The sequence below is a fragment of the Rhodococcus sp. 06-470-2 genome (assembly GCF_002258235.1).
Lineage (GTDB): Bacteria > Actinomycetota > Actinomycetes > Mycobacteriales > Mycobacteriaceae > Rhodococcoides.
This window is the reverse complement of record NZ_NOYB01000037.1, coordinates 113,162-166,355: the sequence shown is the minus strand read 5'-3', so window position 1 is coordinate 166,355 and position 53,194 is coordinate 113,162. Positions and strand designations below refer to the sequence as shown.

Annotated in this window: 56 protein-coding genes and 1 pseudogene (1 of these 57 only partly in view); 34 read left to right on the top strand and 23 right to left on the bottom strand. The window is 64.2% G+C overall.

The annotated features are described in order from the left end of the window. Together CH276_RS20835 and CH276_RS20830 are read right to left on the bottom strand one after the other, a co-directional pair. A partial coding sequence (locus tag CH276_RS20835) for a carboxyl transferase domain-containing protein (RefSeq protein ID WP_303396063.1) occupies window positions 1-195 on the bottom strand: 195 nt, incomplete at its 3' end. 42 nt (window positions 196-237) lie between these two features. Next, entirely contained in the window at window positions 238-1,380 is a 1,143-nt protein-coding gene (locus CH276_RS20830) for an acyl-CoA dehydrogenase family protein (RefSeq protein WP_094631565.1), read from the bottom strand. 94 nt (window positions 1,381-1,474) lie between these two features. Here CH276_RS20830 and CH276_RS20825 point away from each other — a divergent pair, with 94 nt between their 5' ends. The 6 genes from CH276_RS20825 to CH276_RS20800 all read left to right on the top strand — a co-directional run bounded on the left by CH276_RS20825 (window position 1,475) and on the right by CH276_RS20800 (window position 4,903). Next, complete coding sequence (locus tag CH276_RS20825; protein ID WP_222092734.1) at window positions 1,475-2,056, top strand: TetR/AcrR family transcriptional regulator; 582 nt, start codon at window positions 1,475-1,477, stop codon at window positions 2,054-2,056. 81 nt (window positions 2,057-2,137) lie between these two features. After that, window positions 2,138-3,157 (top strand): LLM class flavin-dependent oxidoreductase, encoded by a 1,020-nt coding sequence (locus CH276_RS20820; protein WP_094631564.1) that lies wholly within the window; start codon window positions 2,138-2,140, stop codon window positions 3,155-3,157. Window positions 3,158-3,242: 85 nt separating this feature from the next. Next, entirely contained in the window at window positions 3,243-4,049 is an 807-nt protein-coding gene (locus CH276_RS20815; RefSeq protein WP_094631563.1) for a transglutaminase-like domain-containing protein, read from the top strand. Between the two features lie 112 nt (window positions 4,050-4,161). Beyond that, window positions 4,162-4,332 (top strand): CsbD family protein, encoded by a 171-nt coding sequence (locus CH276_RS20810; protein WP_008718579.1) that lies wholly within the window; start codon window positions 4,162-4,164, stop codon window positions 4,330-4,332. Window positions 4,333-4,418: 86 nt separating this feature from the next. Beyond that, window positions 4,419-4,679 (top strand): lipopolysaccharide assembly protein LapA domain-containing protein, encoded by a 261-nt coding sequence (locus CH276_RS20805; RefSeq protein WP_032394280.1) that lies wholly within the window; start codon window positions 4,419-4,421, stop codon window positions 4,677-4,679. Continuing rightward, window positions 4,676-4,903, top strand: a complete 228-nt coding sequence (locus tag CH276_RS20800) for a hypothetical protein (protein WP_032394266.1) — start codon at window positions 4,676-4,678, stop codon at window positions 4,901-4,903. The genes CH276_RS20805 and CH276_RS20800 overlap by 4 nt, the downstream gene beginning before the upstream one ends. A gap of 49 nt (window positions 4,904-4,952) precedes the next feature. Here CH276_RS20800 and CH276_RS20795 read toward each other — a convergent pair whose 3' ends face one another. From CH276_RS20795 to CH276_RS20785, 3 genes and pseudogenes are all read right to left on the bottom strand, one after another. Next, window positions 4,953-5,258, bottom strand: a complete 306-nt coding sequence (locus CH276_RS20795) for a hypothetical protein (RefSeq protein ID WP_094631562.1) — start codon at window positions 5,256-5,258, stop codon at window positions 4,953-4,955. A gap of 119 nt (window positions 5,259-5,377) precedes the next feature. Beyond that, window positions 5,378-6,169: a bifunctional hydroxymethylpyrimidine kinase/phosphomethylpyrimidine kinase gene (gene thiD, locus CH276_RS20790; RefSeq protein WP_094631561.1), complete on the bottom strand. Its 792-nt coding sequence runs from the start codon at window positions 6,167-6,169 to the stop codon at window positions 5,378-5,380. Between the two features lie 65 nt (window positions 6,170-6,234). Further along, a pseudogene (locus CH276_RS20785) lies at window positions 6,235-6,426 on the bottom strand (ANTAR domain-containing protein); the annotation flags it as partial. 186 nt (window positions 6,427-6,612) lie between these two features. Here CH276_RS20785 and CH276_RS20780 point away from each other — a divergent pair. The 7 genes from CH276_RS20780 (at window position 6,613) to CH276_RS20750 (ending at window position 12,643) form a co-directional block, all read left to right on the top strand. Further along, the gene (locus tag CH276_RS20780) at window positions 6,613-7,050 is read left to right on the top strand and encodes an SRPBCC family protein (protein ID WP_094631559.1); all 438 of its coding nucleotides are present in this window, start codon (window positions 6,613-6,615) and stop codon (window positions 7,048-7,050) included. A 35-nt stretch (window positions 7,051-7,085) separates the two neighbouring features. Then, the gene (locus tag CH276_RS20775) at window positions 7,086-8,366 is read left to right on the top strand and encodes an APC family permease (protein ID WP_094631580.1); all 1,281 of its coding nucleotides are present in this window, start codon (window positions 7,086-7,088) and stop codon (window positions 8,364-8,366) included. After that, window positions 8,363-9,955, top strand: a complete 1,593-nt coding sequence (locus CH276_RS20770; RefSeq protein WP_094631558.1) for a phytoene desaturase family protein — start codon at window positions 8,363-8,365, stop codon at window positions 9,953-9,955. The genes CH276_RS20775 and CH276_RS20770 overlap by 4 nt, the downstream gene beginning before the upstream one ends. Before the next feature lie 157 nt (window positions 9,956-10,112). Further along, window positions 10,113-10,469 (top strand): STAS domain-containing protein, encoded by a 357-nt coding sequence (locus CH276_RS20765; protein ID WP_032394260.1) that lies wholly within the window; start codon window positions 10,113-10,115, stop codon window positions 10,467-10,469. A gap of 31 nt (window positions 10,470-10,500) precedes the next feature. Next, complete coding sequence (locus tag CH276_RS20760) at window positions 10,501-10,890, top strand: STAS domain-containing protein (protein WP_032394259.1); 390 nt, start codon at window positions 10,501-10,503, stop codon at window positions 10,888-10,890. A gap of 28 nt (window positions 10,891-10,918) precedes the next feature. Next, window positions 10,919-11,368, top strand: coding sequence for an ATP-binding protein (locus CH276_RS20755; RefSeq protein WP_094631557.1), 450 nt, complete (start codon window positions 10,919-10,921; stop codon window positions 11,366-11,368). A 15-nt stretch (window positions 11,369-11,383) separates the two neighbouring features. After that, a complete protein-coding gene (locus CH276_RS20750) occupies window positions 11,384-12,643 on the top strand; it encodes a PP2C family protein-serine/threonine phosphatase (protein ID WP_094631556.1) in 1,260 nt (419 codons plus the stop codon). A 22-nt stretch (window positions 12,644-12,665) separates the two neighbouring features. Here the strand turns inward: CH276_RS20750 and CH276_RS20745 are convergent, their stop codons facing one another. Continuing rightward, the gene (locus CH276_RS20745; protein ID WP_176459363.1) at window positions 12,666-13,907 is read right to left on the bottom strand and encodes a TetR/AcrR family transcriptional regulator; all 1,242 of its coding nucleotides are present in this window, start codon (window positions 13,905-13,907) and stop codon (window positions 12,666-12,668) included. A 208-nt stretch (window positions 13,908-14,115) separates the two neighbouring features. Between CH276_RS20745 and CH276_RS28265 the strand changes: the two genes are divergently transcribed. Then, window positions 14,116-14,511 carry a LuxR C-terminal-related transcriptional regulator gene (locus CH276_RS28265; RefSeq protein WP_254924355.1) on the top strand — a complete coding sequence of 132 codons (396 nt, stop codon included), beginning with the start codon at window positions 14,116-14,118 and terminating at the stop codon, window positions 14,509-14,511. A gap of 26 nt (window positions 14,512-14,537) precedes the next feature. Here the strand turns inward: CH276_RS28265 and CH276_RS20735 are convergent, their stop codons facing one another. After that, a complete protein-coding gene (locus CH276_RS20735) occupies window positions 14,538-15,467 on the bottom strand; it encodes an MBL fold metallo-hydrolase (protein WP_094631554.1) in 930 nt (309 codons plus the stop codon). 2 nt (window positions 15,468-15,469) lie between these two features. Continuing rightward, window positions 15,470-17,134 (bottom strand): FAD-binding dehydrogenase, encoded by a 1,665-nt coding sequence (locus CH276_RS20730; RefSeq protein WP_094631553.1) that lies wholly within the window; start codon window positions 17,132-17,134, stop codon window positions 15,470-15,472. A 128-nt stretch (window positions 17,135-17,262) separates the two neighbouring features. Here CH276_RS20730 and CH276_RS20725 point away from each other — a divergent pair, with 128 nt between their 5' ends. Next, window positions 17,263-18,465 carry a helix-turn-helix domain-containing protein gene (locus CH276_RS20725; protein WP_094631552.1) on the top strand — a complete coding sequence of 401 codons (1,203 nt, stop codon included), beginning with the start codon at window positions 17,263-17,265 and terminating at the stop codon, window positions 18,463-18,465. A gap of 111 nt (window positions 18,466-18,576) precedes the next feature. Here CH276_RS20725 and CH276_RS20720 read toward each other — a convergent pair whose 3' ends face one another. Then, window positions 18,577-19,476: a 3-hydroxyacyl-CoA dehydrogenase gene (locus CH276_RS20720; RefSeq protein WP_094631551.1), complete on the bottom strand. Its 900-nt coding sequence runs from the start codon at window positions 19,474-19,476 to the stop codon at window positions 18,577-18,579. A gap of 328 nt (window positions 19,477-19,804) precedes the next feature. On the opposite strand from CH276_RS20720, the gene CH276_RS20715 reads away from it, so the two are divergent. Beyond that, window positions 19,805-20,170: a DUF1330 domain-containing protein gene (locus CH276_RS20715; RefSeq protein ID WP_094631550.1), complete on the top strand. Its 366-nt coding sequence runs from the start codon at window positions 19,805-19,807 to the stop codon at window positions 20,168-20,170. A 58-nt stretch (window positions 20,171-20,228) separates the two neighbouring features. Here CH276_RS20715 and CH276_RS20710 read toward each other — a convergent pair whose 3' ends face one another. Both CH276_RS20710 and CH276_RS20705 read right to left on the bottom strand, forming a co-directional pair. After that, the gene (locus CH276_RS20710; protein WP_094631549.1) at window positions 20,229-21,053 is read right to left on the bottom strand and encodes a dienelactone hydrolase family protein; all 825 of its coding nucleotides are present in this window, start codon (window positions 21,051-21,053) and stop codon (window positions 20,229-20,231) included. Between the two features lie 139 nt (window positions 21,054-21,192). Next, entirely contained in the window at window positions 21,193-21,570 is a 378-nt protein-coding gene (locus CH276_RS20705) for a hypothetical protein (RefSeq protein ID WP_045196123.1), read from the bottom strand. Between the two features lie 68 nt (window positions 21,571-21,638). Here CH276_RS20705 and CH276_RS20700 point away from each other — a divergent pair, with 68 nt between their 5' ends. Further along, window positions 21,639-22,187, top strand: coding sequence for a TetR/AcrR family transcriptional regulator (locus CH276_RS20700; protein WP_141214760.1), 549 nt, complete (start codon window positions 21,639-21,641; stop codon window positions 22,185-22,187). A gap of 13 nt (window positions 22,188-22,200) precedes the next feature. Here the strand turns inward: CH276_RS20700 and CH276_RS20695 are convergent, their stop codons facing one another. From CH276_RS20695 to CH276_RS20685, 3 genes are read right to left on the bottom strand one after another with little or no spacing between them, the layout of a single operon-like run. Then, window positions 22,201-22,995, bottom strand: a complete 795-nt coding sequence (locus tag CH276_RS20695) for a MerR family transcriptional regulator (RefSeq protein WP_094631547.1) — start codon at window positions 22,993-22,995, stop codon at window positions 22,201-22,203. A gap of 55 nt (window positions 22,996-23,050) precedes the next feature. Next, window positions 23,051-24,343 (bottom strand): MFS transporter, encoded by a 1,293-nt coding sequence (locus CH276_RS20690; RefSeq protein WP_045196129.1) that lies wholly within the window; start codon window positions 24,341-24,343, stop codon window positions 23,051-23,053. Next, a complete protein-coding gene (locus tag CH276_RS20685; RefSeq protein WP_094631546.1) occupies window positions 24,340-25,956 on the bottom strand; it encodes a class I adenylate-forming enzyme family protein in 1,617 nt (538 codons plus the stop codon). Before CH276_RS20685 ends, CH276_RS20690 begins: the two co-directional genes overlap by 4 nt. Window positions 25,957-26,108: 152 nt before the next feature. Here CH276_RS20685 and CH276_RS20680 point away from each other — a divergent pair, with 152 nt between their 5' ends. The 3 genes from CH276_RS20680 to CH276_RS20670 all read left to right on the top strand — a co-directional run bounded on the left by CH276_RS20680 (window position 26,109) and on the right by CH276_RS20670 (window position 29,051). After that, entirely contained in the window at window positions 26,109-26,726 is a 618-nt protein-coding gene (locus CH276_RS20680) for a TetR/AcrR family transcriptional regulator (RefSeq protein WP_032394273.1), read from the top strand. A gap of 91 nt (window positions 26,727-26,817) precedes the next feature. Continuing rightward, window positions 26,818-28,029, top strand: coding sequence for an acyl-CoA dehydrogenase family protein (locus tag CH276_RS20675; protein ID WP_032394250.1), 1,212 nt, complete (start codon window positions 26,818-26,820; stop codon window positions 28,027-28,029). Continuing rightward, window positions 28,026-29,051, top strand: a complete 1,026-nt coding sequence (locus tag CH276_RS20670; RefSeq protein WP_032394249.1) for a phosphotransferase family protein — start codon at window positions 28,026-28,028, stop codon at window positions 29,049-29,051. The genes CH276_RS20675 and CH276_RS20670 overlap by 4 nt, the downstream gene beginning before the upstream one ends. A gap of 14 nt (window positions 29,052-29,065) precedes the next feature. Here CH276_RS20670 and CH276_RS20665 read toward each other — a convergent pair whose 3' ends face one another. Next, window positions 29,066-29,998: an arabinofuranosidase gene (locus CH276_RS20665; RefSeq protein ID WP_094631545.1), complete on the bottom strand. Its 933-nt coding sequence runs from the start codon at window positions 29,996-29,998 to the stop codon at window positions 29,066-29,068. A gap of 113 nt (window positions 29,999-30,111) precedes the next feature. After that, window positions 30,112-31,719 (bottom strand): sensor domain-containing protein, encoded by a 1,608-nt coding sequence (locus tag CH276_RS20660; protein WP_094631544.1) that lies wholly within the window; start codon window positions 31,717-31,719, stop codon window positions 30,112-30,114. Window positions 31,720-31,910: 191 nt separating this feature from the next. On the opposite strand from CH276_RS20660, the gene CH276_RS20655 reads away from it, so the two are divergent. Further along, window positions 31,911-33,068: a beta-ketoacyl synthase N-terminal-like domain-containing protein gene (locus CH276_RS20655; protein ID WP_094631543.1), complete on the top strand. Its 1,158-nt coding sequence runs from the start codon at window positions 31,911-31,913 to the stop codon at window positions 33,066-33,068. 69 nt (window positions 33,069-33,137) lie between these two features. Here the strand turns inward: CH276_RS20655 and CH276_RS20650 are convergent, their stop codons facing one another. The 3 genes from CH276_RS20650 to fdhA form a co-directional block, all read right to left on the bottom strand. Further along, entirely contained in the window at window positions 33,138-33,512 is a 375-nt protein-coding gene (locus CH276_RS20650) for a luciferase domain-containing protein (RefSeq protein WP_141214759.1), read from the bottom strand. A gap of 200 nt (window positions 33,513-33,712) precedes the next feature. Beyond that, complete coding sequence (locus tag CH276_RS20645) at window positions 33,713-33,916, bottom strand: zinc-ribbon domain-containing protein (protein WP_094631541.1); 204 nt, start codon at window positions 33,914-33,916, stop codon at window positions 33,713-33,715. 96 nt (window positions 33,917-34,012) lie between these two features. Continuing rightward, the gene (fdhA, locus tag CH276_RS20640; RefSeq protein ID WP_045200100.1) at window positions 34,013-35,230 is read right to left on the bottom strand and encodes a formaldehyde dehydrogenase, glutathione-independent; all 1,218 of its coding nucleotides are present in this window, start codon (window positions 35,228-35,230) and stop codon (window positions 34,013-34,015) included. A gap of 272 nt (window positions 35,231-35,502) precedes the next feature. Here fdhA and araB point away from each other — a divergent pair, with 272 nt between their 5' ends. The 3 genes from araB to araA are packed head-to-tail and all read left to right on the top strand — an operon-like array spanning window position 35,503 to window position 39,372. Beyond that, window positions 35,503-37,176 (top strand): ribulokinase, encoded by a 1,674-nt coding sequence (araB, locus tag CH276_RS20635; RefSeq protein ID WP_094631540.1) that lies wholly within the window; start codon window positions 35,503-35,505, stop codon window positions 37,174-37,176. Beyond that, on the top strand, window positions 37,173-37,850 hold the full coding sequence (locus tag CH276_RS20630; protein WP_094631539.1) for an L-ribulose-5-phosphate 4-epimerase: 678 nt from the start codon (window positions 37,173-37,175) through the stop codon (window positions 37,848-37,850). Before araB ends, CH276_RS20630 begins: the two co-directional genes overlap by 4 nt. Window positions 37,851-37,887: 37 nt before the next feature. Then, entirely contained in the window at window positions 37,888-39,372 is a 1,485-nt protein-coding gene (araA, locus tag CH276_RS20625; protein ID WP_094631538.1) for an L-arabinose isomerase, read from the top strand. 129 nt (window positions 39,373-39,501) lie between these two features. On the opposite strand, the gene CH276_RS20620 is transcribed toward araA, so the two are convergent. Continuing rightward, window positions 39,502-40,131 (bottom strand): TetR/AcrR family transcriptional regulator, encoded by a 630-nt coding sequence (locus tag CH276_RS20620; RefSeq protein ID WP_094631537.1) that lies wholly within the window; start codon window positions 40,129-40,131, stop codon window positions 39,502-39,504. Window positions 40,132-40,192: 61 nt separating this feature from the next. Then, window positions 40,193-40,996: an esterase/lipase family protein gene (locus CH276_RS20615; RefSeq protein WP_254924354.1), complete on the bottom strand. Its 804-nt coding sequence runs from the start codon at window positions 40,994-40,996 to the stop codon at window positions 40,193-40,195. A gap of 129 nt (window positions 40,997-41,125) precedes the next feature. Between CH276_RS20615 and CH276_RS20610 the strand changes: the two genes are divergently transcribed. Genes CH276_RS20610 through CH276_RS20570 form a run of 9 tightly spaced genes read left to right on the top strand, consistent with a single transcriptional unit; the run spans window position 41,126 to window position 51,533 of the window. Continuing rightward, window positions 41,126-42,982, top strand: a complete 1,857-nt coding sequence (locus CH276_RS20610; RefSeq protein ID WP_094631535.1) for a multicopper oxidase domain-containing protein — start codon at window positions 41,126-41,128, stop codon at window positions 42,980-42,982. Next, window positions 42,979-43,764, top strand: coding sequence for an MlaE family ABC transporter permease (locus CH276_RS20605; RefSeq protein WP_094631534.1), 786 nt, complete (start codon window positions 42,979-42,981; stop codon window positions 43,762-43,764). The genes CH276_RS20610 and CH276_RS20605 overlap by 4 nt, the downstream gene beginning before the upstream one ends. Window positions 43,765-43,772: 8 nt before the next feature. Next, complete coding sequence (locus CH276_RS20600) at window positions 43,773-44,615, top strand: MlaE family ABC transporter permease (protein WP_094631533.1); 843 nt, start codon at window positions 43,773-43,775, stop codon at window positions 44,613-44,615. Between the two features lie 2 nt (window positions 44,616-44,617). Beyond that, a complete protein-coding gene (locus CH276_RS20595) occupies window positions 44,618-45,823 on the top strand; it encodes an MCE family protein (protein ID WP_094631532.1) in 1,206 nt (401 codons plus the stop codon). Continuing rightward, entirely contained in the window at window positions 45,820-46,842 is a 1,023-nt protein-coding gene (locus CH276_RS20590) for an MCE family protein (RefSeq protein ID WP_094631531.1), read from the top strand. Before CH276_RS20595 ends, CH276_RS20590 begins: the two co-directional genes overlap by 4 nt. Then, a complete protein-coding gene (locus CH276_RS20585) occupies window positions 46,839-47,894 on the top strand; it encodes an MCE family protein (protein ID WP_254924353.1) in 1,056 nt (351 codons plus the stop codon). The genes CH276_RS20590 and CH276_RS20585 overlap by 4 nt, the downstream gene beginning before the upstream one ends. Further along, a complete protein-coding gene (locus tag CH276_RS20580) occupies window positions 47,891-49,123 on the top strand; it encodes an MCE family protein (protein ID WP_094631529.1) in 1,233 nt (410 codons plus the stop codon). The genes CH276_RS20585 and CH276_RS20580 overlap by 4 nt, the downstream gene beginning before the upstream one ends. Beyond that, window positions 49,120-50,235 (top strand): MCE family protein, encoded by a 1,116-nt coding sequence (locus tag CH276_RS20575; RefSeq protein ID WP_094631528.1) that lies wholly within the window; start codon window positions 49,120-49,122, stop codon window positions 50,233-50,235. Before CH276_RS20580 ends, CH276_RS20575 begins: the two co-directional genes overlap by 4 nt. Then, window positions 50,232-51,533, top strand: coding sequence for an MCE family protein (locus tag CH276_RS20570; protein ID WP_094631527.1), 1,302 nt, complete (start codon window positions 50,232-50,234; stop codon window positions 51,531-51,533). The genes CH276_RS20575 and CH276_RS20570 overlap by 4 nt, the downstream gene beginning before the upstream one ends. Before the next feature lie 7 nt (window positions 51,534-51,540). Here CH276_RS20570 and CH276_RS20565 read toward each other — a convergent pair whose 3' ends face one another. After that, a complete protein-coding gene (locus CH276_RS20565; protein WP_094631526.1) occupies window positions 51,541-52,023 on the bottom strand; it encodes a hypothetical protein in 483 nt (160 codons plus the stop codon). Beyond that, window positions 52,020-52,604 carry a hypothetical protein gene (locus tag CH276_RS20560; protein ID WP_254924351.1) on the bottom strand — a complete coding sequence of 195 codons (585 nt, stop codon included), beginning with the start codon at window positions 52,602-52,604 and terminating at the stop codon, window positions 52,020-52,022. Before CH276_RS20560 ends, CH276_RS20565 begins: the two co-directional genes overlap by 4 nt. Before the next feature lie 157 nt (window positions 52,605-52,761). On the opposite strand from CH276_RS20560, the gene CH276_RS20555 reads away from it, so the two are divergent. Beyond that, on the top strand, window positions 52,762-53,194 hold the beginning of the coding sequence (locus CH276_RS20555) for an alpha/beta hydrolase (RefSeq protein ID WP_094631525.1). The gene runs 671 nt beyond the window's last position; 433 of the gene's 1,104 nt are visible here — the first part of the coding sequence; it begins with the start codon at window positions 52,762-52,764; its stop codon lies off the right edge, out of view.

Genomic DNA, 53,194 nt, shown 5'->3' with positions numbered 1-53,194 from the left:
GGCGAGGGCGTCGAGTTCGACGAACGAGCCCTCGTCGAGCAGGGCGGTGATCCGCTCACGGGCGGTCAGCTTGCCTTTGGCGTGGACCTTGTCCACCGCCGCCTCACCGGACGGAATCTCCGCAACCGCGAGACGTTTACGAAGATCGGCCAATTTACCCGCAGTGGTATGGATATCGGGTTCGGTTGTGGTCATGCAGATGTCCCCTACGTTGTGTGGAGTGGCAAACGGAGATCGTCAGTTCGTGGCGAGCGAGCGCGCGATCACCAGACGCTGAATCTGGTTGGTGCCCTCGAAGATCTGAGTGATCTTGGCGTCGCGCATGTATCGCTCGACGCGGAAGTCGCGGGTGTACCCGTAGCCACCGAACACCTGTACCGCGTCGGTGGTCACCTTCATGGCCGCATCGGTAGCGATCAGCTTGGCCACGGAAGCGTTGCGCGAGTAGGGAAGTCCGGCGTCACGTCGACGGGCAGCATCGAGGTAGGTGGCGCGGGCCGAGTCCACTGCCGCTGCCATGTCCGCCAACACGAAACCGAGGCCCTGATGGTCGATGATCTTCTTGCCGAACGCCGTACGTTCCTGGGCGTACTTCACCGCGTCGTCGAGCGCCGCCTGCGCGATTCCCACGGCTACAGCGGCAATTCCGAGCCTGCCTGCATCGAGTGCACTGAAGGCGATCTGCAGTCCCTGCCCCTCCGCGCCGATTCGCCACTCGGTGGGTACGTGGACGTTGTCGTAGTGCGCCGAGGTCGTCGGGATCGCATGCAGTCCCATCTTCTCTTCGGGCTTGCCGAAGCTCAGGCCGTCGGTTCCGTCCGGAACGAGGAAGCACGAGATACCTTTCGACCCTTCGCCGGTACGAGCGAACAGGTTGTAGAAGTCGGCCACTCCGCCGTGTGTGATCCACGCCTTCGAACCGTTCACGGTGTAGCCACCCTCGGTCGGGGTGGCCTTGCAGCTCAGTGCGGCAGCGTCCGAGCCGGCCTGTGCCTCGGACAGTGAGTAGGCGCCGATCTGCGCCCCACCGAGCATGTCGGGGAGTTTGTCGGCTTTCTGCTGTTCGGTACCGAACGCCATCACGGGATAGCAAGCCAGACCGTGCACGCTCACTGCGACTGCAACCGCCGCCCAGCGCGACGCCAGTTCTTCGAGGACCTGGAGGTACACCTCGTACGGTTGGCCTCCACCTCCCCATTCCTCTGCGTACGGCAGGCTCAACAGGCCTGCCTCGCCGAGGGTGGCGAACACTCCCTCCGGGTAGGTCTCACGCCGTTCGTGGTCGTCGACGATCGGGTCGAGGACCTTGTCTGCCACGTCCCGGGTCAGGGCGATCAGATCACGCGCTTCGGACGTGGGCAACAGACGGTCGACGGGCACGTGAAAACCTCCGGGGCTATCGCATCAGTACTGCCGGACGATCCGCAGTACTGATGCACAGTACTGCACAAGCCGATGCAGTACCATCCCTGATGTGAACGCACCCGTGACCTCGCATGCCACGGCACGCCGTTCCGAACTCTTCGACCAGCTCGTGAGCTTGTTTCTGGCAGAGGGCTTCGCACACCTGACCCTCGACACCATCGCGGCCCGGCTTCGGTGCTCCAAGTCCACGCTGTACACCCTGGCGTCGAGCAAGGATCAGCTGGTCGGCGGCGCAACGGTGCACTATTTCAAGTCCATGACCACGCAGGTGGAGAACGCGGTCGCCGAGGTGGACGGCACCCGCAATCGCATCACCACCTATCTCACCGCGGTGGGGGCAGCTCTCGAGTCCGCGTCCGAACAGTTCATGACCGACCTGGCGTCACTGGAGGCGGCCCGCTCGGTATACGAACGAAACACCGCCATCGCCGCGCGCCGCGTCCAGGAGTTGATCAGCGAGGGCGTGGCCAGCGGCGAAGTGCGCGACGTGCACGCGGCCTTCGTCGGGGACGTGGCCTCCTCGGTCATGGTTCGCATTCAGACTCGCGAGGTGTTTCGACTGACCGGACTGAGCGACGGCGACGCTTACCTCGAACTGGCGAAATTGCTGACGGCGGGCATCGGCGCGTAGCCGCGGAGCAGGGAATGAATCGACCTCGGTATGCGCTGACACCCAACGAATACAGTTGATCCTTCAACGAAAGAGCGCGTGATGAAGAAGATCGGATTTCTGTCCTTCGGACACTGGTCGGCGTCCCCACAGTCGCAGACGCGGTCCGCGTCGGACGTGCTGCTGCAGTCCATCGACCTCGCGGTCGCCGCCGAAGAACTGGGTGCCGACGGCGCGTACTACCGCGTCCATCACTTCGCCAACCAGCTCGCGTCACCGTTCCCACTCCTCGCCGCCGTCGGTGCCAAGACGAGCACCATCGAGATCGGCACCGGTGTCATCGACATGCGCTACGAGAACCCGTTCTACATGGCCGAGGACTCGGGTTCCGCCGATCTCATCTCGGGCGGGCGGCTGCAGCTCGGAGTCAGCCGAGGATCGCCCGAACAGGTCGTCGAGGGCTACCGCTACTTCGGCTACACACCGGCCGAGGGCTCCGATCACGCCGACATGGCCCGTGAACACACCCGCATCTATCTCGATCTTCTCGAAGGCAAGGGTTTCGCACAGCCCAATCCGCGGCCGATGTTTCCCAATCCGCCCGGACTCCTGCGCCTCGAACCACACTCCCCCGGTTTGCGGCAGCGCATCTGGTGGGGTGCAGGCACCCGCGACACCGCCGAGTGGACCGCGCGACAGGGCATGAACCTGATGAGCTCGACGCTGTTGAGCGAAGACACCGGAGTGCCGTTCCATCGATTGCAGGCCGAGCAGATCGAACGATTCCACAAGACGTGGAGCGACGCTGGACACGACTTCGCGCCGCGAACTTCGGTGAGTCGCAGCATTTTTCCGATCGTGAACGATCTCGATCGCGCCTACTTCGGCCGAGAGGGCAGCGGCGACGATCAGGTCGGCTACATCGACGGCGGCAAGGCCCGATTCGGCAAGACGTACGCAGGCGAGCCCGATCGACTGATCGAAGAGCTCGCCGCGGACGAAGCTATCGCAGCCGCCGATACGCTGCTGCTCACCGTCCCCAACCAGTTGGGCGTCGACTACTGCGCCCACGTCCTCGGCACTGTGTTGCGCGATGTCGCTCCCGCGTTGGGGTGGCGCTGACCACTCGCAGAGCGGGAGGGGGTTGGTATCGGCGGATACGGGTACTGGCAGCTCGTTCACCCGCCCTCGCCTGCCAGGAGTTCCCATGCTCAAACGCGACGTATCCGCGCGCCTCGATGTAGACATCACCGCAGCCACCACGCTCGAATTCCAGATCGCAATCGCGCCGCATCCGGGCACGACGGTCACCGAATCACTGTCCTTCGTTCTCGACGGCAACCCCATCGAGGCGAAGGAAGTGAGCGGGCCGCACGGCAACCGAATTCACGTCATGCCCGCCGACGTTGGCAACCTGCAGGTCTCGTACGACGCCACCATCTTGGGCAACACCACCCCGGCACCGGTCACCGACTACGACATGTCGCTCTACCTCCGACCGAGCCGGTACGCCGAGGCCGACAAGTTCTACGGTTTCGCCGCAACCGAATTCGGCGACTACGCGGACTCCGAGGAACTGCTGGCCAAGATCTCCGCGTGGGTCGGCGCTCGCCTGAGTTACGTTCCGGGGAGCAGTGATCCGATCGACGGTGCTGTCGACACACTGCTCGCCGGACAGGGCGTCTGCCGGGACTACTCGCACCTCGTGGTGGCCATGCTGCGGGCGGTCAACGTTCCGGCCCGCCTGGTGGCGGTGTACGCACCCGGCTGCGACCCAATGGACTTCCACGCCGTCGCCGAAGCCTTCGTGGGCGGCCAGTGGCGCGTCGTGGATGCCACCTGCCTCGCCCCGCGCTCGACGCTGGTGCGCATCTCGGTCGGTCGCGACGCCGCCGACACCGCATTCCTGGACAACCACAAGGGTGCCATCACGCTGAACAGTTCCGTGGTCACGGCAGTGGTCGACGGCGAGCTCCCCGAGGACGACATCACCGAACTGGTCTCCCTCACCTGATCTCCGTCCGGACGCCCCCCACTGTGACCTGTATCACACCGGCGTTGCTTTCGGTGACGAAAACCGACTAAGTACCCGTTACCAACAATCACAGCCACCCGGAAGGACTCTCATGAGCTTCATCGACAAGGCCAAGAACGCCGCGGAAGACGCCATCGGCAAGGCGAAGGAAGTTGTCGGCGACGCCACCGACAACAAGGACCTCGAGGCCGAGGGCAAGAAGGATCAGGGTTCGGCAGGCGTGAAGAAGGTCGGCGAGAACATCAAGGATACCTTCAAGTAACACCGCAATCGCATCGAGTGCCGCCGATCTCGATGATCGGCGGCACTCGCCTTTCACCCCTTCCACCTCACAGAACGGATTCCCTCATGACCACATCCACCGGCAACACCGAGACCACCAAGCGTCGCGGCGGATTCGCCTCGAAGTTCGCCCTCCTCGTCACGCTCGTCCTGGTCGCAGCACTGGTGATCTTCGTGCTGCAGAACACCGTGCACACCACCATCAACTTCCTGGGCTGGAACTTCGATCTCGGCCAGGGCGTCTCCTTGCTCGGTGCCGCTGTCGTCGGAGCCGTCATCACGTTGACCGCCACCGCTGCGCTCAAGGTTCGACGCGCAGTCCGATGATCCCCCTGCTCGCGCGCAAGTACCTGTACCGCTACCTCATCGTTGCGATCGGGCTTCCCGTCCTCGCTCGGTTGTTGGCCTTCGCCGGCCAGAGCCTCGAAAAGCGAACGGGCAAGGACAATGTCGTGTCCAGAGGCCTGAAGTCGGCCGGTCGATTCGCACAACGGCGGGCCGACAAGTCGCAGGGCAAGAAGGATCGTGAGTCTCTTCGCGCACACCGCTGAGCCGGTCGACCAATGCGTCGGCCGGCTGTACCGGCCTACCCGGCGACGATCAGTGTCCCGCCGGGTCGGTCAGCGACTTGCCTTCCCGAGCCTTGACACGTCTGCGCTCCAGTAGAACCAGTGCAATTCCGGCCGCGAGAAGAACCGGCGCGGCGATCGCACCGATCCACACCCATCCGGAGAACCCGTAGCCTGCGGCGGTAAGGGTGAGACCCAGGCTCACCAATGCAATTCCGATGAAGATGTATCCGGGCCAGTTTCGCGTGTCGACGATCGCCTCACCCGCGTGGCCGCGGGTCGTCCGATCGTCGTCGCGTGCGCCGGCGTCGGAATCGCTCGTGTTCTGGTGCGCCATGTGAACCTCTCGAGATGAATGAGTGACGGCCACTGACCGCAGACCGGTCCTGAGGAGCGTTCACCGCCTTCACAGCGCGGTTCCCGTAAAGCGCCGTCGACAAACATCGGGCCGATGGTTCAGTCGTGCCAACTCACTGCGGCGAACGGGGCGTGGCTCGTCAGCCGTCCGACGATGCCTGCGTGTGCGAAGTTCTTGGCGGTGGCGACCGCGTCGAGCACGTCCACGCCTTTCGCGAGCTCGGCCGTGATGGCCGCGGCGAACACGCATCCGGCACCCGATACCCGCTCCTCGCCCACCTTGGGGGCGCGCAGCACGGTCAGTTCGGAACCGTCCCAGACGACGTCTACGGCCTCGTCGCCGGGCAACCCCGCACCCCCCTTGACCACCACGTACCGCGGTCCGAGTTCGGCAATTCGCTTGGCCGCCTCGCCCAGATCGTCGACGGTGGTGATGGCGTCCATTCCGGACAATGTCTGTGCCTCGAACAGATTGGGGGTGATCACGGTGGCCAGCGGAAGAATGTCGCGCCGAAGCGCATTGTCGGTGTCGAGCGCCGCGCCCGGCTCCTGACCCTTGCAGATCAACACCGGATCGACCACCACGTGCCGCCACGGCTGCAGACGCAGTGAGCTCGCCACGGTCTCGACGGTAGCGGGTGTGCCGAGCATGCCGATCTTGACGACATCGAGATCGTGTGCGGCAGTAGCGACTTCGATCTGATCGGCGATGACCGAGCTGTCGATGGGAACGAAGCGGTGGCCCCAGTCGGACTTCGGATCGAACGAGACGATGCATGTGATGGTGCCGACTCCGTAGACCCCGAGCCGCTCGAATGTCTTGAGGTCTGCCTGCAGACCGGCTCCACCGGTGGCTTCCGAACCTGCGATCACGTACGCGATTGTCGACATGACCTCAGTATGACAAGTACCTTTCGACCCGAAATCAGGTGGTCGCGCACCTGGTGGGGCGAACGTCAGCTCGGCAGATCGGGTTCGGTCGGGTGTTCACGGCTGATCAGCTGCGCCGCCAACGTCGATACCGGCACGTTCATTTCCTGTGACAGCGCACCGAGCATGTCGAACGCGCGGATGGCGTCGACGTCGAAGCGCTCCATGATGATCCCCTTGGCCTGACCGATTCGATCTCGCGAGGCCAGAGCGCTGCGGTGGGACATGACTTCTCCTCGATCTGCCGCACCGATTGAACCGGCCCGTTTCGGGGCATACGGCAGTGTCGGATCGTTCTACCGTGCGATCGCAGCACCCAGAGTGCCCCACTTCCAGTCCCGGAGTGTCGGCGAGCGCGGATCACGTGCTCACACAGGACGACAAGAGATTCCGGAGGCCGAATCGTGCCCACGAGCAGAGAAACCACAGCCAGCTGTGAGGACGTCTGGAGCGTCCTCGCGGACGGTTGGACGTACGCAACCTGGGTGGTAGGTGCATCCCGAATTCGCGCCGTCGACAACACCTGGCCCGCACCGGGTTCCACGATTCACCATTCCGTCGGCACCTGGCCCGCGGTGCTGAGCGACGTGACTCGTTCGGTGGGAATTCACGCCGAACGAGAGATACGACTCGAAGCGCGCGCCCTGCCGTTCGGCAAAGCGTCGGTCACGGTGCGGCTACACCCGATTGCCACCGGTTGCCGCATCGAGATCATCGAGCACGCGATCACTGCGCCGTTCGCCCTGGTGCCGAATCGGATACAGCATCTGTTGGCGCATCCACGCAACGCCGAGGCGCTCCGTCGGCTCGCCCTGCTCGCAGAGCGGTCCACAGCTCCGTGAGCAAGTCCCCACTGCGACAGGCAGTCTCGGGAAAAATGCTGTTCGTCTTCATTCTCGGCGATGTGCTCGGTGCCGGAATCTACGCTCTCGTCGGCGAGATAGCGGGCGAGGTCGGCGGAGCGATCTGGCTGCCCATGCTCGTCGCCCTGCTGATGGCACTGCTGACCGCTGCGTCGTACGCAGAACTCGTCACCAAGTACCCACGAGCAGGCGGCGCAGCCGTGTTCGCGCAGCGGGCGTACAAGAAACCGCTCGTGTCGTTTCTGGTGGGATTCTCGATGCTCGCCGCAGGTGTCACCAGCGCCGCCGGCCTGGCGCTTGCCTTCTCGGGCGACTACCTGGGCGTGTTCCTCGACGTGCCCGCCGTCCCCGCCGCAGTGGTCTTCCTGCTCCTGGTCGGGCTGCTCAACGCTCGCGGGATCACCGAATCGTTGCGGGCGAACCTCGCCATGACGGTCGTCGAGGTATCGGGTCTGGTGCTGATCGTCGCCCTCGCCGGTCTCGTGCTGAGCCGGGGTGACGGCACGCCGTCCAGGGTCCTCGAATTCACCGACGCGACGACTCCGACGCTCGCGGTGCTCGGCGCGGCTCTGCTCGCGTTCTATTCGTTCGTCGGATTCGAGACGTCGGCGAACATCGCCGAAGAAGTCGAGGACGTGCGCCGGGTCTACCCACGGGCTCTTCTCGGTGCTGTCACCGTCGCCGGGGTGGTGTACGTGCTCGTCGGTCTCGCAGTGTCCACCGTCGTGCCCGCCGACACTCTGGCGCAATCGACCGGTCCGCTGCTCGAGGTCGTCGACGCTGCCGATGCGGGCATTCCGCCGTGGGTCTTCGGCCTCGTCGCACTGGTCGCCGTGGCCAACGGCGCACTGCTGACCATGATCATGGCGTCGCGACTGACCTTCGGCATGGCTCGTGACGGTCTGCTTCCCGGCGCATTGGCCAAGGTTCTGCCGGGCCGCAGAACTCCGTGGGCAGCGATCGTGGCCACCACCGTCGTCGCGATGGTGTTGTGCAGCACCGGTTCCGTCGCTGCGCTTGCGGAGACGGTCGTGCTGCTCCTGCTGTTCGTCTTCATCAGCACCAACGTGGCGGTACTGGTACTTCGCAGCGATTGCGCCGACTCCGGTCATTTCCGGACGCCGACCGCACTCCCCGTGCTGGCACTGATCACGTGCGCAGTTCTACTGACCCAGCAGTCCGCGGCAACGTGGCTGCGCGCCGGATTGCTCCTCGCCGTAGGAGTAGCGCTGTACTTCGTCGGTAACCTGCTGACCGACAAGACCGATACCGACCAGAGGAGTGCAGTCTCATGACCACCACCGAGGTCGACGCGATCGTGATCGGCAGTGGCCACAACGGCTTGGTTGCGGCGGCAGCGATGGCCGACGCCGGCTGGGACGTCGTGGTCCTCGAGGCTGCCGAACATCCCGGCGGCGCTGTGCGCAGCGCCGAGCTCGTTCCCGGTTTCACCAGCGACCTCTTCAGCGCCTTCTATCCGCTGGCGCTCGCCTCGCCTGCCATGACTGCACTCGACTTGGAAAGCCACGGGCTGCAGTGGTCGCACTCCCCCGCGGTGTACGGCCATGCGCGGTCACCGCAGGACACCGACGCTCCGGTCGTTCACCACGACGTCGAGACCACCGCTGCGCGGCTGTCGGAACACGACGCGCGAGACGGCCGAACCTGGCTGCGGCTCTTCGAGCAGTGGGAGCGCATTCGCGAGCCCTTCATGAATTCGCTGTTCGGACCGTTTCCACCCGTCGTCCCAGCGGCTCGACTCGTCCACACCTTGGGGGTGCCCGAGACACTGCGCTTCGCGCGATTCGCGGCCCTCCCCGCCCGGGTGATGGCTCACGAGCTCTTTCACAGCGAGGCTGCTCGCTGCCTGCTGCTGGGCAACGCCATGCACGGTGACGTCCCGACCGATGCCCCGGTGAGCGGCATGATGGGCTGGCTGCTCACGATGCTGGCTCAGGACGTCGGGTTTCCGGCCCCTGTGGGCGGATCGTCTGCGCTGACGACCGCGTTGATTCGTCGTGGTGCCGCGTCGGGTGCGGTGCTCGAGTGCGGTCAGGCGGTCGAGCACATCGAGGTGCGCGGCGGCCGCGCTCGCGGGGTGCACACCGCTGCCGGAGACACGTTTCGAGCGCGTCGGGCGATAGTGGCCGACGTGTCCGCACCGGCTCTGTACGGTTCACTGCTTCCGTTCGACGCCGTGCCGCGCCGAGTGCACGACGACTTGCGCACCTTCGAGTGGGACACCCCGGTGGTCAAGGTGAACTACGCACTCGATCGTCGAATACCCTGGAACTCACCGTCTTTGGCCGACGCCGGCACCGTCCACCTCGGTGCGGACGACAACGGCCTCGTGCACTGGGCGGCAGATCTCACCACCGGAGTTCTTCCCCAGAGCCCGTTCATGCTGTTCGGCCAGATGACCACTGCCGATCGGAGCAGGTCACCGGAGGGCACCGAAAGCGCTTGGGCCTACACACATCTGCCGAGGGGCGTCGTCGACGACGCGGCCGCCGACACCGTGGCGGATCGGGTCGACGAAGTCCTCGACGCCCATGCACCGGGATTTGCCGATTCGGTCGTCGGGCGGGTCGTCCAACGACCGAGCGATCTGTACGGTGCCGATGCCAATCTGCACGGTGGTGCGGTGAACGGCGGAACCGCGCAGCTGCAGCAGCAGTTGATATTTCGACCGACGCCGGGGCTGGGGCGGGCGGAAACGCCGGTGGAAGGACTGTTTCTCGGGTCGGCATCGGCGCACCCCGGTGGAGGAGTGCACGGAGCCGCCGGCCTCAACGCTGCCCGGGCAGCGCTGGGCCAGCGAGGTGTACACGGCTGGATGAAGAAGAAAATCACCGGTTCGCTCATCGACGTGTTGACCCGGTGACGGCGTTATCGAAACGAGATCTTTCGTTACTCGTTCGAGATGTGCGGCGGAGTCTCCTGCAATCAGGCACTGGCATCGTTGAAAGCACAACAACTCAGCGTTGTGCACCGCGCGGGCAGACCGACCGGGACGAACGCTTCGGGGAAGAGGTAAAGATATGTTGACCAGCACTGCAACGATGGAACGCTCCATTCGCGACGACGAGGGCGTGTTTCGGGTCGAGACCGTCGTTCGACCGGACGGACACAACATTCTGCGAGCGTCGGGCGAACTCGACATGTCGACCAGAGCCGAGTTCGTGCACAGCCTGGACCGCCTGGCCGCCGCCTCCGATCGGGTCTGTGTCGATCTGTCGGCGGTGTCGTTCATGTACTCCGGCGTTGCCAACGCAATAATCGATGCCACCTATGTACATCCGGGCAAGATCGCCGTGCTCGCGCCTGCACGATCGGTGCGTATGGTCCTGGAGGTACTGGGCGCAGGCGACCTGTTCGTCGACGCGTTTCGGTCGTGAGTTCGACTCGACAACAGGTAACGTCGAACCCATGCCAGACGAGCCGACCGGAGCAGCCTTCGAGATCGTGGCAGCGGACCACGACGCGACGACCGTGCTCACCGTTCGAGGCGAACTCGATCTCGACACCATACCGGAGCTGTCGGCTGCTGCGTTCCCGGCGGCAGACACAGCCCGGGCCGGACTCGTGGTGGATCTGACGGATGTGAGCTTCCTGTCGTCGAGCGCCATCACCGTACTGGTGCGAGTCTGCGATCGACTGCCCGATGCCTCGCTCATGGCGCTCGTGGCAGTCGATGGTGTCGTGGTTCGGCCCGTGCAGCTCAGCGGAATCGATCGGGTGATGGCCACTTTCACGACCGTTCCCGACGCGGTGGCTCACGTGCGGTCGGCAGCTCTCGACTCGGAAGTCGACCGATGACCGGCCGGTACCGGTTCGGACAGCGACGATGACCGAGAGCAGTCCCGGACCCACTCCACAGCGTTGGAGCCACACCGCACCGGCCGAATCGGCCGTGGCGACCGCGCTTCGACGTCGGCTGCATAACTGGGTTCTCGACCTGGGAGTGAGCAACTCATTGGTGGACGACATCGTCCTCGGGGTCTACGAAGCGCTCGCGAACGTGGTCGAGCATGCCTACCACGCAGTGCCCGAGCCCGGAACGATGACGGTCACCGCCGCATACGAACATCGAACCCTGACTGTCACGATTTCCGACACCGGAACGTGGCGGCCACCGACGCCGACGACCAATCGCAGCCATGGGTTGCAACTCGCTGCCGCAGTGTCGGACGACCTCCTCGTCGATCACCGGCCGGGGTTCGGGACCATCGTGACTGCGGTGTGGACCGATCCGGTCTCGGCAAGCCGCTCCAGTTCTGCCACCCGCTCGTCATGAACGAAGGGAGTGCCCATGTCCGCCACCGCTGCTGAATTGCTCGACAGTGCACCGTGCGGGGTGTTCTCCGTCGATGTGGCCACGGCACGGATCCTCTACGCCAATGCTGCCGCCGCCCGCATCACCGCACGCAGTCGTGACGCTCTCGTGGGAACGTCGGTCACCGACCTGTTCACGATCGAGTTCGAGCCCGTACTGACGGCGCTGATCGACGTCGCGTCGAATTCACGGGCCGACTCCCCGATCGGAGCCTCCGCGAAGCTGACCGTCGCACCCGACAGGAGCGATGCAATCGCCGTGTCGATACTCGCCAACGCCCTGCGCACGCCCACAGGTCCCATGACGGTGACGATGACGCTGCACAACGAGACCGAGCGGAACGTCCGCGAAAGAGATCTGATCGACGCCCGTGACAACGCCGAGGCGGCGCAGGACAGCGCCGAGGCCGCTCTGGACAGATCACAGGATGCACTGGGCGCCTCGGAGGAAGCGCGCAAGCAGGCCGAGGCAGAGAGAACGCAAGTGCAGATTCTGGCGTCGACCCTGCAACGCACCCTGCTCCCCCCGATCCTGTCCGCTCCGACGGGTATGAACGTGGCGGCTCACTATCACCCCGCATCCATCGACGAGGTCGGTGGCGATTTCTACGATGTGTTCCCCCTCGACAATCGGACATGGGGATTCTTCCTCGGTGACGTCAGCGGGAAGGGTGCCGGAGCCGCCGCCGTCACCTCGCTGACCCGATACACCCTGCGCGCCGCGGCGGTGTTCGACCGCGACCCGATCTCGGTACTCCAGAACCTCAACACCGTTCTGCACCACGAGTTCCACGGCGACGACCCACGTTTCTGCACAGTGGTTTTCGGCACCATCACTCCGGGCCCGGACGGCGCGGTGGTCGACCTCGCCAGCGGAGGACATCCGCCGGCACTGCGTATCGGTCACGACGCCGTCGTGGACTTCGTCGACACCACCGGTGGTCAGTTGGTGGGAGCATTGGCCGAGCCGCACTTCGCGTCGGCATCGGTGACACTGCGACCCGGCGACGTCATGGCCTTCTACACCGACGGGTTGACCGAGGCAATCGTCGGACCGGGGCGAACACGCTTCGACGACGACGGTGGCCTCGAATCTTTTGCTGCCGAAAGAGGTCCGACGACTGCACCGAAGATCGTCGACGATCTCACGTCACTTCTGGCTTCCTTCGGAGACGGTCTGCAGGACGACGTAGCACTGCTCGCCTTCGAGGTACCCCGGGTCGACGCCGACGCGTAGCAGTTCAGGCCCGCAGGCTCGCTCAACGTGCTCGTATTCCAGACAGGAACACCCGCAGGACGTAGTCGGAGACTTGTTCCGGACCTTCCTCGGACCGTGAGACGGACCTGATCACCACGTTGTTGGCGAGTATCGTCGCAAGTTCGCTTGCCGACGCCTCGGTACCGAAGTCGCCTCGACGCTGGCCACGTTCGAGGATCGGGGTGAGCGCCGAGGGCAGCGGGAGTTGCTCCCGAATGGTGGTGACAGTGCTCGGCTCGTGAAACTGCTCGAAGCTCAGTGCCAACAGCATCCCCGAGCTCATCGAGCGGTTGCGCGCCACGAACTCCGCGAGCCGACCGACCGAACGTTCAAGAGCCGCAATGGGTTCCACCTCCAGTCGGGCGTCCGCACGACCCAGCCGGAGGACGCGCTCGAACTCGGGCGTCAGTGCGGCAACGATGATGTCGACCTTGCTCGGGAACAGGCGCTTGAGATCGGCGACGGTGAGCGAGGAAGCAGTGGCGATGTCGGCGAGGGTGACCGAGAAATATCCGTGTGCCGCGAACAACCTCTCGGTCGCCGCGATGACGTCGGATTCGATGTCGGCCCTCGAATGATCGAAACCGTCGAGAGAAGCGGGCACGTCCACGGGTCCCGCTGTGCGTTCACGACGATCCGAGTGAACTGGGTCCACCGCCCATTCCAGCAGCGATTCGACAGCCGTGGACGCACGAGACGTGGGCACCGTTCCCGGGCTGAGGGTCTCACGGAAAGCAAGACCGTCGAGCAGAGCGACGAGGACATGGGACAGTCCGGTCACCGTCAGCGGCGTTCTCACCGAACCCCCGAGTGCACGGAGCTTGTGCCGGACGGCATCCTCGACTGCGGCGTCCATGGCATCGAATTCGGGTGCCAACGACGATCTCGCTCCGGCGTGGTCGGAGGCGATCATCGCGCCGATCATTCTCCTGCGCAGCAGACCGGAGGTCAGTTGCTCGAAGTAGGACGCGAGATCCGACGAGGCATGCTCTGCATCGCCGGGCTTCGTGTACTGCAGAGTCACGTGCGCGAGCAAGTCCTCGACGAACGCTTCCTTGCCACCACGCTCCCCGGCACGGGAGGACCCGGGGTACGCATTGTGGAAAGTCTGGTGCGACAACCCGGCTTCTTCCACGACCGAGGCGATAGACAGCGATCGTGCGAGCACCGACATATCGAGATCGGTCAGCAATCGTGAGCCCGCCCGCAGCAGTTGTTCGCGGGGTGTGGATTTCGGGCTCAACGACGACCGCCTACGGTTTCGATCCGGTGGACAGTGAACTATAACAATGGCCCCGTGAAGACCCGACTTTACAAAACGATAAACCTGGATCGACAGAAGCCTCCAATGCCGCGTTCTGCCTCGAACCCGTTGGTGTTGTTTCATATTTGCCGGCGTGGTCGGATGTCCGAAACACCAAGTCGGACAGCAGGGGTCGGATGCAATGCAAGTGACGAGTACAGGTCTGTCGACCACGACGATTCAGGTCGCGTCCGGTACCGCGGTCCATCCGGGGCAGCGATTCGCGCCGCGCCGCAGTGCATCGACCGTGCGCGCCAGGACCGTCGCAAATCCCGGTACCGAGACTCCCAGGTCACGGCAGGAAGCGACGAGGTTCGCCGATCCCGGCCTCACCGCCCGCGAGATCGCGGTCCTGGGTGCGTGGTTGCGCTGCGACTCCAAACAAGAAGTGTGCGCGGTTCTGCACATCGCACTCGGCACGGTGAATACCCACCTGTCTCGAATTCGCGCGAAGTACGCCACCGTCGGTCGTGCGGCACCGACCAAAGCGTCGCTCGTGGCCCGGGCGCTGCAGGACGGCTTGGTCACCCTCGACGATCTGTGATCGTCAGCCCGCGTGCAGGGTCGGTGTCAGGCCCGTTCCGCCCACGGGTCCGCGCGTCGCCACAGGGTCGGCAATTCGAGGTCGATGTCGTCTCTCCGCGCGCAGGCGTTCAGCACATCGACGGAGGCAGACATGTCGTCGAAGACGTACGCGAGCGCTTGCAGTGGTTCGTCCAGGGACCGAAAGAAGTTGTCCCAGTGCGTCAACACCACGCGTCGGGCACCGACCGCCACGACCGTCTCCTGCCAGTACTGCTCGATGAACGCGCGCGGCCGTCGACCGAGCTGCCCTATCGAGAGGTAGACCACGTCGGCACGGCGACCTTCGAGCATGCCGGAACGAAAACCGGCGCTGCTGTGCACCAGTGCCGTCCGGCCGCTGGGAACGTGTTCGATGTGCATCGACCATGCCTCCCCGCATCGGTACTCACGCACCCGAGCCGGCTGGGTCAGTGGCCGCTCGATCCTGCCGTGCGCCCGATCCGGATACGAGTGAACCGATTCGACGAACGTGACGGCGAAGTTGCCCTGCACCGTTGTCTCGTCGTTCTCGACCACGACGATCCGGTCGTCCGAGAGCCCGGAGCCCTGCCCGATGAAGCCGGTCGAGGAACCGCCGACCAGAACTGCATCGGTACGCAGCGCTACCGCCGCCGAGTCGAGTGCGTGATCGTAGTGCGAGTGGGCACACAGCACCGCGTCGAGCGTGGTGATCCCCGCTCTGCGCAGGGCTGCATCGATGCGCCCCATGTCCGACCGCAGCGGTCGTACGAGGGTTTTCGGAAGCGACGGTCGCGAGAAGAAGCCGTCGGTGAGGATCGCCGATCGGCCGTCGTCGAAGAGCACGGTGCTGACACCGAGAAACGACACTGTCACCGGCGAATGGGGACCCGCCGACTCAGTGGTGGCGATCTCCGCCGGACCCGGCAGCGCGGGACGACCGATTCTGAGGGCCACCGTCACGCCTGCGCGGCGATCGCGCGTCCCGCCTGACGGCCGCCGAAGATGCACCCACCGAGGAAGGTTCCCTCCAGTGAGCGGTACCCGTGCACACCGCCGCCGCCGAATCCTGCGATCTCACCGGCCGCCCACAGCCCGTCGATCGCGTGTCCGTCGCCATCGAGAACCCGGCCCTGCAGGTCGGTTTGGATGCCGCCCAACGTTTTCCGCGTGATGATGTTCAGACGCACGGCAATCAACGGACCCGACTTGGGATCGAGGATCTTGTGCGGCGAGGCGGTACGCGCGATGCGTTCTCCGCGCGAACGACGCGAGTTGTGGATTGCGGAGATTTGCAGGTCCTTGGTGAACGGGTTGTCGACCTCACGGTCGCGGGCCTCGATCTGCCGCTTCAGATCGACGAGGTCGATCAGATTTTCGCCGGAGATCCTGTTCATGCCCTGGACGAGTTCGGCGAGGGTGTCGGCGACGACGAAATCCTCTCCGTTCTTCTTGAACGCCTCGACCGGTCCGCTGGCGCCGGGCAACACTCGACCGAGGACGAGCTTGAGATTCTTGCCGGTGATGTCCGGATTCTGCTCCGATCCCGAGAGCGCGAACTCCTTCTCGATGATCTTCTGCGTCAGAACGAACCAGGAGTAGTCGAATCCACTGTCCTGGATGGCTTTCAACGTTCCGAGGGTATCGAATCCGGGAAAATTGGGCACCGGGAACCGTCGACCACGCGCGTCGAACCACATGGACGACGGGCCGGGAATGATTCTGATTCCGTGATTCTTCCAGATCGGATTCCAGTTCTTGATGCCCTCGGTGTAATGCCACATACGGTCCTTGTTGACCAGACGTCCACCGACTTTCTCGGTGATGCCGAGCATGCGGCCGTCGACGTGTTCGGGGACTCCGGAGATCAGAGACTTCGGAGCCGTTCCCAACCGTGCCGGCCAGTTCTCCCGCACCATGTCGTGGTTGGCTCCGATGCCGCCTGCGGTGACGAGCACGGCTCCGGCACGCAGCTCGAACTCGCCCACCTCGACGCGGGTACTACCCGAACCTCGTTCCGCGGCACTGGGTTCGAGAACTACGCCGCGAACTCCCTCAACTGTGCCTGCACTGACGATGAACTCGTCGACGCGGTGACGAAAACCGAAGCGCACCAATCCCTTGTCGGCGGCCTCCCGCACGCGCCGCTCGAACGGTGCGACAACCCCGGGCCCGGTACCCCAGGTCAGGTGGAACCGCGGAACCGAATTCCCGTGTCCCTCGGCGAGGTAGCCACCACGTTCGGCCCACCCGACTATGGGTACCCACCGCACGCCCTGCGCGTGCAGCCAGGAGCGCTTCTCCCCCGCCGCGAAGTCGAGGTACGCGCGCGCCCACTGGTGTCCCCAGTAGTCCTCGCCGGCCGGATCGTCGATGCCGCGATCGAAGGTAGCGGTGCCGAGCCAGTCCTGCCACGCAAGCTCCGCGGAATCCTTGATGCCCATGCGTCGCTGCTCCGGGGTGTCGACCATGAACAGACCGCCCAGGGACCAGAACGCTTGACCGCCCAGGTTCTGCTCGGGCTCCTGGTCGAGGAGGAGCACCCGTTTTCCGGCGTCGGCCAGTTCGGCGGTCGCCACCAGTCCGGCCAAGCCTGCACCCACCACGATCACGTCTGCGTCCATTGCCCCACTCTTCTGCTCGACCCGACTGTCTCCCTCGACTGTGCTGTCGTGGGCGCCGGAACTCAAGGAAATCGGCTTCGTTGACAATACGGTTCATCAGCCACCGACAAATATGAGACGATGCCGCGATGTACCGAGCCCGGACCGCGGTGGTCGCCGAGATCGAAGCGGAACTGGTGGCTGTCGTGGCGTCGGCAGTGCAGGCCGTGCGGGATGCAATTCCGGTCTACCGCACCCTGGACGGTCCGCAGTCGGCCGATGTCGAGGCGATCGCCTACTGGTCGCTGCGTCGCCTGATGACGCTGTGGGCAGGCGGCGATCCGGCTCTCGACGGACGTGATCACAGTCGATTTCGCGCGATCGGTGCGGCTCGCGCCGCCGACGGCCGACCGTTGGCCGACGTGCTCAGAGCCTATCGAGTTGCATCGAGCGTGTTCGTTCGGCACGTGGCGACCGAGTACCTCGATGCGCTCGACCCACCGGACATCGCCGATCTCAGCCTGGGCGTGCTCGACGCCATCGACGCGATATCCGAAGAGATCATCGGCGCGTACATCGTTGCGCGCGAACAACTCACATCCAATCGGGCGCAGGCTCACGCCCTCTTGCTCGACGACCTGCTGGCGAACAGACACAACTCGCCCGGAGCGGTGGCCGATCGCGCCCGCGAACTCGACCTGGAACTGTCCAGTCACCCGAATCTACTGGTGGTGGAAATGACAAGCGCGGGCAGAGCACTGACCGATGACACCATCGAATCTCTGGTTCTCGCACTGGGACTCGCGCCGCCCGATCGCACCGCGCCGTCGACGACGCGCAGTCACCTGTGCACCCGACGCGAGCAGCGGGCGATCCTGCTGCTGCCGTCCTCGATCGGTCGAGACCGTGCCGACGGCGCGTCCCGAGCGACCGGTGTGCGTGGATGCCTCGTGGAGCTGTCGACCATTGCCGGTGTCAGCGGCGCGTGGAGGCTCGCTTCCGATGCTCTGGACACGGCACCGGATCATGCGTTCGACGACCGCGCCGTGCTCGACACCGGCGACGGGCAGCTGCTGGCACTGTTGACCGCGCGGCCCACCGCGGACACGAGCGAGGTGGTGCGCACCGTACTCGGCTCGCTCATCGAGGCCGCGAATGCGCACATCCTCGACGGGCTTTCGGCCTTCATCGCCACCGGCACCGCCACGGCCGCAGCGGCACAGTTGCATGTGCATCCGCAAACGTTGCGTTATCGACTGCGCCGAGCCCAGGAACTGACCGGCCGAGATCCGCGATCGGCGTGGCATCGGCTGGCACTCGACACGGCGATTCAACTGCGGCAACTCGGTTGATTCGGCTCGGCGGCCATCGCTGCGGTGCGCGACGGGCTACGACAGAAAGCTGTCCGGGCCATACCTCGACAACAGCCTCTTCCATCGGAACGAGACAGTGATCGAGCGCGTTCAGTTGATGTTCCACGACTCGACAGCATCGAGTCGCCGGCCGTCGGGATCGTACGTGTAGAAACCCTCTCCGTCCCCGAGGCCTGTCTTTCCCGCGTCGATGCCCTTCTGCAGCATATCGGCGAATTTCACTTGATCCTCGCCACCGCTTGCGCGCGCGATGTGTGCTGCGACGTTGAAGCCGACCGTGTCGTATATCTGGAACGGACCGGCGGGCGCCCCGGTGGCTATTCGCCACACATTGTCGATGTCGGCAGGATTGGCAACACCGCCGACGTAGAGGTTGGCTCCTGCTTGCAGCAGCGGAATCAACAGACTGTTCAACACGTATCCCGGTACTTCCTTTCGGACCGGAACGGGAACGAGACCGATCTCCGAAGCGAAGTTCAGTACGGTATCGAAGTGAACGGGATCTGTTACAGCAGTTGCCATCACCTCACCTGTGTTGTACCGCCACACGAGATTGGCGAAGTGCAGTGCGAGAAATTTATCCGGCCGCCCGGTGGCATCCGCAAAGCTGCTGGGCAGTAGCGACGACGAGTTGGTCACGAAGATAGTTCTAGGCGGGGCGGACGCGCCGATATCCGACCAGACACGTTTCTTCAGCTCGAGATCCTCCGGAACCGCTTCGATCACCAGGTCGGCGTCCGAAACGGCTTCCGCGACGCTGGTGGTGGTCGTGATGGATTCGATGGCCTCGTCGAAGCGTGCCTCGTCGAAGGTCTTCAAGTCGCGCTTGTAGTATCCGCGCATCCATTCCCAGCGATCCGGCAGTTTGGCCAACAATTCGTCTGAAATATCGTATCCCACAACGGTTTTCCCATGGTACGCCGCCTGCATCATGATCTGCGAACCGAGCACTCCAGTTCCGAATACGGTCACTTTCTCAACATCAGTCATGGACGACACACTTCCCAATTATCGAGTGACTGGTTTCCCGCTCTGCAAGTTCTACGCTGACCATGGAACCACCGTCTGGGGGTCCAACACCGGATCGACTCGCTGAACGAGCGGTCGAGTCTTCCCGAGGACCTGTCACCCGGGCAAAGAAATCGAGCGCGCTCCCATGACAACCGCCATGGCCAACTGCCCGGCGGTGTCACCGATACTGTCGGTTGCATCTGCATTCGGAGGCCCTTCGCCGCCGTCCGTGCTTGATTTTCGATGCGTGGTGCCGTCGGTGGCAATTTCCTCTCCATCGGATCGTCGGCTGACGCATACTCGATCGATGGCTGTCGATCCCCGCGGAAGAGACCTCAGGCGCTTTCTGGAAGAAGACCCCGGTGGGCCTGTAGTGATGCTCAACCTGCTGCGGTTCGCCGACGGTGGCCGCGATTCGTACGCAGAGTATGCGAAAGCACTGGACGAGACGTTCCTCCCGCGCTACGGCGCGACGGTGCTGTATGCGGGCGACGGCTCGACGGCATTGGTAGCCGACGACGGTCAGGCCTGGGATGCGGTTCTGCTGGTGCAGTACCCCTCCCGCAAGGCGTTCAGCGACATGGTGGCCGATCCCGATTACCAGGCGGTGACGGCACTGCGGACCGGCGCGTTGAAGGAGGCGGTTCTGCAGGCCACCGTTCCGTGGTCGTGAATTCGGGGCTCGCCGACCGAGTTGCTCGGTACTCGGCAGGAGCGAGACAGCGATCTACTCACTCTGTCGGCAGCAACCGACTACGGAACAGGTCGAGCACCTGATCCAACGCCTGCCGTGTCGGCTCCCCCGGAGCATCGATCAGTCCTTCGGTGACGACCGAATGCGGCGGTCCGAATGCTTCCGGGTTGAAGGCGGAGTCGGGCAGTTCCACCGAGACGAATGCGTCGCCGAGCTGCTCACGCAGCCATTGGAATCGCGCGGGCGGGCACATCTTGTCGCCTTCGAAACGCATCCCCAGTACCGTGAGCTCCCCTGCTGCACAACGACTCTTCACCTTGTCGAGGTCGCCAGGGGTGATGTCGATGGATCTACCGCGAGACTTCGATGCCGCGAACGGAAGTGAGGGCTGCGAGAGCACCGGTGCGATCAGTCGGTCGTCCGCCGCCATGGCGAGGGCGAATCCGCCGGTGAAACACATTCCGATGGCACCGACGCCCGGTCCGCCGCAGCGCTCGTGCTCCTGCGCTGCCAGGGCGCGCAACCACACCACGATGCGCGACGATTTGCCGGTGGCCAGGATGGTGAATTCGCGGCTGATGCACGCCGGCACCATGGCGCGGGACATGGTGGCAACGGTGCCGAGCGCACCCAGTGGCGCGGCCAGCGGATCCTTGCCGTCGACTCCGAACAGGTGCGGAACAACGGCCGTACAACCGATTCCGGCCACGGTTCTCGCGAAATCCGCGACCCTCGGAGTAATGCCGGGCATTTCCGACATGACGATCACGGCAGGCCCGGTTCCGATGCGATACACCGGCGCTGTCCGCCCGTCTGCGGTGAACTCGGTTCGCTCGAAGTCGGCCAGCGTGTCATCGGTCATGGGAGTGCGTCCTTCTGCCAGAGGTCCACCGCGCCGAGCCGACGCATGCCGTCCAAGCTAGCCGTGCTTCACGAAATACGTCACCCCGACCGAGGATGTACGACAGGCGGCGACCGATACCGACGCGCTGGCCGGATGATCACCAGGAATCCGAGTCCGCGATGATCGTCACGCCCAGCACGACGAACAGCGTTGCGCCGGCGGCCACTCCGGCCAGACTCGCCGCAGGCGCGCCCGCACGACGTCCGATCACACTTGCCGCGACGTCGAGAACATCGATCGCGATCCCGGCCTCCACGGCTGCTCTGCGAACGTCTGCGGATGGGTGGTGCAGTGCCATTCCCAGCGCGAGATCGCGAACTCCGAACAGACGCGTCGCCACCCCCGCACTTCCGGCTTGACGCATGGGTCCGAGACCGAAGGCACGCCACGAGTGCGCTGGACTCACCCACGAGACCACTCCGGCGGTCGATCGCAGAACCGACAGTGCGAGCAATGGAGTCGAACGTGTACGCATGACGTCTCCCTTGAGTTGTAGTGGTCACTACAACTCAAGCTACCTGTAGTGGCCACTACAATCAAGGAGTGGTCAAGAGACATTCACGCGAGGAGATGCTGTCCGTGGCACTGGAGGCCGCCCTGGAAGGGGGCCTGAGCCGCTTGACCTTCGGCAGACTCGCAGCGCGCTTGAAGATCAGCGATCGCACGGTCGTCTACTACTTCCCGACGAAGGACGACCTCGTCACGTCTGTGCTGTCGGTAGTCGGAGATCGATTGCAAACCGTGTTGGCCGCGGCGTTCTCGACGCCGATGAGGGATCACCGCGCGCTGGTCGCGACGGCGTGGCCGGTTGTGGCACAGCCTGAGTACGATCCGCTGTTCGGTCTGTACTTCGAGGCGATCGGACAAGCAACAGCAGGACTCGAGCCCTACAGATCTGTGGCCTCGCACTTGGTCGAGGGCTGGATCGAATGGCTCGGGGGCTTCGTGGTCGGCGACGCGCACCATCGACGAACGGAAGCGGCAGCTGCCGTGGCGATGCTCGACGGCCTTCTGCTCATGCGTCTTCTGGGAGGCAGTGACCTCGCCGATACTGCATCGACCTCATTGCTCGATCACCGACGAATCCGCTGAGGGGCAAACGGATTCAGGACGCCACCGGTTCCGAGATCGGCGTCTGGAAGGACCACAGGTGACCCTCGAGATCACGAACGCCGTACTCCCTGACGCCGTAGGGCATGTCGGTGGGCGCGTAGTCGATTGCTGCGCCGGTTGCGGACACCCGTCCATGATGGGTGTCCACGTCGTCGATCAGGACAGCGAGCGAGGCGGTGACCATGCCGTTGGTCAGGGGCGACACCATCCGATGTTCAGGAGCCTCGCGGTGCAACCAGACAACACCGTCACCGGCGTGAACCTCGCCGTGGACTGCTCGGTCGCCGTCGTATTCGATCGGTCCCGGTGCGAGTCCCAGCACGTCGACGAGGTAGGAATGGGCTGCCGCGATGTCTCGATAGACGAGCAAAGTGGTACGCCTGGTCACCGCCGGCTCGTCGGTCGACAGGCCCGACAGCAGGTCCAACAAGGCGTCGTCTCCCGGCTGAGCGCCCTGCAGAAGCCGGTCCTCGACTGCCCGAACCCGTTCGCGCACCCGGGCTAGCTGTGTCATCCGGTGGTCCAGGTCGGTCAGATGCTGCCGCGTCAGGTGCTGGAGGTCCATCGCTTCCGGATCGACATCGGCAAGCGGTGTACCCAATTCTCGGAGCAACCGAATTCGGTACAGCCGATCGAGGTCTCCCCCGCCGTACCGACGCCTGCCCCCGCCGTCTCGGTCGGGGGCGAGCAAACCCAGTTCCTCGTAGTACCGCAACGTACGTTCGGTGACGCCGGTTCGACGCGCGACGTCACCGATTCCCCAGGTGATCGGACCGTTGTTGTTCATGAATCAGACGGTAGAACCTCACGTCACGTCAGGAGCAAGCTCGACCGAAGTCGGTTCAGACATCTTCGAGTCGAATTCCCTTGGTTTCCTTCATGAAGAAGCACGCGACACCGGTCATCGCGGCCAGGAACATGATGTACACGCCGAACACCCAGCCCAGATCGAGGCCGAGGAAGAGTTGGTTGAGATAGGGCGCAGTTCCGCCGAATACCGCCACCGAGAACGAATAGGCGAATCCGATTGCCTGCGTGCGGAGTCGGGTGGGAAAGCTCTCCGACAGTGTCGACGACAGGATCGAAGCCGGAACGGCGATGACGAGCAATGCAACCGTCGACGGGAGCAGCAACGTCCACCACTGCGTCGAGATCATCATCGTCAGCGGGATCTGCAGTACGAACATCAGCACGGCGAAGGCGGCCAGCATCGGCCGACGACCGATCGAATCCGAGAGACGACCGAAGAACGGCAGCGACACCAACGCGATCAACTGAGCGATGACCAGCATCCAGTACGCGGTGTCGGGGTTCATCCCACGCTGTGTGATGGCGAACGTCGAGACGTAGGAGGTCCAGGTGTAGTGCGCCGCCGTGATTCCCGACGTCATTCCGATCATCAACACGATCGCCTTCACGACGGTCTTGCGTGCGATCGGGGCCTGCTTCACCTTGTTCTGTTCCGAATCGAAGACGTCGCTCTCGTCCATGTTCTTGCGCAGGTACAGAGCGAACAGCGCCAGGAGTGCACCCAGCAGGAACGGGATGCGCCAACCCCATTGACCGACAGCAGATTCGGACAGGGTCGAGGTGATGACGCCACCGACCGTGTATGCCAGTGCCGAGCCACCGAAGATCGCGACGAACGCGACGCTTCCCCACATGCCTCGACGGTTCGGTGGCGCGATCTCGCCGACGTAGGAGTAGGCCGTCGCCGACTCGCCGCCGTGCGCGAAACCCTGCATGACGCGGGCGAGCAGCAGCAGTACCGATGCCCAGGCCCCGATCGCTCCGTAGGTGGGCATGATGCCGATCAGCAGGCTTCCGGCTGCCATCATCAGCATGGTGGTGACGAGAACGAACTTGCGCCCCTTCTTGTCTGCGATCCGGCCGAACACGATGCCGCCGAGCGGCCGCATCAGGAATCCGACGGCGAACACCGCCAACGTCGACAGCAGGGCCGAGACCGGATCGCTCTGGCTGAACATCGCCGCGGCGATGAACGGCGCGAACACTGCGTAGGCGCTCCACTCGTACCATTCGAGTACGTTGCCGATCGTGCTGGCGAACAACGACTTCTTCCGCGAGGAGATGTCCGGTGTCGAGCGGGTGTCGCGGGGTGATCCGACGGTCATGGGGTGCCACTTTCGCTCGAGTGAGTCTGTGCTGAAACAGGTTTGAGTGCTGCGCGACGAATCTTCCCGGTCTGCGTCTTGGGCAGCTCGTCGATGATGTGGATTTCTTTCGGACGTTTGTAGGCAGCGAGCCGATCGCGCGCGAAGGCCATCAGCTCGTCCGTGGTCACGGCCGGACCACTGCGGACCGACACGTACGCGACCACCGATTCCCCTTGATAGGTGTCGGGACGACCGACCACGGCTGCCTCGAACACCATCGGGTGTTCGTAGAGGGCGTCCTCGACTTCTCGGGGCCAGACCTTGTATCCGGAGACGTTGATCTGGTCCTTGAGTCGGTCGACGAGATAGACCCAGCCCTGTTCGTCGATGATCGCTACGTCCCCGGTGTGCAGGCGACCTTCGGGCATCGTCGACGCCGACGCCTCCGGGTTCTGCCAGTACCCCGAGACCACCTGCGGCCCGGACACTTCCAACTCGCCGGCTACTCCCGTTTCGGTGGGTAGCCCGGTGGGATCGAGTGTGCGCAACCGCACGCGAGGGAGGGGCAGTCCGACGGACAACGATCCACTCGACGCGTCCACCGGTGCCCGGAGTCCTGGCGGTACCGCGATCACGCCTGCGGTGGTCTCGGTCATTCCGTACGCGTTGTGGATGTAGCACCCGAACTTCGCCTCGAACGCGGAGACGGTGGCCGGCGGAATGGGTGCGCCGCCGGAGTACAGCGCCTTGACGGAGGCGAAATGTCTGCGGTCCGCGCCGGGGCTCTCGGAGATCGCGTTGAACACGGTGATGGATCCGATGGTGTAGGTGACTCGATGCTCGACGAAAGCGTCCAGTGTGACGCCTGCGTGGAAGCGGTGAGCGAACACGAGCACGCAGTCGCGCACCAGAGCCACAGCAGCATCGAGCATGGCCCCGGTGATGTGGAACAGGGGCGCGACGGCGAAGACGACGTCGCCGTCCTCCGTACCCGCACGCTCACCGAAGTCCGAGGCCGTCGCGAACGCGTTGGCGTGCGAGATCCGGGCCCCCTTGGGCGGCCCCGTGGTTCCGGAGGTGTATGCCAACAGCGCAAGATCGTCCGGCTGCGGTGCGGTGTCCTCCGGCATTCGACCGCGGTACGCCTCGACGAGGCCGAGCATGTCGTTCTCGGGTGTGGGCGTGACCCGCGTCGTCGCGGCGAACACTCGCGGATCGTTGCGAGTCTGCAGATCCAGTCCGCTGGTGCTCACGAAGAACCGAATCGTACTGCCTTGCAACGAGGTTTCGAGCTCGCCGAGATCCGACTCGTCGCACACGAGCGCTACGGGCTCCGCGTCGTCGAGCAGGTGTCGCAGTTCTCGGTTGCGGTACATCGGATTCAGGATCAGAGCTACGGCACCGATCTTCCACAGCGCCAAGAACGTCAGTGCGTAGTGCGGAACGTTCTGCAGGTAGATGCCGACGCGGTCACCGGGATTCACTCCGCGGTCCGCGAACGCGGCAGCGAGAGCGTCGGAGGCCTCGTCGACCTCGCGGGCGGTGAGAACGGCATCGAAGTACGCCAATGCAGGCCGGTCGGGCGACCGGAACACCCGGGCGCGCCAGGCATCGAGGATGGTGAGGGGCATCGAGGACTCTTTCCATCGAACGTTGGCCTGACCGAGATCGACCGACCGAACACTCGCTCGGTCGATACTCGGTAGTGTTACGGATCACAACAGAAGTGTCAACCGGGTGCTTCCGGGACCACACCCGCCGCCCGGCCATCTACGGTGGGCGCATGACCGCGACATCCACCTGGCGAACGTACGAGGGCTCGAACCTCTCCCCTGCCTTGTCGTCGGCGTTGAAGACGTTCGTGGAACAGGGCTACCACGGAACATCGGTGCGGCAGATCGCAGCAGAAGCCGGACTGTCGGTTCCCGGGCTCTACCACCACTTTCCGTCGAAGCAGGCTCTTCTGGTGGGCATCATGGACGCGGCGATGGACGAGCTGTTGGAGCGAACTCGATCGGCCGAGGCCGGTGCCGGTACGTCGCCGAGTGACCGTTTCGACGCCGTCGTCGAATCGCTACTGCTGTTCCACATTCACAGGCGCGACGCCGCATTCGTGTGCTCGACGGAAATCCGCAGCCTGGACCCCGGGAACCGCTCCGCCTACATTGCCAAACGGGACGAGGAGCAACGACTGCTCGACGCGATCGTCGCCGCCGGTGTCGATGCGGGCCTGTTCGACACACCGCACCCGAGGGACGCCAGTCGAGCCGTGACGACGATGTGTGTCGGCGTAGCGACGTGGTATCGACCGGACGGGCCGTCGACTCCGAGCGAGCTGGTGGCGGTCTATCTCGACATCGCCCGTCGCACGGTGGGTGCCACGACCGGCGGGCACCGATAGCTACCCGGGGATCCTTGACCCGACCGACCGATTGTGCCAATCTTCCAGTGACCGAGCGAGTGTTCGGTCGGTATCGGAATGGGAGCGCATCGTGGCCATCGATCTGACGTACGACCCCGACATCGAGAAGCTGATCGATCGGACACGCACGTTCACCCGCAATCATGTGCTTCCCATCGAAGACCGATTCCTGGGCAACGTCGCCGACGCCGGAGGTGACGATCTACGCATCGAGATGCAGGCGGCCGCCAAGGACGCAGGCGTGTTCGCGCCGCACGCGCCGGTCGAGTACGGCGGCCACGGGCTGTCGATGAGCGACCGGGCACCGGTGTTCGAGGAAGCCGGATACTCGCTGTTCGGTCCGATCGCCCTCAACCTCGGAGCCCCCGACGAAGGCAACGTGCACATGCTCGCTCACATCGCGTCGGCAGCGCAGAAAGAGCAGTTTCTCGCTCCGCTCGCGCGCGGCGACGTGCGGTCGGCTTTCGCGATGACCGAACCCGCGCCGGGTGCCGGTTCCGATCCCGCGGCACTCACCACCGCCGCCGAGCGAGTCGAGGGTGGCTGGAAGATCAACGGGCACAAGTGGTTCATCACCGGAGCCGACGGCGCAGGCTTCTTTATCATCATGGCCCGCACCTCGGGCGCGCCCGGCGATCGCGGCGGGGCCACGATGTTCCTGGCACCCGCCGACACCGCGGGAATCAGGGTCGGCCGACACATCGGTACTTTGGACAAAGCGATGATCGGCGGTCACTGCGAGGTGTTCTTCGAGAACGCGTTCGTGCCCGACGAGAACGTGCTCGGTGCCGTCGACGAGGGATTCGCGTACGCCCAGGTTCGATTGGGCCCTGCCCGGATGACGCACGTGATGCGCTGGCTCGGAGCCTCCCGCCGTGCGCACGACATCGCCGTCGCGCAGGTTGCCCGGCGCGAGGGATTCGGCGGAAAGCTCGGAGACCTCGGCATGGTGCAGAAGATGGTCGCGGACAACGAGATCGACATCGCGGCCACCAGGGCGCTGCTGACGGTGGCGTGCTTCGAGTTGGATCGAGGTGGGCACGCGGCCAACGAGACGTCGATCGCGAAGACGTTCGCCGCCGAGGCCATCTTCCGTATCGTCGACCGCAGTATCCAGATGTGCGGCGGCCTCGGGGTTTCCGACGATCTTCCGTTGGCCAGGCTCTCCCGCGAAGTACGCCCGTTCCGGGTCTACGACGGCCCGTCCGAGGTACACCGGTGGGCCATCGCCAAGCGGACGATCGGTGCTGCCAAGCGCGCAGCGCGGGAGGCACAGGCGTGAGCGAACTGCCCGGTATGAATCTCGTTGCGCTGGAGAGGTTTCTTCGAGAACACGGAATCGACGTCGACGGCGCATTGTCGGTCGAGATGATCAGCGGCGGTCGGTCCAATCTCACCTACCGGGCGTACGACGACACCTCGACCTGGGTCGTCCGTCGACCTCCAACCAGTGGGCTGACGCCCTCCGCGCACGACATGGCCCGGGAATGGGCCGTCACCGAGGCGCTGGCGGGCACCGATGTACCGGTCGCTCGAACCGTCGCGTTCGACCGAGACGGTTCCACGTTGGGTGCGCCCATGACCGTCGTGGAGTTCGTCCCCGGCCGAGTGGTCCGCACGCGGGAAGATCTCGACGATCTGACGGACGAGCAGGTCACTGCCAACGCCGCGGAGCTGGTTCGAGTTCTCGCGCGACTGCATGCGGTGGATCCGGACGCCGTCGGCCTGGGTACCTTCGGCCGACCCGACGGTTTCGTCGCGCGGCAGGTCGCCACGTGGGCTCGGCAGTGGGACCGAGTCAAGACTCGCGACCTGCCCGATGTCGACCGATTGCATCGCGCGCTCGAAGCGGCGGTACCGGCGGGATCTGCGTCGTCCATCGTGCACGGCGACTATCGTGTCGACAACACCATTCTCGACGCCGATGACGTCGGTTCCGTTGCTGCGGTGGTGGACTGGGAGATGTCGACGCTCGGTGATCCCCTGACCGACGTCGCACTGATGTGCATCTACCGCCAACCGGTCTTCGATGCGGTCCTCGGCGCAGACGCTGCATGGACGAGCGATCGATACCCGTCCGCGGCGGACCTCGCACAACACTACGCAGTGGAATCCGGTCGAGAACTTCATGATTGGGGCTTCTACCTCGCCCTGGCCAATTTCAAGCTCGGAGTGATCGGTGAGGGAATCACCCACCGCGCGCTGTCGGGCTCCGACACCGGGGCCGGTGCAGGCAATGCCGCGGAGGCCACCGGGGAGTTCATCGCGGCCGGGCTACGGGCACTCGCAGGAGCCACCGACTGACACGAAAACCGCTGTCAGGCGGGCTCTCTCATCACACCGACGTGACGGACGGTGTCCGACACACCCGGGAGTTCCCGAGGCTCGGACCAGGTGTTCAACCCGTCGGTGCTGTCGGAGTAGAAGTACTTTCGGTTGGTGTAGTCGTCGTAGTACAACCGCCATGTACCGTCGGGTAATTCGATGACGGTCGGACCTTCTTTCAGTGGCCCGAAATCGCGGCTCGGGACGAGGGTGTACGGACCGATCGACGACGGTGCCGTCCAGTGTTCGATGACCTTGTGGGTCTCGTTCTTGGTGAACGCGTGATAGGTCGGCCCCACTTTCACCACAGTGGTGTCGATGTGGTCGGCTCCGATGCCGACGAACGGAACCGGAAAGCTCCACATCCTCAGGCCCGGATCCAGGGCCGTCATCAGATACGGCACGAACCCACCGCCGGTGGACAGCGACACGATGACGCTGACACGGTCTCCCTCGACGAACCACTCCGGTGCCCACGCCTTCGTGGTGAACGGAGACAACGACGGTCCGTCCGAGAAGCCGGCCGATCCGCTGAACCCGGATGGGCTGGCCGAGCCGGTACCGGCTCCGGTGCCCGGGAGCAAGGCGCAGCAGAACGGAATCGGGAAGTTCTGCAGGAACGTCCAGTTCACGCGGTCACTGCTGCGCGCGAAGCCGATGTTCGCACCGCCGCCGGTCGTGTACGTCACGTAGTACATACCATCGGTGTGCCGGAATATGCTCGCGTCACGCACGACTCCGGACGGGGGTCGGTACGCCGCTGTCTGCAGCGCTGTGAAATCGGTGCCGTCGCCGGATTCGTAGACATCCATGTCTCGATCGCTGTCGTTACCGAACGCCACCATCGTGTAGCGCCACACAGAGGGCGCAGCGGCACCGGTTCCTGCAGCAGAGAACAGCAACCCGGCGACCGCCAGGATCACCATGGGTACGACGAGAAGGAACCTGCGCGCGGTCGATATCACCGACGAAGTATGTCCGAGTCGCACGCACCATGCGTACCTTCGGTAACAGAAACAACAGATTGCTACCGATGTTGTTATGAATGCGAAATGTACTGCGTGATCGGCTTGGCCTGGTACATCTCGTGATCGGCATCGTCGAGTATGTCCAGGGCACTTCGGGTGTCGTCGCGGTCGACGGTCACGCCGCCGATGCTCGCAGTCACCGTCAACACCCGCCCCGCGACCGTGATCGGTGTGGCGAGTTCGGCGCGTACGTCGTCGGCCTCGGTCCCCACACAGTGCGAAACGACGGCCACGAACTCGTCGCCTCCGATACGCCCCACGAAGGCCTCGGCCGGAAGGGCTCGCGTCAGACGGTCTGCGACCACACCCAGAACGGCGTCGCCGACGGTGTGACCGTACAGATCGTTGATGGTCTTGAAGTTGTCGAGGTCGATGAACAGCACGGCCATCGAGTCCTCGCGATCGGACTCGGCCAACTGCTCGTCCAGACGAGCCAGGATCAACGGCCTGTTCGGCAGGCCGGTCAGGTCGTCGTGTGTGGCCGCATGCTCGAGCTTCATGCTCATCCGATAGGTGTCGGTGATGTCGACGAACGTCGCGACGACCGAGGGGGTCGGGTCGGATGCGTTGAGCATCGTCGCCGTCAAGGACAACCAGAAGTGTCGGCCGTCCCGGCACCGTTCGATTCCGATCACGGCCTGGCAGGGTTGTCCGGTCTTGCTGGTGACGGCGACAGGATGCTCGTGCGGCTCGATCGGCCCCTCGTCGGTGCCGTACACGCGAAACGGAAGGACCGACGCCTGTCCTGCCGTCGCCATTCCGACCTGAATGTCGAGAATCGTCTTCGCTGCGAGGTTCGCCGATTCGATGCGGCCGGAGTGATCGAGGACCACCACCCCCGCCTCCAGCGATTCCACGACGGCGGTGAAGTGTTCCTCGACTCTGCGCACCGCGCTCTGGTCGGCACAGACCAACACGTAACCGTCGGGCATCTGGGCTGCGGAGACCATCACGGCCAGCGCCGATCCGTCCGCGTGCCGATGCGACTCGCACAGCCGACCACCGAGACCGAGAATGGCCGCCGGATCGCACGGCACCCCCACCGCATGCGAGACGCTACGCCCGAGTACGTCCGCGGCCGGTCGTCCGTAGACCGACTCGGCGGCGGGATTCCAACTCGACACCAGACCGTCGGCGGATACCCCGATGATGGCGTCGCTGACGTGCTCGACCAGTGCAGCTTGCTTCTGCAGCGCCCTCTGCGCAGCCTTGTGCTCGGTGAGATCCCGAAGTATCACCTGGTACGCCGGCTCGCCGTTCCAGACCGTGCGAACCGACACCGCTTCCATTGTCAGGACCGTCCCGTCCAGGGCCAGTACCGTCGCCTCCGACGCTGCACTGGCGGTGCCGTGCCTGTCGAGGGCGGCGATCCGTTCGAGCATGGGCCCAACGGACTCGGGGGCGATGAACGCCGTGATCGGGCGGCCGATGACGTCGGCGACACTCCGGGCACGGAGATACTTCATTCCGGCGGGGTTGAGGTAGACCATCACGCCTCGTCGGTGGACTCCGATCGCATCCGGTGAATGTTCGACGAGAACCCGATATCGATCCGCCAGTCCTGGCGACGCGGCACGTGAATCAGGGTCGCCGACGCTGTTGCGCTCCCCTGATTCCATGCTCGGTCCTCGCGTTCGTAGACGGACGGTCAACACCCGATTGAACCACCTACCGAGGCACCTCCGAAGTGTACCGCCCGATTCGGGCGCTATGCCTCTTTCTCGGCTGGACCCGGTGCCGGTTTACCGGGCTAAATCGAGGAGCGAGCCGAATCCGGTTCGCGTACCTCGAAAAGAAATGGATTTCGACGATGAGCTCTCATGGCATCGACATCACCGGGATCGGCGCACTGTCCGGCTACGGCTGGGGCGCATCCGCACTGTGGGACGGCCTCTTCACCGGCAAGGCGGCGGCCACCCTGCACCACGACCAGACCAGACCCGGGCACAATCCGGTGTGGCTCGCGAAAGTTCCCGACGGCGGGGACGAGAACGACGGATCGAGTCGATTCGGGCGTGCACTTCGCGGGGCCGCACGCGAAGCCGTCGAAGATGCGTTGGCGCGTGGCTGGCAGCCGGGTCGACGGGTGGGTCTGATCCATGCCGTCGTCCTGGGTGAAGTGGACGAGTGGCGCAACTTCTATCTGCGCGACGGCGGAGAACGCCGTGTTCGGGACTACCTGACGCTGATGCCGTCTACCCCGGTGTCGCTGTTGATGCAGGAATACGGCTTTCACGGCCCGGCGATGAACGTCTCGGCGATGTGCGCGTCGAGCAACGCCGGTCTGCTCACCGCCAAGATGTGGCTCGATACGGCATTCGTCGACGACGTGGTGTTCGTCGCCACGGATCTGTCCCTGACTCCGGAGAACATCGACCACTTCGTCAAGCTCGGCGTCGGTGTCGTGGACGTGGAGCCGCAGGAAGGCTGCCGGCCGTTCCAAGAAGGTAGCCGCGGTTTCGGAATGGGCGAGGCCGCAACGGCATTCGTACTGTCGACGCGCAGTTCGGCGTCGTACGCACGGGTGCTGGGCGGTTCGATGACACATGACGCGTTTCACGCCACCTCGATCGACCCTGCGCTCACCCAGGTGCGGGACTGCTTCGAGCAGGCCTTGGCCGACGCCGACGTCACTGCCGAGCAGGTGCGGTATCTCAACGCCCACGGACCCGGCACCGCGCAGTGCGATGCAGCGGAAACCACCATGTTGGAGACGGTGCTGGACTCCCACGCGCAGGTGTATTCGGTGAAGCCGTTGACCGGACATTGCCAAGGCGCGGCGTCGGCGATCGAAACCATCTCTGCGGTGATGGGATTCGAGCGTGGACTCGTGCCCGCAGCCCCGCAGGTATCCGATGCGCACCCGTTGCTGCTCGACGGTTTCACCGCTGCGGAGCCCGGCTTGACCGTCAAATCGTCCCTGGGAATGGGCGGACACAACTCGGTGGTGGTGCTGGCACCGGCGTGAGTCGTCATCGGGGGCTCGGCAGCTCGCGTGGGCTGCCGAGCTCCCGAGCGCCGCTCGGCGATCGAGCGATCAGCCTGTGCTGACGGCAGTTTCGACAATGCGATAGAGGATCCGGGTGATCTGCTCGACGTCGTGACGGTCTCGAGGCGAGTACCGCAGGACGTAGGGCTCGGGAAGTCCGATCGGTGGGCGGCCGGCCAGCGGATGCAATTCTCCCCAACCGGCATCGATGATGCGCTGGGCATGGCCGTGCTGCGCGACGACGTGCAGCGACCCGTCGCTGGGGTGGACGTGAGCGATCTCCCCACCGGCTTGTCTCACCACACCGGGTCGTCGGGCCTCGGCGACCACGTACAGAGCCTGCCCGCGCTTCTCGAAATGACTTGTGCCCAGGTAAAGACGATCGGAATCTGCACGCGCACAGGACTCGAGGACGTCGAACATCGACACCGGGCCGGGTTGGCAGCTCCCACGCCGACGATGCGGCGTCGACGCCACGCACGGTCAACGGATCCCTACCGAGCGGGGTGAGGATCTTGGTGATTGCCTACCCCACCATGTTGGCGGGTAGCCCACCGGGGCCGAGCGCTTTCCATGCCGCGTAGTCCTCGGCGATGTTCACGAGCCGAGGATTCTGGAGGCTTTCACACCGACACTGCCTCGCCACAGATTCCGCACTGCTCGAACTCGACCCGCTTCCACCGAGCAACGGGGACGAAGAACAGCGTGAATTGCTGGTACTGCTTCATGCGCGCCCACTGCGTGGTGTTGTGGCACCGCGGGCAGGTCCGCGTCGAGCCTGGGCCGACGTGTTTGCGCTTGCTGCCGAAACCGAAGAGTAGGAACATCACCCCAGCATAGGTGTCGCGAACATCTGCCGAACTCGGCGCAGCACGGTCACCGTCGCGTTCTTCTCGACTGTGACCGTGCCGGCAGGGTTGGTGTCAGCTCGCGATCATGCCGTGTGGATCGATGACGAATTTCTGAGCGACTCCGCTGTCGAATTCGCGGTAGCCCCGCGGTGCGTCGTCGAGGGTGATGACCGTCGCGTTCACCGCCTTCGCGATCGAAACACGTTCCTTCAGAATCGCATTCATCAACTCGCGGTGGTAGCTCATCACTGGGCACTGCCCGGTGGCGAACGACAGCGACTTGGCCCAACCGGTGCCGAGGCTGAGCGACAGAGCTCCACGCTGAGCAGCCTCGTCCACGCCGCCGGGATCGCCGGTCACGTACAACCCCGGGATGCCGATGCCGCCGCCTGCCGTGGTGATGTCCATCAGCGAGTTGAGAACCGTGGCCGGGGCCTCCCTCGACGAATCTCCACCGTGACCGCGGGCCTCGAAGCCCACCGCATCCACCGCGGCATCGACCTCTGGCACGCCGAGAATCTGTTCGATCTGATCCTGCGGTGCACCCTTGCCCACGTCGACGGTCTCACAGCCGAACGTTCGCGCCTGGGCCAACCGGTCGGCGTTCATGTCGCCCACGATCACCACCGACGCTCCCAGCAACTGCGCACCGACCGCAGCAGCGAGGCCGACCGGTCCCGCGCCCGCGATGTACACCGTCGCACCGGGTTTGACTCCTGCGGTGACCGCTCCGTGGAAGCCGGTGGGGAAGATGTCCGAGAGCATGGTCAGGTCGAGAATCTTCTCCAGAGCCTGATCACGATCGGGGAACTTCAGCAGGTTGAAGTCTGCGTACGGTGCCATGACGTACTCGGCTTGTCCGCCAACCCACCCACCCATGTCGACGTAGCCGAAGGCCGAGCCAGGTCGATCGGGGTTGACGTTGAGACAGATTCCGGTCTTGCGCTCCTTGCAGTTTCGACACCGCCCGCAGGCGATGTTGAACGGAACCGAGCAGATGTCCCCCACCTTCAGGAACTCGACGTCGCGTCCGACCTCGACGATTTCGCCGGTGATCTCGTGGCCGAGCACCAGCCCCTCGGGCGCGGTCGTGCGCCCACGAACCATGTGCTGGTCGCTGCCGCAGATGTTGGTCGAGACGACCTTCAGAATCACTCCGTGCTCGCACTTGCGTCCGACGTTGGCCGGATTCACACCAGGGCCGTCGGTCAACTCCAGGCCCGGAAAAGCGATGTCCTGCACCTCTACCTTGCCCGGTCCTGCGTACGTCACTGCTCTGTTGTCTGCCATGAGTTCTCCTCTTCGGTGAGTGAGTTGCGCGACCGGCGGGCCGAGATCATCGAACTGATCGCGCATGTGGCCCGCATCACACCAGTATGCACAGGCGCGCATGCGAGCGCTGCGAGTAACTCCGATCCGGACATAGGCGGCAAGGACCACCCGAGACGAACGCATCGTGTCGGATCCGCCCACTTCGCGATGCAGACACTTGACTCGACACGATGTTAGCGCTCACACTGTGTTGCACACGTCACAGTCGGTGACCCACGAAGGAGATCTGAATGCCGGTTGACCGATACACGGTTGGGGTCGACTTCGGCACCCTGTCCGGACGCGCCGTCGTCGTTCGGGTGTCCGACGGCACCGAAATCGCCTCGGCAGTAGATGATTACCGACACGCAGTGCTCGAGGAGACGCTGCCCGACGGCACGGTCCGATTGCCCGACGCATGGGCCCTGCAGGTACCGGACGACTATCGAGACGTCCTGCGTCGGGCGGTACCCGCCGCGCTGGCCGCTGCGGGCATCGAGGCCGAGCAGGTGGTCGGCATCGCCACCGACTTCACCGCGTGCACCATGGTGCCCACCTACGCCGACGGCACTCCGCTGTGCGAAGATCCGCGCTTCGCCGATCGACCGCACTCGTACGTGAAATTGTGGAAACACCATGCGGCACAGGGGCAGGCGGACCGCATCAACGAACTCGCCGCGCGTCGCGGCGAGAGTTGGCTGCCTCGTTACGGCGGACTGATCTCCTCGGAATGGGAGTTCGCCAAGGCACTGCAGATTCACGAGGAAGATTCCGAGATCTACGACGCGATGGACCGATGGGTCGAAGCCGCCGATTGGATCGTGTGGCAACTGTGCGGACACTACGTACGCAACGCCTGTACCGCCGGTTACAAGGGCATCTATCAGGACGGGCACTACCCGTCCGTGGACTTCCTCACCGAACTGGCACCGGGCTTCGGTTCCTTCGTCGCCGACAAGCTCGATCAGCCTCTGGGCGAGTTGGGTTCTCGTGCAGGTACGTTGACCGCCGAGGCTGCGCGATGGACCGGACTTCCCGAGGGCATAGCCGTCGCCGTCGGCAACGTCGATGCGCACGTGACGGCACCCGCGGCCGGAGCGGTGGAACCGGGCCGAATGGTCGCCATCATGGGGACCTCGACCTGCCACGTCATGAGCTCGACCGTCCTGAAGGAAGTTACCGGCATGTGCGGGGTTGTGAACGGCGGAATCGTCGCCGGATCGTTCGGCTACGAGGCAGGCCAGAGCGGTGTAGGCGACATTTTCGGATGGTTCACGCGCACATCGGTTCCCGCGGTGTACAGCGAGGCGGCTGCTGCGGCAGGTGAGTCGGTGCACGAACACCTGACCCGCCTCGCGCAGGCGCAGGACGTGGGCGAGCACGGACTCGTCGCGCTCGATTGGCACAGCGGGAACCGGTCGGTTCTGGTCGATCACGAGCTCTCCGGCCTGGTCGTCGGGACCACGCTGGCCACGCGTCCCGAGGACACCTACCGTGCGCTGCTCGAAGCAACTGCATTCGGAACCCGCGTCATCGTGGAAACCTTCCGCAACAGTGGCGTCCCGGTCGAGGAGTTCGTCGTCGCCGGCGGGTTGGCACGCAACGCGCTGCTCATGCAGATCTACGCCGATGTGCTGCGAATGCCGTTGTCGGTCATCGCCTCCGCACAGGGACCTGCTCTGGGATCTGCCATCCATGCGGCGGTGGCGGCCGGGTGCTACCCGGACGTGCCCGTCGCCTCGAAGTCGATGGGCAAGGTACACCGGGCCGCTTTCGTGCCCGACGAATCGCGATCGAAAGCCTACGACTCCCTGTTCGAGATCTATCTGGAATTGCACGACCGGTTCGGCCGGGACGTGCCGACCATGCGCCGTCTGCGAGCACTGCGACGTGACGCGCTGACCCGAAGGGTGGATGCACGATGACCGTCGTCGACGACGTGCGCGAGGCCATCGAGAAGATCCGCCGCGACGTCTGCACCCTGCACGCCGAATTGATGCGGTACGGACTGGTCGTGTGGACGGCAGGCAACGTCTCGGCGCGGGTTCCGGGCCGGGATCTGATGGTCATCAAACCCAGTGGCGTTTCGTACGACGATCTCACGCCCGGCAACATGGTGGTGTGCGATCTGTACGGCAAGGTGGTCGAGGGTGACCATGCGCCGTCATCGGACACCGAAGCGCAGGCCTACGTCTACCGACACCTCGATCACATCGGCGGTGTGGTGCACACACATTCGCCGTACGCGGTGGCGTGGGCGGCCCGAGGAGAACCGATTCCCGTGGTCACCACGATGTGCGCGGACGAGTTCGGCGGAGACATCCCGGTCGGACCCTTCGCCACGATCGGCGACGACTCGATCGGCCGCGGCATCGTCGACACCCTCGCGGACAGTCGATCTCCCGCCGTGCTGATGCAGAACCACGGTGTGTTCGCGGTGGGACCCACCGCTCGATCGGCGGTGAAGGCGGCTGTCATGTGCGAGGACGTCGCGCGATCGGTACATCTGTCCTACCAACTGGGACAGCCACTTCGCATTCCGAGCGCATCGGTCGACGCGCTCTACGACCGCTATCAGAACGTCTACGGCCAGCGCTGACCGGCGCGCCGAATCTTCTCTCCACGGAGGTACTCCCATGTCCGAAGTTTGGTTTCTCACCGGTAGTCAAAGCCTCTACGGGCCCGAGACCCTCGAACAAGTAGCAGCCCAGTCTCGCGAGATCGCGGACAAACTCGATGCGGCACTTCCTGTCTCGATGGTCTGGAAGCCGGTTCTGCTCGACGCGTCGTCCATCCTCGGCACCATGCGCGAGGCCAATGCCGCCGACGAATGCGTGGGCGTGGTGACGTGGATGCACACCTTCTCCCCCGCCAAGATGTGGATCGCCGGCCTGGATGCGTTGGACGTTCCGCTGCTGCACCTGCATACGCAGGCGGGAATGTCGTTGCCCTGGTCCACGATCGACATGGAGTTCATGAACCTCAATCAGGCCGCCCACGGTGATCGCGAGTTCGGGCACGTCGAGTCCCGGGTGGGGGTTCTGCGCACGATCGTGGCGGGCCACGTCGACAATCCCGCGGTTGTGGAGCGTGCGGAGCAGTGGGTGCGAGCGGCCCTCGGCCGAGCGGAGCTGAGGTCATTGCGCCTGGCACGTTTCGGCGACAACATGCGCGACGTCGCAGTGACGGAAGGCGACAAGGTCGAAGCGCAGTTGCGATTCGGAGTCTCCGTCAACACCTACGGCGTCAACGATCTGGTCGAGGTGGTGGACGGAGTGAGCGACTCGGCGATCTCGGACCTGATCGACGAATACCGCTCGTCCTACGACATCGCACCGAGTCTCGACAAGGGCGGTGACCGTCACGAATCCCTCCGCTACGGTGCTCGTGTCGAAGCCGGGCTGCGGCAGTTCCTGACCGACGGCGGATTCAGGGCCTTCACCACCAACTTCGAGGATCTCGGCGGACTTCGTCAGTTGCCCGGGCTCGCAGTGCAGCGCCTCATGGCCGACGGATACGGCTTCGGCGGCGAGGGTGACTGGAAGACCTCGATGTTGTTGCGCGGCATGAAGGTGATGGCCGAGGGACTCGACGGTGGAACGTCGTTCATGGAGGACTACACCTACAACCTCGTTCCCGGTGCGGAGAAGATCCTCGGCGCACACATGCTCGAGGTGTGCCCGTCGATCACCGCGTCGCGGCCCACCCTGGAGATCCATCCACTGTCCATCGGTGGCCGCGAGGACCCGGTGCGACTGCGATTCACCGCCGATCCAGGACCCGGCGTAGTCGTCGGACTCTCGGATGTCGGTGAACGATTCAGATTGACAGCCAACGTGATCGACGTCGTCGAGCCCGACGAGGCGCTGCCGAAACTACCCGTGGCGTGCGCTGTGTGGGAACCGCAGCCCTCACTCGCGGTGTCGGCGGAATCCTGGCTGACGGCCGGTGCGCCCCACCACACGGTTCTGAGCACCGCCATCGGTCTGCCTGTGCTGGAGGCATTCTCGGACATGATCGGAGTCGAACTGCTCACCATCGATGCGGGCACCACCACGCGTGGATTCCAACAGACACTGCGATGGAACGCGGCCTACCACCGGCTCGCAGCGAGGTTGTGACTGCAGCGTTCTACGATCCGTACGGGTACCGGAGTCGGCATGTCGGTCCACTCCGAGCGCACCGGCCTCCAGCGAGTGGGTGGATCGGCCCGCTGACGGAAGCACCGAGTACGAACAGAAACTCCGGTTTCAATGCCGCGTGAGCAGATCGAACATCGCATGCACTTCCGCCGCCGATGGCGTGGGTAGGCTGCCTCGCGCATGAACGAATCCGATGCCGGAGTACACGAGAATGCCTGCCCGTAGTCGTGCCTCGTCGGCATCGAAGTCGAGATCGAGCAGCGAGCGCTGGACGACCTCGAAGATGCGATTGTCGAGTTCACGCACCGCATCGGCTATCTTGTCGTAGTTGCGGGCCCAGTCTCGAACGGCCGACTCCACAGCCCAGGTCCGTTGGTCGATCAACAGTTCGGCCATGATCTGCAGACGCTGTTCGACCGCGACGGCCTCGAGCCCCTTCAACCCTCGCACTGTGTCGTTCTGGGAATCGCACCACTTGTCTGCAATCGCTTCCATCAGTTCGTCGATGTCGGCGAAATGCCAGTAGAAGCTCCCCTTGGTGACCTCGAGGCGTTCACACAACTTGGTGATCTTCACTCCGGAGACGCCGTCGGTCGCCATCAACTCGAACGAGGCGTCGATCCAATCGTCGACCGACAAACGGGTTGCGCGACGCGCCGGCTTGGTCCCGGTCTTTCCTCCCACGGCCTTCTTCACGGGCGCACGGCGCGACGATGCCGACCTGGGTGTGCCTGCCATCAGAGTGAACTCCTCACTGTCGGAGCGGCGTACCGCCCCTCGATCGTACGAGCCCGTGCCGTCATCCGATGGCAAGGGCGGCGACAGCCGCCCGACGAACGACCGGATCGTCCAGCAGATGAAAATGATCCGTCCGATCGTTCGAGTCCAGATCCTGAACGACAACGTTCTCGCTGCCGGGTAGTGCTGCCGCAAGGGGATCGGTCATCAGTCCGTCGTATCGCGAAATCACGTTCACATACCGCACTCCCGGCGACAGCCAACCGTCACGAACCGCGTCGAACATGTAACCGGAATGAGCGACGATCTGTCCGCATGCCGCGCAGATCGGTTCGAGCAGAGGCTTTTCCAGCGAAGCGAGTTCGTCGTAGATGCCGATGCTGCGATTGAATGCAGCGATCGAGCCGAGACCGGTGATATCGGTACCGTTCCACAACGGCCCCACGGTCACCAGCGTGCCCACGTCCCGCGCGCTGGACTGCACCATCCATTCCTGAGCCACCAACCCCCCGGCACCGTGCGCGAGAACCTGCACTCGGTCGGCACCGGTGCGCTCGCGGACGGAGTGGACGAACGTCCCGAACTCGATTGCCGAGTCCTCGATTCTCGTCAGCCCGCCCACCGTGAGCCCGGCCTGTCGCAGCAGAACCGAGGCCGTCGAGGCTCCGTAGGTGAACGTGAACGTGCACACTCCCCGTTCACCCAACTCGTCGAGCCAGCCGTCCCACGCGTGTGCGGAGGAGCCGAGATCGTGCACCAGGACGGTGGGCGTAGTGCACGTCGAGGGAGTCGCGGCGACAACCGACACGCCCACGTGCAGGACGGTGGCGACCGTGATCGACGCCGAGACGAGAACCCGTACCACTCGACCTACGTTCTCGCGCAGCCCCATTGGCCCCCTGTCAGCGGATTCTTCGAAATTCACTGACCACACCATACAGTGCGGTATGGTGCGTGTCACATCGTTCGACCAGCGCGAAAGGTCCCCTCACACATGGCGCACGACATGACCCGTCGCAACCTTCTTCGAGCGTTGGGTGTCGGTACCGCGGCGGTGGCACTCGGTGGCGTCAGCGCTTCCCGTGCGTTCACCTCACCCGTCGACAATGCGTTCGAGAGCCCGCTGCTGTTCCACTCGCCCCACGTGATGCCGTTCCGCGATGCACTGCCGACGCTCCCGTCGGTGTCGGGATCGAACCTCTCCGTCGATGCGGTATCGGCGATGCACAGATTCCATGCGGACATGCCCGAGGTTCCCGCGTTGGCCTACCACTGCGGACCGAACGCACAACCTGGTTACCTCGGGCCCATCATCGAAGCGCACGCCGAGGACCGGCTGACCCTCCGATTCTCCAACAACATGGCGCTGCACCCGATGGCTCAGGACATGGATACCTCGCTGCACGGTGTGACCGACAGTTTCCGTACCGCGACCCCGATGTCGTTGCATCTGCACGGCGGCGTGACTCCTCCCGAGAGCGACGGCAACCCGGAGCAGCTCACGCTCCCAGGAGGGAACATCGTCCACCGTTTCCCCAACGGGCAAGAAGCCGCGACCCTCTGGTATCACGATCACGCGATGGCCATCACCCGTGTCAACGTCTACGCGGGTCTGGCGGGTATGTACCTGCTGCGAGATCGCTTCGACACCGGTCGCGCCGACAACCCTCTCGGCCTGCCTGCCGGCGAATTCGAGATGCCACTGGTCATGCAGGAGAAAATCTTTCGCGAGGACGGTCGCTTGAGCATCAGATCGACTCGCATCGTCCCTGAAGGTTCTTGGGAGGGTGGAGCCGTCGGCGACGTCGGACTCGTCAATGGCACGATCTGGCCCGAACTCACCGTCGCCCGAGGCCTGTATCGCTTTCGGATGATCAACGCCGCGTCGTACAGCGTGTGGAATCTGCACTTCGAGAACCACATGAGGTTCTGGGTCATCGGTAACGACGGCGGATTGCTCGACGCACCGGTACCTGTGACGTCGATCAGGGTTGCGCCGGGTGAGCGATACGACGTTCTGGTGGATTTCTCCGACTACGACGCCGGCCGGACGGTCGAGTTGCGAAACGACGAAGCACCGCCCTTCCAGGCGGCCGTCATCGGTGCGGTCACCATGCCACTGTTCTGTCGATTCAGGGTGAGTGCCGCGCGCGGATTCACCGGTGGAGTGCCGACCTCGCTGCGCGGTGGGCGAGGTCCGGCACCGATCGGTCCCATCCAGCAGCCGACGAAGATCCGTATCGTGACCGTCAGCCAGCCCTACGCGTTGCGCAATCCCCCGGCCATCATGTCGCTCAACAATCTTCGCTACAGCGACCCGGATATCGAGATGCCTCGGCCCGGCACCGTCGAGCAGTGGAACATCGTCAACATCACTCCTGATCCCCACCCGATCCACATCCACCTGGTCACCTTCCGGATTTTGGGCCGCACTCCCCTACGAACCGTCGACTTTCAGGTGGCGAACCCGCAGCCGGCCATCGGGATCAAATGGACTCCCGATCCGGAGGGCTTCCTCGGCGGGCCGACGACCCCGCCTGAACCGTGGGAAGCAGGCTGGAAAGACACGGTCCGAGTCGACGGCGGCACGGTCACGCGCATCGTTGTTCGCTTCCCGACGGCCGACGAACTGGGCTTCGACCCCGACGCCACCTTCCCGCGACCGACCGGCACCGCAGTTCCGCAGCCGAACAGCCATCACGCGGGTGATCAGGATCCCATGCACGACGTGCACAACGGAGTCGACCATTCCGCCGAACCCGCAGGCGATCTACAGGGCTATGTCTGGCACTGCCACCTCCTCGACCACGAGGACCACGACATGATGCTGAAGTATCGGATAACCCAGTGACGCAGCCCCTTCGGAGTGCCGCGCGCGCGACCGCCGAGGCGACCTCGGCGGTCGGTGAGTTCTACGGTCTCTCGATCGACACCGCAGTAGCTCTGGGGCGTAGGGACTTTCAGTGGCGAGAGTTCGTGGATCAGAGCTGGTTCATCGCCCGAGTATCTCTGCTACCGACGATCCTGATGTCGATACCGTTCACGGTTCTGGTCGTGTTCACCCTCAACTCACTGCTCTCGGAATTGGGAGCGAGCGATCTGAGCGGCGCGGGGGCCGGACTGGGTGCGGTGACCCAAATCGGGCCGCTGGTGACCGTCTTGGTCGTTGCCGGTGCTGCGGCAACGGCGATTGCCGCCGACCTCGGATCGCGCACCATTCGAGAGGAGGTTGCGGCGATGGAGGTACTCGGCATCGACCCCATTCATCGGCTCGTCGTTCCTCGCGTCGTTGCCTGCACCATGATCGCGGCGCTGCTGAACGGAGCCGTGTGCAGCATCGGCCTCGTGGGCGGCTTCTTCTTCTCCGTATTTCTCCAGGACGTCACACCAGGTGCTTACGTATCCGGGATCACCCTGCTCGTCGGCCTACCGGAACTGCTCCTGTCCGAGATCAAGGCGTCGTTGTTCGGTTTACTGGCCGCGCTGATCGCCTGCTACCGCGGCCTATCCGTCGTCGGAGGACCACGAAGCGTTGGTGAGGCAGTCAACGAGACCGTCGTATTCTCCTTCGTTGCACTGTTTCTCGTCAATCTCACGCTGACGTCTGTCGGCCTCGCACTGAGCGACCGGTGAGGACCGTAATGGGCTTCGATGTCGCCGTCCGTGTGCATCGTGGGTACCGCAGCGTGCTCGGTGGAATCGACACAGTGGGCGAGCTGGCACTGTTCTTCGGACGCGCCGTCGCATCGACCGGAAAAGCCGCACGTGACTACAGAACCGAAACTCTGCGCGTACTTGCCGAGATCAGCCTCGGCACGGGAGCACTCGCTGCCGTCGGTGGAAGCATCGTCGTGCTGGGATTCCTCACACTGTTCGCCGGTGCCACCGTTGCCGTCCAAGGGTTCGACTCCCTGGGGAACATCGGTGTCGATGCCCTCACCGGTTTTCTCGCCGCGTATGTCAACGTGCGCGTGGTAGCTCCGATCACGGCAGGCGTCGGCCTGGCCGCGACCATCGGTGCAGGCACCACAGCACAATTGGGTGCGATGCGCATCAGCGAGGAGATCGATGCGCTCGAGGTCATGGCCATCAGGTCCGTGCCGTATCTGGTCGGAACGCGAGTGCTCGCAGGCATGCTCGCTGTGCTACCCCTCTACTCCTTGTCTCTGATCACGTCGTTTCTGGCCAGCCGAATAGCCACAGTCGTCGTTCTCGGACAATCCGGCGGCGTCTACGATCACTACTTCTCGACGTTTCTCGTCCCCTCGGATGTCCTGTGGTCCTTCCTGCAGGTCTTCGTCATGGCGGCCGCCGTCATGCTCATCCATACCTACTACGGCTACACCGCCACCGGTGGGCCGGCGGGAGTGGGAACTGCCACCGGCCGCGCCGTCCGGCTCTCGCTCATCACCGTCGTCATGGTGACACTGATGATTTCGCTTGCCCTCTACGGTAATTCCCGATCAGTACACCTGGCGGGGTGACGATGAACCACACACATCGGATCGGATCGGCCGCACCCCGCGTGGCTGCCGTGATCATGGCCGCGCTACTCCTTCTCGCAGTCGCAGCCACCTACTTCGCCTTCACCGGCGCTGCGTCCGATGCCGTCCATCCACCGACCAGGGTGACGCTGCAGTCGGATCGGAGCGGTCTCGTGATGCAACCGGGGGCCTTGGTGAAGATGCACGGCGTGGAAGTGGGAACGGTGGACGCCGTCCGCCAGGTTCCGGGTGGCGCGGTCGTCGAGCTTCACCTCGACGACGCTGCAGCACAGTCCATTCCGGAGAACGTCGAGGCCCGTATTGCCGCTACCACGATCTTCGGGTCGAAATTCGTCACGCTTACCGAACCGACCGATCCGTCGGCCACCCCGATCGTGTCGGGCGCGATCATCGAATCGTCCTCGGTGACAGTGGAGGTCAACACCGTCTTCGAGACCCTGACCGAGGTCTTGTCGGCCGTGGAACCGGACAAGCTGAACGCGACGCTGACCTCGTTGGCCACGGCAACGAGCGGACGCGGTAGCGAACTGGGGCTGAGCCTCGACGAGACGAACGCACTGCTCGCCGCCGTCGAACCTCGGGTTCCGACGCTGCAGCGCGACATCGTATCGGGAGCGACCGTCGCCGAGACGTCGGCCGACGCAGCACCGGATCTGCTGACGAACTTGAACAACCTCACGACGACCGGGCGCACGCTCGTCGACACCACCGACAGTCTCGACGCCGTGCTGCTCGGCGTCATCGGAATGGCCGATGTGGGAAATCGAGTCCTGACGGACAACGCCGCAGGAATCTCGAGCACGGTGCACGAGTCGAGGCCGACAACTGCTCTGCTCGAGGAGTATTCGCCCGAATTCACCTGTTTCCTACAGGGAGCGGACCGCGCCCGGGTCGGTGCCGAGGAAGTTTCCGGCGGAAACGGACGCACCATGTTGCTCAACAGCACCGTGCTGTTCGGCATACCTCCGTACGAGTACGAGTCGGACCTACCCCGCGTTGCAGCGTCCGGCGGCCCGCGATGCGGGGCGCTGCCATTCGTGCCGAACGATTCCGTACCGACCCCGTACGTGGTTGCCGACACCGGATCGAATCCGTTCCGTGCCGGCAATACCGGTCCGGTCTTGTCACCTGGTTCGTTGCTGGACTTTCTGCCCGGCGGACTCGCTGCACCGGGCGGAACCCGATGAACCGTACATCGACGACGATCAAGCTGATCGTGTTCGTGGCGGTGATGGCCGTCGTGCTCGCATGTCTGGTCGTCGTTTTCGGGCAGATCAGATTCGAATCGACCACCTCGTTCCGCGCAATCTTCACCAGCGCATCCGGCCTTCGCAGTGGAGATTTCGTACGAGTTGCAGGCGTGGAAGTCGGGAAGGTCGGCGACGTCACCATCGTCGACAACGATCACGCGGCGGTCGGCTTCGATGTGGGTCCGGCCTACGTCGTGACGTCGTCCACGACCGCAACCGTGCGCTACCAGAATCTCGTCGGCGACCGCTATCTCGAACTCGCGGACGGACCAGGGGATGCGGTTCCGATGGACGAAGGTTCCACCATCGAACTCGAACGAACCTCACCCGCACTGGATCTGGACCAACTCATCGGCAGCTTCGAGCCACTGTTCCAGGCCGTCGACCCCTCGAAGGTCAACGAACTGACCGCCGAACTCGTCGCGACACTGCAGGGACAGGGCGGATCGATCGCATCCCTGCTCGCCCATACCGCCACACTGACCACATCCCTCGCCGATCGAGACGAGGTGATCGGACGGGTGATCACAAACCTGGACACGACCTTGGCGACGTTGGCAGAGCAGAAGGACGTCGTGTCGACAGCACTCGATCGTGCCCAGAATCTGGCGTCCGGCCTGGCCGCCGACAGCGCCGCGTGGGGCACTGCATTGAACGATATCGATTCCTCGTCGGCCACGGTGGCAGATTTGCTCACGGTGGCAAGACCACCGCTGAAATCCACGCTCGATGAGCTCGGTCGCACTGCTGTTCAACTGGATTCGGAGAAGGAGACGATCGGTAGCGTCGTCTCCCGGTTGCCCGACACCTACGCTGCGCTCAGTCGGCTCGGCGCGTACGGAAACTTCTTCAACTATTACCTGTGCGGCATCAAGCTGAAGATCGACACACCCGACGGCCGAGGGCTGACCACGCCGCTCATCGGCCAGGAAACGGGAAGGTGCGCACCACGATGAATCAGCGAGTTCGAGGTCGCAACACGCTGCGACTCGGTGTCGTCGGTACCGTCCTGGCGATACTGCTGACGCTGGTGGCGACGAATGTGTCATCGCTGCCGATATTGTCGGCCAGTTCGGAATACAGTGGCACATTTCGGGATACCGGGGGACTCGCCGTCGGTGCCGACGTCGAGGTCGCAGGGATCACTGTCGGCACAGTTACCGACGTCGAAATCGACTCGGACACAGTCATCATCACGTTCACCGTAAGCGGCGACGTCGAACTGCGCGAAGATACTCGACTGTCCATACCGACACAGACGGTGCTGGGGACGAAGAACCTGCGCATCGATCCCGGCACCAGGGGACGATTGAGTTCGGGGGCTCGGATCGATCTCGACAACACGACGAGCCCGTACCAACTGACCGACGCGCTGGGAGATCTGACCGACGATGTCACCGAACTCGACACCGATGGACTCACCGACGCCATGCGCGTGACCACCGACGTACTCGAGCAGACACCCGCCGACCTCGCAGCCGCTGTCGACGGTGTGGGTCGGCTGTCGCAGACCATCGCATCCAGGGACGAATCCTTGCGGTCACTGCTGGCGGCAGCGGAACGGGTGACCGGGGTACTCGCCACTCGCAGCGAGCAGGTCGATACCCTCATCGTCGATGCCGACACCATCCTCTCCGAACTCAACCGCCGACGCGCGGTCGTCGATCGCCTGTTCGGCAGCGTCACGGCCCTGGCACAGCAGCTGAGCGGTCTCGTCGCAGACAACGAGGCAGAACTGGGATCGACACTGGCATCGCTGAATTCGGTACTGGGTGTCCTGGAAGAAAATCGTGCGAACATCGGCCGGGCCATCGAGAATCTGGGTCCCTACATCACTCAACTCGGCGAAGCCGTGTCGAGTGGACCGTTCTTCAACTCGTACATTCAGAACTTGATCCCCGGGCAGATCATCTCTCCGTTCGTTCGGGCCGCCCTCGGACTCGGTCCCGCTCCCGGCGAATCTGCCACCGTGAACCCGTTGTCCGTCATCGACGGAGCGCCGCGGTGACGGCCCGGCGGTGGCAGTTCGCCGCCATCGGAACCGGATTGGCGGTGCTGGCCGCGGTCTCCTACACCGTGGTCCCTCGCGTGATCACCACGTCGATAGTCGCCGAATTCTCCAGCACCACCGGTCTGTACGTCGGTGACGACGTGAAGATCATGGGAGTCGATGTCGGCTCCGTCCGGTCGATCGAACCCCGAGGCGATCGAGCCGACGTAGAGCTCGAGGTCGACTCGTCCTATCCGGTACCCGCCGATGCCATGGCCGTGATCGTCTCGCAGAGCCTGGTCGCCAGCCGCTTCGTACAACTCACCCCGCCCTACACCGGTGGCCCGGCAATGGACAACGGGCAACGAATCCCGACCTCGCGCACGGCGGTTCCGGTCGAGTGGGATCAGATCAAGGCCCAGCTCGCCCGGGTGGCCGACGCATTGGGAACCGCGACACCTGATGGACAGGCACCTCTCGGGGCCTTGGTGGACGCTGCCGATGCCAACCTGCGAGGTCAAGGGCAGAACATCGCCACTACGGTCACTCAGCTATCCGATGCGCTGAAGACGTTGTCCGACGGCCGAACCGACCTGTTCGCCGTCGTCCGCAACCTGCAAGCATTCGTCTCTGCACTGTCGGCGAGTGGACAGCAGATCGTGAACTTCAACAACTCGATGGCCTCGATCACCGAAGTCCTGAATACGAACTCCGAACAGATCGGTACCGCGTTGACGTCACTGGATGTCGCGGTGGGCGATGTGCAACGCTTCGTCGCCGCCAATCGAGGCGGTCTCGACGACACTCTGCGCAGCCTGCAGAGTGTGGTCGGTGAGCTCGCCGCGCAACGTGACGGAATCGCGCAGATACTCCATGTCGCCCCGACCGCGTTGTCGAACCTGAACAACATCTATCAGCCGGCTCACAATGCGATCGTCTCCGCGCTGGCACCGAACAACTTCGCCAATCCGATGGACTTCATCTGTTCGGCCATTGCCGCAGCGGAGGAAGTCGGAGCTCAGGAAGGGGCGAATCTGTGCGTGCAGTACCTCGGTCCGTTGCTGAAAACACTGGCCTTCGATTATCTTCCGCTGTCTACCAACCCGATTCACGGAGTGGGCGCACTCCCCGATCAGCTGGTCTACAGCGAACCCGACCTCGTACCGGCCGCGCCTGCAACGCCCGCGACTCCGGCACCCTCGCCGTCGTCGCTGACGGACCTCCTGCTTCCGGGCGGCGGGCAATGACGACTCGCACGCCGATCCGTTGTGCATTACTCCCGCTCACCGGTGTGGCACTCGTTCTGCTGACCTCCGGGTGTGGCTGGCAGGGTCTCAATTCCCTCCCACTGCCCGGCACCGAAGGCGAAGGGCCTGGCGCATATTCGGTGGCCATCGAGATGCCGGACGTATCCACCATCGACCGCAATTCGCGAGTACTGGCTTCCGATGTCACGGTGGGACGCGTCGCAGACATCGCACTGGACTACGGCCACGCGGTCGTCACCGTACACATAGACCAGGGCGTGGAGTTGCCGGAGAACGCTGTGGCAGCAGTCGGCCAGACCAGCCTTCTCGGATCTACCCACATCGAACTGTCGCCGCCCACCGCTGAATCACCCACCGGCCGTCTCGCCGATGGAGATGTCATCCCGCTGGATCGAGCAGGCGCGTACCCCACCACCGAACAGACACTGTCCTCTCTCTCGCTCGTACTGAACGGCGGCGGACTCCCCCAACTCGGTGGCATCGTCGACGAACTGGACGCCGCGCTCGGTGGACGGCCGGAATCGGTTCGCGCTCTTCTCGATCGTCTGAACACCCTTCTCGGCGGTCTTGTCGAACAGCAGGCCGACATCGAACGCTCCATCGACAACCTCGATCGCTTCACCGCCGACGTCGCCGCTCAGAATCAGGTGCTTGCCGACGCCGTCACGACACTCGGCCCTGCACTGGAGGTCTTGTCCGATCGCCGACAAGATCTCACCACCGCGCTGGTCTCGCTCGGCACGCTGGGCAGCACCGCGAAAGAAATCGTCGACGACACCGGCGGTGACCTGGTCGCCGAACTCGAGGAGTTGCGTCCGGTACTGACCTCCCTGGCAGACTCCGGTACGTCACTGACCGACTCGTTCCGCTATCTACTCACCTACCCGTTTCCGATCGACACATACCAGAATGCAGTGCGGGGCGACTACGCCAACGGTGATGTGACACTGGACCTTCGGCTCGACACCCTCGACAATGCACTGTTTCTCGGCACGCCACTCGAAGGCGCACTCGGATCGTTCGCGCCCAGCCCGGCAGCGACGATCCCGTCGACCACAGATCTACTCATCCCACCGGCAGGCACTCCATGACACCGAGGCAGTCCCTCCATCGCAAACTGTGGACCGTTTTGGCCGTCGCGGTCGTCTCGGCCTCGACCACCGGGATCTACTTCGCGCGACTGCCCGAACAACTCGGCGTCGGTCGGTATCGAGTCGCGGTCGAACTCGCGGACGGTGCCGGCCTGTACACCGGTGCCAACGTGACGTATCGAGGTTCCGAAGTCGGCAGAGTCGTCGAGCTGACCACCCATGGCGACGGAGCCCGAGCAGTCGTGTCACTCGTGTCGGATGTCGCGGTTCCCGCGGACACTCGAGCCGAAGTCCACTCCATGTCCGCGATCGGCGAGCAGTACATCGACATCGTCCCCGACTCGTCCGACGGCCCGTATCTGTCCGACGGCTCGGTGATTCCCCTGGACAGGACATCCGTCCCCGAACAGGTCGGGCCCACGATCGACCTGCTGCAGACGGCGTTGGCATCCATCGGCTCCGACAACCTTCGTAGCGTGCTCGACGAAAGCGCTGCAGCGCTGGGAAACAACGGAACGGACGTCGCCGAACTCTTCGACTCGTTCCGAACTCTGAGCGCCGACGCGAACGCCGACACCCGATCGATCACCGCACTGATCGATGGTGCCGATCCCGTTCTGGCGTCCACCGCGGCAAGCAGCGACTCGATCCGGGCCTGGGCTGCGTCACTGGCCGGCGTCACCGGCACCCTTCGTGACCACGATGCGTCGGTACGTTCACTCATCGACAAGGGCACACCGATGGCAACCGAGGTGACCGCCCTGTTCCAGCAACTGCAGCCGACACTGCCTCTGCTACTGGCGAATCTGACGACAGTGGAACAAGTCGCAGTGGTCTACAACCCGTCGATCGAACAGATTCTCGTGTTGTACCCACCCCTCATCGCAGCGACACAGGGAACCGGAATGCTCAATTCCCAGTCCGGCGAGCCGGGCCAGAACACGTACTTCGCGGCACAGGTGAACGACCCACCGCCGTGTACCACAGGGTTCCTGCCGGCATCGGAACGCCGATCCCCCACCGAGATCGACACCATCCCTACTCCCGAAGGGCTCTACTGCAAGGTCGATCCAGCCGATCCGACCGCCATCCGTGGCGCGAGAAACCTTCCGTGCATGGAGTTTCCTGGACGTCGTGCCGCTACCGTGGAACTGTGCCGCGACCCGGTGGCGTCCACCGGCGAATACGACCCGACCGACAGTTCCTACATCGCCGGTGACGGGCGTCGGTACGTCGACGATGGTCTCGACGGCGCGCCAGAGTCGCTGAGCGGGCTCCTGGTCCCGGACGGAGAATGACCGCCCGTCAGATCGGGTCCAGCTTCGAAATCAACCACCGGCCGTCGACCTGATCCAACTCGAGACGAAGGCTGCTCGACGCCGCCTTGGGGTCGGGAGCGTCGGTCGACGTGATGTTCTGGTTCACGAACACCAGTGCCACAGCGGAGTTTTCCGACGACGACACCAACGAACTCGCCGAGACCGTTGCACTCGAGGTGATTCCGCGGTCTCTCGCGGCCGGAGCGATGGACTCGGCACCGAAAGCGCTGTAATAGTTCAGGAAATCACCCGTGAGGAAGGATGCTGCATGCTCGATGTCGGCATCCACCGTCTCCGCGCGGTACGACAGGACCGCGACGGCACCCTCGTCGGCCGCGTCACTGATGGCCGAGCGAGCCTGCTGCTGTTCTTCGTCGGCTCGGTTCGCCACGTAGAGCGTGGCCGTGGATGCTCCGCCACCGACGAGCAACAGCGACAAGCCCGCTCCCAGCAGCGGACGGCCGATCACGGGACGAACTCCACGTCGGATACCAAGATCGACTCGCCGGCGTTGTCGAGCGTCACTCGAAGTCTCCAAATCCTCGGTTCTTCCTGCGCGCCGGAGGAATTGGTGACGCTCGACGTCGCTGCCACGAGAACACTGGCTGCGTGGTCGTCGGCGTTCTCGATTCCTGCTTCGGTGATGGACCCCGTCGCCTGCACATCGGCTTGCTGCACCACCGAGACGAAATCATCTGCTCGATCGCCGAACTGGTCGCGAAACGTGCCGGTCGAACGTTCGAGAACTCGCGCGACATCGTCATCGACGGTCGACGCGGAGATCGTGGTCAGATCGAGCACGCTCTGGCGTGCAGCCTGTAGATAGCGCTGCTCGAGGTCCCGTGTGGACTCGAACCTCAGATGCTGCTGTAGCAGTACTCCGCTCGTTGCGCCGAGTGCGACCACGGCGAGCAACGCGGCTCCGAACACACTGCGGCGCACGTGAGGCACCGGTGTTGCCGAGTCGCTTACGGGATCGCTCGAATCGCCGCTCGGGGCGTCGTCATCCTCGTCGGACGCACTGTCCGGCAATGCTTCTCGCAGACTCACCTCGCCACCTTCCCAACCCTCGGGAACTCGACCGTACTACAGAGTATGGACGGCCCGCAGCCGAACGAGCGAAAGAAATCGACCCTTGTCCATACCTCAAAGTATGGTACGTTTCTGTGACTCGGATCGCAGTCGTCCTAGGAGGCGGACCCCAGACGTGATCGTCGATGACTTTCAGAGAATTCAGTACGAACCGGCCCGAGACGGCCGGGTGGAAATGCACTCGGGCCTGTCGCGGCACTACCCCACACTGCACGCCAATCTCGTTGCCCAGCAACACCACGACCGAAGTGTCGGAATCCTTCTCGCACATCCCACATCGGACTTCCTGTCGCACTTCCTACTTCGCGGCTTCGCCCAAGCCGGTCTGCCGATCATGGGGCTGAATACGCGATACAGCTCGAACGAGCCGGCGCTGTTGATGGAACGCGCGATCGCAGATGTCGGATCCGGTGTGCGCTGGATGAAGAACGAACTCGGCTTCGAGAAGGTCGTTCTTCTCGGGTTCAGTGGCGGCGGCTCGCTGTCGACCTATTACCAGGAGCAGGCGGAGTCACCGACCGTCGAGGTCGACGGCCCAGCGCTCGTCC

Bases quoted from the DNA above. Each gene is read 5' to 3' on its own strand.
- CH276_RS20820 (WP_094631564.1), top strand. From the start codon at position 2,138: ATGAAGAAGATCGGATTTCTGTCCTTCGGACACTGGTCGGCGTCCCCA.
- CH276_RS20815 (WP_094631563.1), top strand. From the start codon at position 3,243: ATGCTCAAACGCGACGTATCCGCGCGCCTCGATGTAGACATCACCGCA.
- CH276_RS20810 (WP_008718579.1), top strand. From the start codon at position 4,162: ATGAGCTTCATCGACAAGGCCAAGAACGCCGCGGAAGACGCCATCGGC.
- CH276_RS20805 (WP_032394280.1), top strand. From the start codon at position 4,419: ATGACCACATCCACCGGCAACACCGAGACCACCAAGCGTCGCGGCGGA.
- CH276_RS20800 (WP_032394266.1), top strand. From the start codon at position 4,676: ATGATCCCCCTGCTCGCGCGCAAGTACCTGTACCGCTACCTCATCGTT.
- CH276_RS20795 (WP_094631562.1), bottom strand. From the start codon at position 5,258: ATGGCGCACCAGAACACGAGCGATTCCGACGCCGGCGCACGCGACGAC.
- thiD (WP_094631561.1), bottom strand. From the start codon at position 6,169: ATGTCGACAATCGCGTACGTGATCGCAGGTTCGGAAGCCACCGGTGGA.
- CH276_RS20775 (WP_094631580.1), top strand. From the start codon at position 7,086: ATGCTGTTCGTCTTCATTCTCGGCGATGTGCTCGGTGCCGGAATCTAC.
- CH276_RS20770 (WP_094631558.1), top strand. From the start codon at position 8,363: ATGACCACCACCGAGGTCGACGCGATCGTGATCGGCAGTGGCCACAAC.
- CH276_RS20765 (WP_032394260.1), top strand. From the start codon at position 10,113: ATGTTGACCAGCACTGCAACGATGGAACGCTCCATTCGCGACGACGAG.
- CH276_RS20760 (WP_032394259.1), top strand. From the start codon at position 10,501: ATGCCAGACGAGCCGACCGGAGCAGCCTTCGAGATCGTGGCAGCGGAC.
- CH276_RS20755 (WP_094631557.1), top strand. From the start codon at position 10,919: ATGACCGAGAGCAGTCCCGGACCCACTCCACAGCGTTGGAGCCACACC.
- CH276_RS20750 (WP_094631556.1), top strand. From the start codon at position 11,384: ATGTCCGCCACCGCTGCTGAATTGCTCGACAGTGCACCGTGCGGGGTG.
- CH276_RS20730 (WP_094631553.1), bottom strand. From the start codon at position 17,134: ATGGACGCAGACGTGATCGTGGTGGGTGCAGGCTTGGCCGGACTGGTG.
- CH276_RS20725 (WP_094631552.1), top strand. From the start codon at position 17,263: ATGTACCGAGCCCGGACCGCGGTGGTCGCCGAGATCGAAGCGGAACTG.
- CH276_RS20720 (WP_094631551.1), bottom strand. From the start codon at position 19,476: ATGACTGATGTTGAGAAAGTGACCGTATTCGGAACTGGAGTGCTCGGT.
- CH276_RS20715 (WP_094631550.1), top strand. From the start codon at position 19,805: ATGGCTGTCGATCCCCGCGGAAGAGACCTCAGGCGCTTTCTGGAAGAA.
- CH276_RS20710 (WP_094631549.1), bottom strand. From the start codon at position 21,053: ATGACCGATGACACGCTGGCCGACTTCGAGCGAACCGAGTTCACCGCA.
- CH276_RS20705 (WP_045196123.1), bottom strand. From the start codon at position 21,570: ATGCGTACACGTTCGACTCCATTGCTCGCACTGTCGGTTCTGCGATCG.
- CH276_RS20695 (WP_094631547.1), bottom strand. From the start codon at position 22,995: ATGAACAACAACGGTCCGATCACCTGGGGAATCGGTGACGTCGCGCGT.
- CH276_RS20690 (WP_045196129.1), bottom strand. From the start codon at position 24,343: ATGACCGTCGGATCACCCCGCGACACCCGCTCGACACCGGACATCTCC.
- CH276_RS20685 (WP_094631546.1), bottom strand. From the start codon at position 25,956: ATGCCCCTCACCATCCTCGATGCCTGGCGCGCCCGGGTGTTCCGGTCG.
- CH276_RS20680 (WP_032394273.1), top strand. From the start codon at position 26,109: ATGACCGCGACATCCACCTGGCGAACGTACGAGGGCTCGAACCTCTCC.
- CH276_RS20665 (WP_094631545.1), bottom strand. From the start codon at position 29,998: ATGGTGATCCTGGCGGTCGCCGGGTTGCTGTTCTCTGCTGCAGGAACC.
- CH276_RS20660 (WP_094631544.1), bottom strand. From the start codon at position 31,719: ATGGAATCAGGGGAGCGCAACAGCGTCGGCGACCCTGATTCACGTGCC.
- CH276_RS20655 (WP_094631543.1), top strand. From the start codon at position 31,911: ATGAGCTCTCATGGCATCGACATCACCGGGATCGGCGCACTGTCCGGC.
- CH276_RS20650 (WP_141214759.1), bottom strand. From the start codon at position 33,512: ATGTTCGACGTCCTCGAGTCCTGTGCGCGTGCAGATTCCGATCGTCTT.
- CH276_RS20645 (WP_094631541.1), bottom strand. From the start codon at position 33,916: ATGTTCCTACTCTTCGGTTTCGGCAGCAAGCGCAAACACGTCGGCCCA.
- fdhA (WP_045200100.1), bottom strand. From the start codon at position 35,230: ATGGCAGACAACAGAGCAGTGACGTACGCAGGACCGGGCAAGGTAGAG.
- araB (WP_094631540.1), top strand. From the start codon at position 35,503: ATGCCGGTTGACCGATACACGGTTGGGGTCGACTTCGGCACCCTGTCC.
- CH276_RS20630 (WP_094631539.1), top strand. From the start codon at position 37,173: ATGACCGTCGTCGACGACGTGCGCGAGGCCATCGAGAAGATCCGCCGC.
- araA (WP_094631538.1), top strand. From the start codon at position 37,888: ATGTCCGAAGTTTGGTTTCTCACCGGTAGTCAAAGCCTCTACGGGCCC.
- CH276_RS20620 (WP_094631537.1), bottom strand. From the start codon at position 40,131: ATGGCAGGCACACCCAGGTCGGCATCGTCGCGCCGTGCGCCCGTGAAG.
- CH276_RS20610 (WP_094631535.1), top strand. From the start codon at position 41,126: ATGGCGCACGACATGACCCGTCGCAACCTTCTTCGAGCGTTGGGTGTC.
- CH276_RS20600 (WP_094631533.1), top strand. From the start codon at position 43,773: ATGGGCTTCGATGTCGCCGTCCGTGTGCATCGTGGGTACCGCAGCGTG.
- CH276_RS20595 (WP_094631532.1), top strand. From the start codon at position 44,618: ATGAACCACACACATCGGATCGGATCGGCCGCACCCCGCGTGGCTGCC.
- CH276_RS20590 (WP_094631531.1), top strand. From the start codon at position 45,820: ATGAACCGTACATCGACGACGATCAAGCTGATCGTGTTCGTGGCGGTG.
- CH276_RS20585 (WP_254924353.1), top strand. From the start codon at position 46,839: ATGAATCAGCGAGTTCGAGGTCGCAACACGCTGCGACTCGGTGTCGTC.
- CH276_RS20575 (WP_094631528.1), top strand. From the start codon at position 49,120: ATGACGACTCGCACGCCGATCCGTTGTGCATTACTCCCGCTCACCGGT.
- CH276_RS20570 (WP_094631527.1), top strand. From the start codon at position 50,232: ATGACACCGAGGCAGTCCCTCCATCGCAAACTGTGGACCGTTTTGGCC.